The 57,671-nt window shown below is 39.4% G+C and carries 50 protein-coding genes and 1 pseudogene (1 of these 51 running past the window's edge); 11 read left to right on the forward strand and 40 right to left on the reverse strand.

Features of this window, described 5'->3' with window-relative positions:
• The 18 genes from QT76_RS05710 to mqnE all read right to left on the reverse strand — a co-directional run.
• A partial coding sequence (locus QT76_RS05710; RefSeq protein ID WP_033616953.1) for a hypothetical protein occupies window positions 1–986 on the reverse strand: 986 nt, incomplete at its 3' end.
• A gap of 143 nt (window positions 987–1,129) precedes the next feature.
• Complete coding sequence (locus QT76_RS05715) at window positions 1,130–2,302, reverse strand: pyridoxal phosphate-dependent aminotransferase (protein WP_033616954.1); 1,173 nt, start codon at window positions 2,300–2,302, stop codon at window positions 1,130–1,132.
• A 158-nt stretch (window positions 2,303–2,460) separates the two neighbouring features.
• Window positions 2,461–3,273, reverse strand: a complete 813-nt coding sequence (locus QT76_RS05720; protein ID WP_001944408.1) for an outer membrane protein — start codon at window positions 3,271–3,273, stop codon at window positions 2,461–2,463.
• A 53-nt stretch (window positions 3,274–3,326) separates the two neighbouring features.
• Window positions 3,327–3,518, reverse strand: coding sequence for a hypothetical protein (locus QT76_RS08670; RefSeq protein WP_033616956.1), 192 nt, complete (start codon window positions 3,516–3,518; stop codon window positions 3,327–3,329).
• Window positions 3,515–8,293 carry a DEAD/DEAH box helicase gene (locus tag QT76_RS05730; protein ID WP_033616957.1) on the reverse strand — a complete coding sequence of 1,593 codons (4,779 nt, stop codon included), beginning with the start codon at window positions 8,291–8,293 and terminating at the stop codon, window positions 3,515–3,517. Before QT76_RS05730 ends, QT76_RS08670 begins: the two co-directional genes overlap by 4 nt.
• Window positions 8,294–8,369: 76 nt before the next feature.
• Window positions 8,370–9,659, reverse strand: coding sequence for a (Fe-S)-binding protein (locus QT76_RS05735; protein WP_033616958.1), 1,290 nt, complete (start codon window positions 9,657–9,659; stop codon window positions 8,370–8,372).
• Window positions 9,656–11,029 (reverse strand): oxygen-independent coproporphyrinogen III oxidase, encoded by a 1,374-nt coding sequence (gene hemN, locus QT76_RS05740; protein WP_033616961.1) that lies wholly within the window; start codon window positions 11,027–11,029, stop codon window positions 9,656–9,658. Before hemN ends, QT76_RS05735 begins: the two co-directional genes overlap by 4 nt.
• Window positions 11,029–11,544, reverse strand: coding sequence for a DUF2603 domain-containing protein (locus QT76_RS05745; RefSeq protein WP_033616962.1), 516 nt, complete (start codon window positions 11,542–11,544; stop codon window positions 11,029–11,031). The genes hemN and QT76_RS05745 overlap by 1 nt, the downstream gene beginning before the upstream one ends.
• A 36-nt stretch (window positions 11,545–11,580) precedes the next feature.
• Entirely contained in the window at window positions 11,581–12,678 is a 1,098-nt protein-coding gene (gene aroC, locus QT76_RS05750; RefSeq protein WP_033616963.1) for a chorismate synthase, read from the reverse strand.
• Window positions 12,675–13,394: a ribonuclease III gene (rnc, locus tag QT76_RS05755; protein WP_014662364.1), complete on the reverse strand. Its 720-nt coding sequence runs from the start codon at window positions 13,392–13,394 to the stop codon at window positions 12,675–12,677. Before rnc ends, aroC begins: the two co-directional genes overlap by 4 nt.
• 11 nt (window positions 13,395–13,405) lie before the next feature.
• A complete protein-coding gene (gene rnhA / locus QT76_RS05760) occupies window positions 13,406–13,837 on the reverse strand; it encodes a ribonuclease HI (protein ID WP_033616964.1) in 432 nt (143 codons plus the stop codon).
• Complete coding sequence (locus tag QT76_RS05765; protein ID WP_033616965.1) at window positions 13,838–14,845, reverse strand: hypothetical protein; 1,008 nt, start codon at window positions 14,843–14,845, stop codon at window positions 13,838–13,840. It lies immediately after the preceding gene.
• A 10-nt stretch (window positions 14,846–14,855) separates the two neighbouring features.
• Window positions 14,856–16,118, reverse strand: a complete 1,263-nt coding sequence (locus QT76_RS05770) for a SurA N-terminal domain-containing protein (protein ID WP_033616966.1) — start codon at window positions 16,116–16,118, stop codon at window positions 14,856–14,858.
• Window positions 16,118–17,542: an Asp-tRNA(Asn)/Glu-tRNA(Gln) amidotransferase subunit GatB gene (gene gatB, locus QT76_RS05775; RefSeq protein WP_033616967.1), complete on the reverse strand. Its 1,425-nt coding sequence runs from the start codon at window positions 17,540–17,542 to the stop codon at window positions 16,118–16,120. Before gatB ends, QT76_RS05770 begins: the two co-directional genes overlap by 1 nt.
• On the reverse strand, window positions 17,542–18,840 hold the full coding sequence (locus QT76_RS05780) for a M16 family metallopeptidase (protein WP_033616968.1): 1,299 nt from the start codon (window positions 18,838–18,840) through the stop codon (window positions 17,542–17,544). The genes gatB and QT76_RS05780 overlap by 1 nt, the downstream gene beginning before the upstream one ends.
• A 5-nt stretch (window positions 18,841–18,845) precedes the next feature.
• On the reverse strand, window positions 18,846–19,907 hold the full coding sequence (locus tag QT76_RS05785; protein WP_001883707.1) for a dehypoxanthine futalosine cyclase: 1,062 nt from the start codon (window positions 19,905–19,907) through the stop codon (window positions 18,846–18,848).
• 1 nt (window position 19,908) lies between these two features.
• A complete protein-coding gene (bamA, locus tag QT76_RS05790) occupies window positions 19,909–22,674 on the reverse strand; it encodes an outer membrane protein assembly factor BamA (protein WP_195741869.1) in 2,766 nt (921 codons plus the stop codon).
• A gap of 37 nt (window positions 22,675–22,711) precedes the next feature.
• Complete coding sequence (mqnE, locus tag QT76_RS05795; protein WP_033616970.1) at window positions 22,712–23,794, reverse strand: aminofutalosine synthase MqnE; 1,083 nt, start codon at window positions 23,792–23,794, stop codon at window positions 22,712–22,714.
• Between the two features lie 309 nt (window positions 23,795–24,103).
• On the opposite strand from mqnE, the gene QT76_RS05800 reads away from it, so the two are divergent.
• The 3 genes from QT76_RS05800 to QT76_RS05810 are packed head-to-tail and all read left to right on the forward strand — an operon-like array spanning window position 24,104 to window position 26,547.
• Window positions 24,104–24,607, forward strand: a complete 504-nt coding sequence (locus tag QT76_RS05800) for a ferritin (protein ID WP_033616971.1) — start codon at window positions 24,104–24,106, stop codon at window positions 24,605–24,607.
• A 15-nt stretch (window positions 24,608–24,622) separates the two neighbouring features.
• A complete protein-coding gene (gene serB, locus QT76_RS05805; protein ID WP_033616972.1) occupies window positions 24,623–25,246 on the forward strand; it encodes a phosphoserine phosphatase SerB in 624 nt (207 codons plus the stop codon).
• A gap of 38 nt (window positions 25,247–25,284) precedes the next feature.
• A complete protein-coding gene (locus tag QT76_RS05810) occupies window positions 25,285–26,547 on the forward strand; it encodes a glycosyltransferase family 10 domain-containing protein (RefSeq protein ID WP_033616973.1) in 1,263 nt (420 codons plus the stop codon).
• Between the two features lie 8 nt (window positions 26,548–26,555).
• Here the strand turns inward: QT76_RS05810 and QT76_RS05815 are convergent, their stop codons facing one another.
• The 12 genes from QT76_RS05815 to QT76_RS05870 all read right to left on the reverse strand — a co-directional run bounded on the left by QT76_RS05815 (window position 26,556) and on the right by QT76_RS05870 (window position 37,880).
• Window positions 26,556–27,146, reverse strand: a complete 591-nt coding sequence (locus tag QT76_RS05815; RefSeq protein WP_033616974.1) for a uracil-DNA glycosylase family protein — start codon at window positions 27,144–27,146, stop codon at window positions 26,556–26,558.
• 44 nt (window positions 27,147–27,190) lie between these two features.
• Window positions 27,191–28,597 (reverse strand): aspartate ammonia-lyase, encoded by a 1,407-nt coding sequence (gene aspA, locus QT76_RS05820; protein WP_001217509.1) that lies wholly within the window; start codon window positions 28,595–28,597, stop codon window positions 27,191–27,193.
• Window positions 28,598–28,654: 57 nt separating this feature from the next.
• Window positions 28,655–29,923, reverse strand: a complete 1,269-nt coding sequence (gene murA / locus QT76_RS05825) for a UDP-N-acetylglucosamine 1-carboxyvinyltransferase (RefSeq protein ID WP_033616975.1) — start codon at window positions 29,921–29,923, stop codon at window positions 28,655–28,657.
• Window positions 29,924–29,925: 2 nt separating this feature from the next.
• Complete coding sequence (locus tag QT76_RS05830) at window positions 29,926–30,333, reverse strand: hypothetical protein (protein WP_033616976.1); 408 nt, start codon at window positions 30,331–30,333, stop codon at window positions 29,926–29,928.
• An 11-nt stretch (window positions 30,334–30,344) separates the two neighbouring features.
• Complete coding sequence (gene galU / locus QT76_RS05835) at window positions 30,345–31,166, reverse strand: UTP--glucose-1-phosphate uridylyltransferase GalU (protein WP_000591485.1); 822 nt, start codon at window positions 31,164–31,166, stop codon at window positions 30,345–30,347.
• Window positions 31,163–32,845, reverse strand: a complete 1,683-nt coding sequence (locus QT76_RS05840) for a lytic transglycosylase domain-containing protein (protein ID WP_033616977.1) — start codon at window positions 32,843–32,845, stop codon at window positions 31,163–31,165. The genes galU and QT76_RS05840 overlap by 4 nt, the downstream gene beginning before the upstream one ends.
• An 8-nt stretch (window positions 32,846–32,853) precedes the next feature.
• Window positions 32,854–33,147: a YggT family protein gene (locus QT76_RS05845; protein WP_033616978.1), complete on the reverse strand. Its 294-nt coding sequence runs from the start codon at window positions 33,145–33,147 to the stop codon at window positions 32,854–32,856.
• On the reverse strand, window positions 33,144–34,463 hold the full coding sequence (gltX, locus tag QT76_RS05850) for a glutamate--tRNA ligase (RefSeq protein WP_033616979.1): 1,320 nt from the start codon (window positions 34,461–34,463) through the stop codon (window positions 33,144–33,146). Before gltX ends, QT76_RS05845 begins: the two co-directional genes overlap by 4 nt.
• 165 nt (window positions 34,464–34,628) lie before the next feature.
• Window positions 34,629–35,282, reverse strand: coding sequence for an NAD(P)H-dependent flavin oxidoreductase FrxA (gene frxA, locus QT76_RS05855; RefSeq protein WP_033616980.1), 654 nt, complete (start codon window positions 35,280–35,282; stop codon window positions 34,629–34,631).
• A 1-nt stretch (window position 35,283) separates the two neighbouring features.
• Window positions 35,284–36,141 carry an NAD(P)-dependent oxidoreductase gene (locus QT76_RS05860; protein ID WP_033616981.1) on the reverse strand — a complete coding sequence of 286 codons (858 nt, stop codon included), beginning with the start codon at window positions 36,139–36,141 and terminating at the stop codon, window positions 35,284–35,286.
• Window positions 36,142–36,155: 14 nt separating this feature from the next.
• Window positions 36,156–36,650: an SRPBCC family protein gene (locus tag QT76_RS05865; RefSeq protein WP_033616982.1), complete on the reverse strand. Its 495-nt coding sequence runs from the start codon at window positions 36,648–36,650 to the stop codon at window positions 36,156–36,158.
• A gap of 21 nt (window positions 36,651–36,671) precedes the next feature.
• On the reverse strand, window positions 36,672–37,880 hold the full coding sequence (locus QT76_RS05870) for a CCA tRNA nucleotidyltransferase (protein WP_033616983.1): 1,209 nt from the start codon (window positions 37,878–37,880) through the stop codon (window positions 36,672–36,674).
• Window positions 37,881–37,942: 62 nt separating this feature from the next.
• Here QT76_RS05870 and queC point away from each other — a divergent pair, with 62 nt between their 5' ends.
• Window positions 37,943–38,629, forward strand: coding sequence for a 7-cyano-7-deazaguanine synthase QueC (gene queC / locus QT76_RS05875; protein ID WP_033616985.1), 687 nt, complete (start codon window positions 37,943–37,945; stop codon window positions 38,627–38,629).
• A 68-nt stretch (window positions 38,630–38,697) separates the two neighbouring features.
• On the opposite strand, the pseudogene oipA reads toward queC, so the two are convergent.
• A pseudogene (oipA, locus tag QT76_RS05880) lies at window positions 38,698–39,625 on the reverse strand (outer inflammatory protein OipA).
• Between the two features lie 180 nt (window positions 39,626–39,805).
• Here oipA and QT76_RS05885 point away from each other — a divergent pair.
• Both QT76_RS05885 and QT76_RS05890 read left to right on the forward strand, forming a co-directional pair.
• The gene (locus QT76_RS05885; protein ID WP_033616986.1) at window positions 39,806–40,258 is read left to right on the forward strand and encodes a hypothetical protein; all 453 of its coding nucleotides are present in this window, start codon (window positions 39,806–39,808) and stop codon (window positions 40,256–40,258) included.
• Between the two features lie 74 nt (window positions 40,259–40,332).
• On the forward strand, window positions 40,333–40,689 hold the full coding sequence (locus QT76_RS05890) for a hypothetical protein (RefSeq protein ID WP_033616987.1): 357 nt from the start codon (window positions 40,333–40,335) through the stop codon (window positions 40,687–40,689).
• 4 nt (window positions 40,690–40,693) lie between these two features.
• Here the strand turns inward: QT76_RS05890 and hydE are convergent, their stop codons facing one another.
• From hydE to QT76_RS05915, 5 genes are read right to left on the reverse strand one after another with little or no spacing between them, the layout of a single operon-like run.
• The gene (hydE, locus tag QT76_RS05895) at window positions 40,694–42,247 is read right to left on the reverse strand and encodes a hydrogenase biosynthesis protein HydE (protein ID WP_033616988.1); all 1,554 of its coding nucleotides are present in this window, start codon (window positions 42,245–42,247) and stop codon (window positions 40,694–40,696) included.
• 1 nt (window position 42,248) lies between these two features.
• On the reverse strand, window positions 42,249–42,785 hold the full coding sequence (gene hydD / locus QT76_RS05900) for a hydrogenase biosynthesis protein HydD (RefSeq protein ID WP_033601939.1): 537 nt from the start codon (window positions 42,783–42,785) through the stop codon (window positions 42,249–42,251).
• Entirely contained in the window at window positions 42,782–43,456 is a 675-nt protein-coding gene (gene cybH, locus QT76_RS05905; RefSeq protein ID WP_033616990.1) for a Ni/Fe-hydrogenase, b-type cytochrome subunit, read from the reverse strand. Before cybH ends, hydD begins: the two co-directional genes overlap by 4 nt.
• A 12-nt stretch (window positions 43,457–43,468) precedes the next feature.
• Complete coding sequence (locus tag QT76_RS05910; RefSeq protein WP_033616992.1) at window positions 43,469–45,205, reverse strand: nickel-dependent hydrogenase large subunit; 1,737 nt, start codon at window positions 45,203–45,205, stop codon at window positions 43,469–43,471.
• A 12-nt stretch (window positions 45,206–45,217) separates the two neighbouring features.
• The gene (locus tag QT76_RS05915) at window positions 45,218–46,369 is read right to left on the reverse strand and encodes a hydrogenase 1 small subunit (protein WP_033616993.1); all 1,152 of its coding nucleotides are present in this window, start codon (window positions 46,367–46,369) and stop codon (window positions 45,218–45,220) included.
• Window positions 46,370–46,529: 160 nt separating this feature from the next.
• On the opposite strand from QT76_RS05915, the gene QT76_RS05920 reads away from it, so the two are divergent.
• Window positions 46,530–47,114 carry an NAD(P)H-dependent oxidoreductase gene (locus tag QT76_RS05920; protein WP_000756696.1) on the forward strand — a complete coding sequence of 195 codons (585 nt, stop codon included), beginning with the start codon at window positions 46,530–46,532 and terminating at the stop codon, window positions 47,112–47,114.
• A gap of 64 nt (window positions 47,115–47,178) precedes the next feature.
• Here QT76_RS05920 and QT76_RS05925 read toward each other — a convergent pair whose 3' ends face one another.
• From QT76_RS05925 to ispG, 4 genes are all read right to left on the reverse strand, one after another.
• Window positions 47,179–49,233 carry a DUF262 domain-containing protein gene (locus tag QT76_RS05925; RefSeq protein WP_033616994.1) on the reverse strand — a complete coding sequence of 685 codons (2,055 nt, stop codon included), beginning with the start codon at window positions 49,231–49,233 and terminating at the stop codon, window positions 47,179–47,181.
• 233 nt (window positions 49,234–49,466) lie between these two features.
• Window positions 49,467–50,525, reverse strand: a complete 1,059-nt coding sequence (locus QT76_RS05930) for a tetratricopeptide repeat protein (RefSeq protein ID WP_033616997.1) — start codon at window positions 50,523–50,525, stop codon at window positions 49,467–49,469.
• Between the two features lie 11 nt (window positions 50,526–50,536).
• Window positions 50,537–51,742: a 2,3,4,5-tetrahydropyridine-2,6-carboxylate N-succinyltransferase gene (locus tag QT76_RS05935; RefSeq protein ID WP_033616998.1), complete on the reverse strand. Its 1,206-nt coding sequence runs from the start codon at window positions 51,740–51,742 to the stop codon at window positions 50,537–50,539.
• Window positions 51,743–51,744: 2 nt separating this feature from the next.
• Complete coding sequence (gene ispG / locus QT76_RS05940) at window positions 51,745–52,824, reverse strand: flavodoxin-dependent (E)-4-hydroxy-3-methylbut-2-enyl-diphosphate synthase (RefSeq protein ID WP_000892473.1); 1,080 nt, start codon at window positions 52,822–52,824, stop codon at window positions 51,745–51,747.
• 153 nt (window positions 52,825–52,977) lie between these two features.
• On the opposite strand from ispG, the gene QT76_RS05945 reads away from it, so the two are divergent.
• The 4 genes in view from QT76_RS05945 to QT76_RS05960 are tightly spaced (at most 6 nt apart) and all read left to right on the forward strand, a layout consistent with a single transcriptional unit that may run on beyond the window.
• A complete protein-coding gene (locus QT76_RS05945; RefSeq protein ID WP_033616999.1) occupies window positions 52,978–54,105 on the forward strand; it encodes a succinyldiaminopimelate transaminase in 1,128 nt (375 codons plus the stop codon).
• Window positions 54,098–55,447 carry a UDP-N-acetylmuramate--L-alanine ligase gene (gene murC, locus QT76_RS05950; RefSeq protein ID WP_033617000.1) on the forward strand — a complete coding sequence of 450 codons (1,350 nt, stop codon included), beginning with the start codon at window positions 54,098–54,100 and terminating at the stop codon, window positions 55,445–55,447. Before QT76_RS05945 ends, murC begins: the two co-directional genes overlap by 8 nt.
• Window positions 55,447–55,824 (forward strand): hypothetical protein, encoded by a 378-nt coding sequence (locus QT76_RS05955; RefSeq protein ID WP_033617001.1) that lies wholly within the window; start codon window positions 55,447–55,449, stop codon window positions 55,822–55,824. Before murC ends, QT76_RS05955 begins: the two co-directional genes overlap by 1 nt.
• A 6-nt stretch (window positions 55,825–55,830) precedes the next feature.
• On the forward strand, window positions 55,831–57,671 hold the 5' portion of the coding sequence (locus tag QT76_RS05960) for an endonuclease MutS2 (protein ID WP_033617002.1). 409 nt of this gene lie beyond the right edge of the window; only the first 1,841 of its 2,250 coding nucleotides appear in the window; the start codon lies at window positions 55,831–55,833; its stop codon lies off the right edge, out of view.

A 57,671-nucleotide genomic window follows, 5' to 3' on the forward strand; every position in this document is an offset into this window, starting at 1 on the left:
ATTCTAGGCACTTCAATAGTTAATTTTGATTTTCCGCCTAAGAAGTTATCGCTAACATTAAAGATAAAATGGAATGTATTATCACGGAAATGATATTCAATCTTGTCAATTATGGCGGAAGTAAGATTTATCCCATTTACATTCTCTGCTTGATTGATGGCATTTACAATAATAATTGATAGATTTATTTGATCTTGTAATAGTAACTTTTTTAAATCCTTTAAATTCTCATCATCTATGAAACAATAGTTAGTGCTCAATAAAGCACCACTTTTTAAATCATCAGCAATTTCATTGATTTTAATGTTTTGCGCAGAGCTTTGCCTATAGTGGTCAAATGTTGTATTTTTTCTATGCTCCTCTATTTCCACCGTTGTTTTCATTGGAATAGTTGGAGTAGACCAAGGTGCCAAAATAACTGGTGGATAGTTTATTGGATTATCAAGAAACTTAATAGTTTTTCCATGTAAAAAAGACCCTAATTTTAAAAGAGATTGAATAAAAGTATTAGGGTTTGAAAGTTCAACACTTATAGAGTCCAATTCTTTCCCAAAATCATGACTTTTTGCACTCAGTAATTTTATCTCTTTTGTGTCAGTGTTTTGTGTGTCTTGCTTGTTTTCGCAATAACAAATCGCTGTTGGATTACGATGTGTTGCGGCTAACACCAATAAGTAGTTTTTTAAATTGAATGTCATGCTTGGCTCGTTTTCATATACAAAAAACAAGCTTTCGCTAGGTCCAATAAAAGTTTCAACAAACCCTATAAATTCACACTTATTTATTAAGAAAGATCTTATCTGATCTTGCTTTGTTGGTTCAGAAGAAAGGTAGCCACTCCTCATCACGTTTTTAAAATGCGATAGAATTGGTCCAATGAAAGTGATAACCCCAAAAGGCGAGCGATTATTGATTTTATTAAAAAGCATTTGCATTTCTTCCATCCATTCAGAGTTATTGTTGTTGTGATCAAATCTTATTGCCATAATTATTCCTTAAAATCTATTTTAGTTATGAAAACTGCACTTTTCAAACTTTTAAATCAAACCATTATGCCACACTATGCCACTAACCACAATATCAAATTCCAAACAAGATTAAGTCCCCCCTTTTTTAAATACCAATTTTTTTATCCCTTTGATTTGACAAAGCGAGCGATGCGTTCAATCCCCTTTTCAATCTGCTCTTCTGAGCATGCAAAAGACAAACGAACATAACCTTCCAATCCAAAAGCCTTTCCAGGCACTAACGCCACGCCTTCTTTTTCTAATAACTCATGGCAAAATCGCATCGAATTCCCCCCACAAAGACCGCCAATGTTGATAAACAGATAAAACGCCCCATCAGGTTTTAAAGCACTCAGCCCTTCAATCGCATTGATTTTTGCGTGGGCTAAATGACAGCGTTTTTCAAAAGCCTGACGCATCGTTTCAATTTCTTTATCCACCAACCCCTCAAGCGCCACAATAGAAGCCATTTGCGTGATAGAATTGATATTGGAAGTGCATTGGCTTTGCAAGTTATTCATCAATTTGACTAACTTTTTATCCTTGCTCGCCGCATAGCCCATACGCCAGCCTGTCATCGCCACTGACTTGCTCAAGCCATTAATGGTAATGGTGCGTTTTTTCATCTCTTCACTCACCGCCGCGCAAGAAACAAACTCCCCCTTATAAACAAGCTTTTCATAAATTTCATCGCTAAGCACCCAAACTTTTGTCTCTTTCAAAACTTCGCCTAAAGCCTCTAATTCCGCCTTACTATAAAGCATGCCGGTAGGGTTTGATGGGGTGGTGAGAATGAGCATTTTTGTTTTGGGGCTTAAGGCGTCTTCAAGCTGCTTGGGGGTGATTTTAAAATGGCTTTTTTCATCGGTTTGAATGAATTGACTCACCCCTCCGCTGTATTTCACAAGCTCAGGGTAAGTTACCCAAAAAGGCACAGGGATAATCACTTCATCGCCCTCCCCTATTAAGGCCTGAATCGCATTGAACAGGCTTTGCTTAGCGCCATTACTCACCAGAATTTCACTCGATTCATAATCCAAGTTGTTTTCTTTTTTCAATTTAAAAGCGATCGCTTTGAGTAATTCAGGAATCCCGGCCACCGGCGTGTATTTGGTGAAGCCGTCATTTAGGGCTTTTATAGCCGCATCTTTAATCGCTTGCGGGGTGTCAAAATCAGGCTCGCCCGCTGAAAAACTTAAAATATCTTTTCCTTGCGATTTCAATTCTTTAGCGAGTGTGCTGATAGCGATCGTTGCGGATTCTGAAAGGGATTGGATTTTAGAGGAATATAACATGCTTAATCCTTGTTAATTTTTTGAACTATCATAACATGATCAAAAAGATTTTAATTCTAATTTTCAAAAAACTTTCAAAAATGTTTCAAAAGAAAGCGGTGGTCTATGCAAGAAAACTCTAATTGAAAATCCAATTAGAGAAAAACAAGCGTTTTAAATCAGAAATTGTAACGATACCCTACATAAAGGCTGTATTGACGGCGGTAAGTGAAGCTCAAATTCCCATGGTTAAAATAATAAACATTGATAGTAGGAATCTTCACGCCAAAGTCAAATTCTTGATGCCGGCCAATATGGGTGCGGATCCCTAAATTAAAAAGGAACTGGAAAATCGCCGGATCAAGGCTATAGGAAGTGTGCTTATAAGGGCTTTTAGTTTCCAAAAAGGCCCCTGTCGTATTACCCCAAGAGTTGCCCGCGATTTGAGCCCCAAAAAAGAATCCAAAACTCGCATCTTCTTTATTAATGACATTGTATAAAGTGTCAATACCCACACCATAAGTGAACATGTCAGACAGATTGCCCATTGTCCCTACTTTGGTCGCACATGGTTGGTGAAGCTCACACACCCCACCATTATCTGATGTCAAAGCGTTCGCTCCAAATACGGCATGCCCATAATCCATGAAGCCGTAATAGCGCGCACCAAACCATCTCTTCTCTCCGAAAAACTGCTTATAACCCACAGTAAGCCCTAATCCTTGCATAACGGCCAGATAGTCGGTTTTACCCACAGGGAACTTAGGATAGTTAAATTCGCTGCTTTTGGGAGGGTTTTTAACGCTTTGTGAAGCCTGACCGACTTGATAGCTAATCCCCAAATACCAAGCGTTTTTCTCGCCTTTCACTACTTTATAATCTTTTGGCTTTTCCAATTGTTTTTGCACTTCTGTGCTACCTTCTGCTGCCACAAGACTATTACCTAACACTACCGATAAACAGAGCGTTTTAAACACTACAAACTTTTTCATACAACATTTTTCCTTCTAAAAGTCTACATTTCGTATAATAATAACATAATAATCTATAAAAAACCTAAATTCTTAAGAAAAACACCCCTAAAACTTAAAATTTTAAATTTTCTAGGGGGTTTTAGCGGTTTGGTTCTGCGATTTTTTCTGTTTTTGGGAGGATTTTGGGATAAGGGGCATAAAAAGCGTTTGTTTTTACGCCCTTTTATACCCTTTTTATTGACTCTTTTTTTGTTGGTGATCACTCAAACCTCTTTTCGCTGATTTTTTCTATCAAATCCACGCTTTTTTCAGAGAGTTTGATGACCCTACAAAGGAGTTCAAAAACATATTTTCCGCCGGCGTAATGATTCGGGTTGTTTTCAATCAGGCTTTCGTTATCCGTAGTCTTTTGATAGCGTTCGATCACCCAGTCAATCGCGCTTTTGCCATTTACCACATACTCAAAGGCTTTTTTGGGGATCTTAGTGATGGTGATATGGTGGTTATAAAGGATGCTATCTCCTTTTTTAGTCATTTTATCCACATCATAATAGCCCTCTATTTCGGCGTTCATCAGTGTGGTGTATTTAACGCTTGTGTGCATTTCCCCACTCTCATAGTTCAAATGCAACTCTCCTAATTCTTTGCCAAGCACAGAGAGTTCTTTAAAATCCTCGCTCAAAGCGATGCGTGGCGCTTCTTTGGCGAGGGAATTTTTGTATTTTTCCAAATAGCCTTTATGGTGGAAAATCGCATAAATGTAATAAAAAATCTCTTCTTCAGTGATAGCATTATCTTTATAATGCCTCCTGAAGAGGTTGAGTGCATAGCCGCTGATCGCGTAATGGCGATTCCCCAGATCATCGTAATGATACAAGGGGTAAGTTTGGGTGTTGCCTATAAAATGCTTATCAGGGATAGCGTCGCTTACCAAAGCGCTAAAATTTCTTATTGTGGTATTAATCATTGTGGTATTAATCACCACATTGCGCGCGCTTTTATCCGGGAAAATTTTGGGCAATTGACTTTGTTCTTCATTCCAAGTTTTATCCCAATAAAGCCATTGTTTGTTAAAAGGGCGATAAAGGCTTAATCTTATGCGCTCCTCACTGCTTTCTTGCAGATTTGTATTTTTAATAAATCCTTGTTTCAAACTACGAGTCCATGCGATTTTCGTTTTATCGGTGGTGATTTCTTTATCATTAAGGTGTTTATAAAGTTCCCTTGATTTGACGCCTTTAGTTCGTTGTTTGAAAGCTTCCCTGAAATGCGTATTAAAGCGCTTCAAATCAGCGTTATAAGTGTCAATGCAGTTTTTTACCGATTGCATTAAAGCGTTTGGCGAAAAGTTATACACCCAAGGATCACGCCCACTCTTCACCCCGCCAGAATTAATATCAAAAATAGTATCAAATATTTTGAGTGTTTTGTTTCTTTTTAAAGGGATGAGCTTTTCAAAATCGTCATTCCTTTGGTTGATCCAATCGCCTTTGTCATTGGGGGTAATTTCCTTAAAAGGCACCAAATCCAGATTTTCAAAACCCGCGAGCAAGTTGAGTTTGGCTTCTCTTTTCAAGTAATCTTCCACTTCGTAGTAAAAAATCGTATTATTAGGAACACTCTCATCTTTCACAAAAAAGATGATTGCTATCGTCGCCCTGGATCCGCTATCAAAGATTTTCCCTCCCTCTTTTTTTGACACTTCCCCTGAAGTGCGCTGATTGCCTCTCAAATTCAGCGCATAAAGGTGCGAAAATTCTTTGGCCACGCATTTTCTAAACCCTTCCGCGCTTTTAGAGTCAATAAAACTCCCGTTCACCACAAAGCCTATCACCCCCTTATCTTTAACGACATCGCTCGCCATGCGGATTGACTGAATGAGCGTGTCTCGTGTGGTTTTTCCCACACTTCTAGGTGTGGAATTTTTGCCGTAAGTTTCAGAAACTAATTTTTCAAGCTTAGGGTGTGAAAGGTTTTGGTTGTTATCGTTTTCGCTTTTGGCGCCGGCTGAATAAGGCGGGTTGCCGATGATGACTCTAATGTTTTGTTTTTCTATAGTGGATTTGATTTCTTGGTTTTCTTTCAAATCTTCATATAAAGGGAGCACCCCTTTATTGGTTTTTTCTTCTAAATAATCCAAGCTGTCCGTGAGCGCGATGTTTTTGAAATTTGTTAACGAGCTGTCCCTGTTTTGCGCGGCTTGGGTGATATTGATTAAAGCGATGTAATACGACAAAAGCACGATGTCAAAAGCGAACAAATTTTTTTGAAACTTTTCTTTTAAGGCTTCATCGCTAATGAGATTATTTTCTTTAGAAAGCAAACGAGCGATAAAACTCCCGGTGCCCGTGAATGGGTCAAAAATCGTGATGTTTTGATCGTTAAAATCCGTGTTGAAATGCTTTTTCAAAATGCCGTTAGTGGCTCTTAAAATGAAATCCACCACCTCTATAGGCGTATAAACGATCCCTAGTTTTTCGCTTTGCTTTTTAAAGGCTTCTTTAAAGAAAGTGTTGTAGAGGTTTTTGATGAGTTCTTGTTGGCTTTTTTGGCTTTTGGCGTGCAAGGCTTCGGTTTTCACGCTTTCATAGAGGTTTTTAAGATCTTTAGTTTCCCCTTCTAATCCCAGAGTGGAGAGCTTTTGAACCATTTTGTCCAAGGCTTTAGCGATAGGGTTTTTAATATTGTCCCCAAAAAGCGCATCAAAAATGGGCTTAGTGATGATGTGAGAAGTGATCATATCCAAGGCTTCCTCTTCTTTGATGTTTTGATGGATATTTTCTCTTAAGGAATTTAAAAAGCCGTGGAAAATTTCAGGGTTTTTGTCAAAAATCATTTTCAAGCGGTTATTCAAGGTCTTTGCGATGTTGCCCGTTTTTTTGGTGAAATTTTCCCAATAGTTCCTATCCCCTAATTTAGTGGGCATGACATTATACACAGCGTCCGCTAGATCTTGCAATAAGATAGCGTCAAAAAGGGTTTTTTCATCGTTGTGATTGTTGCTATCATCGCTTCCAAAGATTTTGATTTTTTCTTTGAAAGTGGCTTCATCAACCAGGCTTGGGTCATGGCTTCTTAAAGCTTTTATCACTTTCCAAATGTTTTTGAAATTGGTGTTATTGACGGCTTCATCTAAGTTTTTAATTTCACTCTCTTCTAAAGCGATAGGCAAAATGATATAGCCTCTTTTCTTGTTTTTGGCTTTGCGCATCACCCTACCCACCGCTTGGATAATATCCACCATAGCGCTCTTGCCATCAAAAAAGACGATGCTATCTAACGCTGGGACATCCACCCCTTCGCTCAAACACCTGGCATTGCTTAAAACCTTGCAAGTGTTGGGCTCAAATTGATTGAGTTCTTCTAATTTTTCAAGCCTCTCCTTACAATTCATGGTGCCATCAATGTGATCGATGCTGATTTTTAGGTTTTTAAAACTCTTTTTCTTCAGCTCTTCATCATAGCATTCCATGATCGTTTCAAAGGAGTCTTTGATATTTTTACTCGTTTGTATGCTTTTACAAAAGCTTATGGCTCTTTGAGAAGGAGCGGTGTCGTATTTGTTTTGCAAGTTGTGATCTTCTTTGTTTTCATTATCTAAAACGATTAGATCCTGCTTGGCTAACCCTTTATGCGTGCCAACGATCTTACACACAAATTCGTTATTGATGAGCTTTTTATCTAATTTAGTGCCTTCGGCTTTGAGCTGGCTGATTTTCTTATTCACGCTGTTAGTAACGCCGCTTAAATTTTCTTTTCGCACCGCTAAAATGATGACTTTGTAGTCGGTTAAGAGATCCAAAGCGATCGCTTTTGAAAAATTGAGCGTATAGATTTCTTCGCCAAAAATCTCTTCATCGTCCATTGAATAGATAACGTTATCGCTCTCTTTGGCTTTAGCTTTGGAGCTTTCGCTATACACTTTAGGCGTGGCGGTCATATACAGGCGTTTTTTCGCTTTGATATGTCCATCGCTATGGCACAGCGTGAAAGCGTTTTTATCGTCCCTTTCATTACTAGAATACATAGCCCCTACCGTTCTGTGGGCTTCATCGCAAATAATAAGATCGATTTCATTCAAACCCGCTTCTTGCGCTTCTTTAATACGCAACGCGCTTTGATAAGTTGAAAAGATAATGAAGCGCTTGTTTTCTTTTTGCGCTTTTTTGTGAACGCTTAAAATGTCTTCAAGGCGGGTGGAGGGCTTTATAGGGAGCTCAGAAAATTTAATATCGTCATTGTCTTCGTCTTTACTTTTCCCGACTTTATCATCGCTGCACACGATAGAAGCGTAAAACGGATCGCTTTTTTCTTGCGCGTATTCTCTAAAGGTTTGAGAAAGCAAAGCGATGCTTGGCGCTAAAAAAAGCGTGATCTTGGGATCTAAAGCTTCCATGATTTTTAAAGAAGTGTAGGTTTTGCCTGTCCCGCATGCCATAATGAGCTTGCCTCTGGTGTTTTTAGGATTCAGAAAAAACTCTTTGGTAGCGTTTATCGCTTCTGTTTGGTGGGAACGCGGCTTTTTCTTATCGCATAAGGGGAGTTCGTCTTGAGTTTTCGTGGGATCAAACTTTTCCCAATCAATACGAGAATAGATGAAATCCTCTTCAGTGATAATGTCAATATCAATATCCATTCCTGTGCTTCTGATTTGTTCAATTTCTTCAAGAGCAGTAGAGGTTAAATGAGAAGTGGAGATGATGATCCCTTTTTTAAACCTAACCTCGCCTACCCCAGCTTGTAATTGACTTAAAAAAGTTGAAATGTCGTTAAGTGAGATGCTGTCTTGATGGAATTTGCATTGCACGGCGATGTATTCTTTTGAAGCCGTTGTGATCACCATATCAATCCCGCGATCGCCTTTATTCCCCCTTAATTTAAAATCGCTCCAAAGATCAATAGACTCGTATTCATTAGCGCTGTCATGCTCTAATAAAAAACGCTTAGAAAGCTTTTCAAACAAGCTCCCTTTATGGCGTGAGTTGGGTATGGCTTGCAATTTTTCTTTAATGAGTTTATAGGCGCTGATTTCTTGCATTTTTCATTCCTTATAGTAGTGTTATAAAGTTTTACATTATATAAAAAGATGTTGGAAAGTGGGGTTAAAAAGCTTTTTATTCAGCGCTTTTTAAGGCTTTAGCGATGAGTTCTAAAGGGTGTGAAAAAGAGGGGGTGTTAGGGTCGTCTAAAGACTTTAGGGCGTTGTTAAGCTGCATGTGGCATGCCCCGCATTCTGCGCTCAAAATTCTAGCTTTAGTGTCTATGATTTCTTTAGCCCTAAGAAGCCCCACTTTTAAAGAAAATCCCGCCTTTTCGGTTTGCATCGTAATCCCCCCAAAACCGCAGCAATTGTCCGGCATTTCCTTGATTTCATAATGCGAATTGAGCAAGTTTCGCACTTCTTTATGGGCGTTTAGGGTTTTTTTGGCATGGCAAGGGTTATGATAGGTGATCACTTCCTTTTTTTCATTAGGGGTTTTTTCTAAAAGATTTTTTAAAGGGGTGTGTTTCTCTAAAAACACGCTTGCAAGATAGATTTTAGGCGTGATTTTTTCCAAACGCTTCACATACAAATCCTTATCTTTTTCGCCTAAAAACACCTTGTAATAATCGTTAATGAGCATGCTAGCGCATGTGGCTTCAGGCACGATGATTGCATCTATTTCATTTAAATAGCTTTCAAACCATTCAATGTTTTTTTTCACTAAAAAAAGCGTGGTTTCTTTATCGCCGGTAAAATACGCAGGAGCCGCGCAACATTCTTGTTTAGGGATGATCGCTTGAATGTTAAGTTTTTCTAAAATATACAACAAGCTCTCCCCTACTTGCTGGTAGTGGTAATTGCTCAAGCACCCTATAAAGATCGCCACTTTTTGAATGGGTTTTTCTAAAGGCTTAACCTCTGTGTGTTTTTGCAAAAAACTTTTTTGATTTAAAGGAGGTAGAGCGCTTTTTTTAAAGCGTTTGAATAAGCCTTTAAACACCACTCTAGGCTCTAAACTATCCCCTACTTGCCTAAAAGCGCAAGGGGCTAAAAAATGCGCCACCGAAAACACCCTATCCATTCTTTTGCGGTTTTTTAAAAGCGAAAAATAGGATTTTTTATACCATGCAATGCCATGCTTTTGAGCGATTTTTTCCCTGGCTTTTTCTATTAAAGTGTCTATGGGCAAATGAAAAGGGCAAGTTTCCACGCAAGCGGTGCATAAAAAACAAGTTTCTAAAAGGTGTTTTAAATTCGTGTCTAATTTAAGCTTGTTTTGAGCGTTTAAGCGCATCAAATCTAAAAAGCCCCTAGGCGAAGTCGCCTCATCTTTATGGATACGATAAATCGTGCAACCTGGCACGCATTTAGCGCATTTAACGCAAGCGTCCCCTACTTCTTCAAAAATATTTTCACTCATAGCGTTTTACTGAAATGTTTTTCGCCCCCACGCAAATACGCATCAAATTCCATGGCCATGTTTCTTACGAGCATGCCCCCTGTTCTTGTCATCTCAAAACCTTTAGCATTGAATGAAAGCAAGCCCGCTTCTTCATAAGGCTTTAATTTTTCTAATTCTTTTTTAAAATGCGCTTTAAAATCAATAGAAAATTTTTCTTCAATTTTAGAGTAATCCAATTTTAAATTACTCATCATTTGCATGATCACTTCTTTCCTTAACACATCTTCTTTGGTTAGCGCTACGCCCCTTTCTACCGGTAAATGCCCCAAATCAAGGGCTTTTTCATACTGGTTTAAATCTTTATAATTTTGCGTGTAATAATCGCCCCCTTCGCCAATGCTCGTAACGCCAATGCCAATGGTTTGAGTGAATTTTTTCGTGGTATAGCCTTGAAAATTACGGCGTAATTCCGCCTTTTGAAGGGCTAGATACAATTCATTATCGCTTTTAGCGAAATGATCCATGCCTATCATTTGATAGTTGGCTTTTTCTAAAAAACTAATCAGAGCCTCTAAAATCTCTAATTTGTCTTTAGGGCTTGGCAATAGGGTTTCATCAATTTTACGCATCGTTTTTTTCACCCAAGGCACATGCGCGTAATTAAACACCGCTAATCGGTCCGGATCTAATTTCAAAACCCACTCCAAAGTCTTTAAAAAACTCTCTTTAGTTTGGTTGGGTAAGCCATAAATCAAATCAAAATTAATGGATTTAATGCCATAATCTCTAGCGAGTTTCACCGCATCTTGAACCATTTCAAAAGGCTGGATCCGATGAATGGCTTTTTGGACTTCAAAATCAAAATCTTGCACCCCAAAACTCAAGCGGTTAAACCCTCTATCAAATAAGATTTGCATATGCTCTTTAGTGAAATGCCTAGGGTCAATCTCGCAACTCATTTCAATATCTTGGCTGAAATTGGGGAAAACTTCTTGAATGCTTTGTGTGATTTCATCTAATTGAGCGGGCGAAAAAAAGGTTGGCGTGCCGCCGCCATAGTGGAATTGCGCGACTTCTCTGTTAGTGTCCATTGCATTTTTTAAAAGAGCGAGTTCTTTTTTAAGATAGCTAATATAGCGGGTTTTTTTCTCTTCCAAACTAGTGTAAATGACCGAACAAGCGCAAAAATAACACGCGCTCCTGCAAAAGGGCAAATGCGTATAAAGCGATAAGGGCATGGGGTTTTTGAGATGGTCATGGTTGAAAAACGCCGTTTTCAAGCTCTCTTCATTAAAATTTTCTTTAAACTCCACCGCCGTTGGGTAGCTGGTGTATCGTGGGCCGGGCTTGGAATATTGTGAAAATTTTTCAAAATCAATGGTTTGCATTAAAAATTTTCCTCATCGCTATTGTCAAAATTTTCAAAATGATTCTCATTGAAAGGGGGTTGTTTGAACATGTTGTCAAAATTAAAAAATAAATTAGGGTGTTCTTTTTTGATTTGTTTGACAAAATTTAAGGTGTTAATATTGGGCAAATTCCCGTCTTTTTGGCGTAAATTTTCTAACAATTGCAAGGAAACTTCGCGCACATCTTCAAAATCAATCGGCGCTTGGGTGATAATATCCCTTTCTAATTCCGCCCTAAGCCTAGCTTCAAAAGCCTTTCTGGCGTTTTCTGCCAAAAGAGAGATCACGTTATCTGGCACTAAAACATAATTTTTATCTTCTTCATCAGAAATAAAGTAGGCTTCATTTTTTTTGAACGCCCCTTTTTCTAATTCTAAAAGCATTTCATTAGCGCTGATTTTTTTAAGGAAGGCTCTGTTTTTTTGGGTAGTTAGGCTATGGATAAGTTTTTGTGATTTGGTTTTAGAAACTCGTTTTTTAGGTAATTTTTCCATTTGTATCCTTTTTAAGCTGATTGTATCCAATTTCGTTTAATTCTCATTATAAATCGTTTTTAAATACTCTATTTTTGAAGTCAAATTGAGTAATACCATATCGGCTAACACCAACGCTAACAAACTCTCGCACACCACGCTCCCTCTAATCGCAATGCAAGGATCATGCCTACCCTTTAACAAGCATTCGCATTCATTATTGTTAATGTCTATGGTTTGTTGAGGTTGGAAAATGCTTGGCGTGGGTTTGAAATGCACTCTAACAATGATTTCTTCCCCATTGCTCATGCCCCCTAAAACCCCTCCGCTACGATTGCTCAAAAACCCTTTTTGATCCATTAAATCATTATACTCTGAGCCTTTTAGTAAAGAGCTTTCTACCCCCTTGCCTATTTCAACCGCTTTCACCCCATTAAGCCCCATCATCGCTTCAGCGATTTTAGCGTCTAATTTAGCGTATAGCCCTTGACCTAAGCCAATGGGGAGCTTTTGATTAGTTTTTGTGCTCCTTGCTCTAATCAAAGCCACACCCCCAATGCTATCGTGGTTTTTGATAGCGTTTTGAATGGCTGTTTTTTGCGCTTCTTCTTGATCTTTGTCTAGGGCAAAAATCTCACTTTTTAAGGCGTGATTGAAATCGTAATTTTTGGCTTCAATGCCCCCAATTTTAATAATCCCGCTTTCACAAACAATACCAATTTCTCTTAAAAGCATTTTAGCAAACGCCCCAGCAGCCACTCTTATAGCGCTCTCTCTAGCCGAGCTCCTCCCCCCACCCCTAAAATCCCTGATGCCGTATTTATGAAAATAAGTAAAATCCGCATGGCTAGGCCTGAAAAGGTTTTTAATGTTATCGTAATCCTTGCTCCTAGCCCTTTGGTTGTGGATTAAAAACCCTATGGGCGTCCCTGTGCTAAAACCTTCAAAAACCCCGCTTGTTATTTCCACTTTATCGTCTTCTTTTCGTGGCGTAATGAAAACGTTCCTCCCCCCTTGGCGGCGCTTCATTTCATTTTCCAATAAGTCATAGTCTATTTTAATCCCGCTAGGCATGCCGTCTAATACCCCCCCTATCATATCCCCATGCGATTCCCCAAAGGTCGTGAGCCTTAAAAAACGCCCCAAAGTGTTCATTTGGCTTCCTTCAGTTTTTGGAGCGCTTGATAAGCGCATTGCTGTTCGGCTTCTTTTTTACTTTTGCCTTTAGCGGTCGCATACATTTTATCTTGAATGTATAGAGCCATTTCAAATTCTTTATGGTGATCGGGGCCTTTTTCTTGGAGTAATTGGTAAGTGGGGATCACGCAAAATTGCGCTTGGGTCAATTCCTGCAAAGCGGTTTTATAGTCCATAAACAAATGCTCCAAATCCAAACGCTTGTAAGCGCGATTGAGTAATTTTTGTATGATTTTACGCACCTTAGCTAACCCTGCTTCTAAATACACCCCGGCCATTAAAGCCTCAAAAGCGCTTGACAAAATAGAGGGTTTTTCCCTCCCCTTAGAAATTTCTTCAGAAGAAGAAACGCGCAAATAATCCTGTAAAGCAATCGCTTTCGCTAATTTCGTAAAACCATGCGCGCTCACAATAGAAGCCCTTAATTTAGAGAGTTTGCCCTCATCGTATTGATAGAATTTATGGTATAGCAACTCCCCTATCACCAAGCCCAACACCGCATCGCCCAAAAATTCCAAGCGCTCATTGTTTAAAGCGAGCTTGCATGATTTATGCGTTAAGGCTTGCTCCAATAAACGCTTGTCTTTAAAAGAATACCCTAAAGCTTTTTCTAGCGTTGTATAAGGGTTATTAGGCGTTACATAAGGGCTGTTTTGAGAGCGTTTGTTTTTCATCGTGTTTCCCTTTAAATGGTCGTTTTGACCCGTTTTTGCGCCTCTAATTTAGCGAGGCTATCGCATCGTTCATTCTCGGCATGCCCATTATGCCCCTTGATCCAAACAGCCACAATCAAATGCCCTTTAGAGACTTTTAAAAATTCTTTCCATAAATCCACATTTTTAACTTTAGAAAAATTCTTTTTTTGCCAGTTAGCTAGCCACACATTGATCGCTTGGCACACGTATTGCGAATCGCTATAAAGCGTGATATTACACGGGCGTTTCAAAATTTTTAACGCTTCATTGAGCGCTCTTAATTCCATGCGGTTATTCGTGGTGAAATGTTCGCCCCCACTGATGGTTTTTTCTTTATCTTTATAGCGTAAAATCGCCGCATACCCGCCTGGCCCGGGATTGCCTAAAGAAGAGCCATCGCAAAAAATTTCAATTTCTTGCATTCAATCCACTCCCATAGCATGCGTTTTTTTAGAAATTTTAAGCACCATATCCATAAACGCTAACTGGTAACATACAGGACATCTATGGCTTTCAAAAGGAAAGATTTGTTTGCAATGCTTGCAGCGGTATTCAAAAGTCAGACTCGCTTTTATAGGGCTATGCAATAGAGCGCGTAAAACTTCTAATTCAAAAATTTGGCAAGGTTTGTGATCCAAAAGCAGCCCTTGAGATCGCGCAATGTCTTGCAAAAGGGCGTGTTTTTCTAAAATGAAAACAGGGATATTCATATCCCATAAAAGATCGATCACATTTTCTAGCCGTTCGGTTGCATCAATTTCTTGCCAAAAAAGATTTTCATCATGCGATTTTAAGTGATTTAAAGCGATTTTTTTCAAATCTAACGACGCCTTTGAAACATGCAAGATTTTAGCCGCCTCTTCCTTATTCTCTATTAAATGCATGAGATAAAGGTAATTTTTAATCGTTTCAATTTCAACCACTTCTAATTCTTCCAAACATTCCAAAGTCTCTAAAGCCTTTGAATAATCTTTTTCTAATTCATACGCATGCAAAAGTTTCAACAACGCTCCCACATTCCTTGGGGAAAAGCGCAAAATTTCTTTCACGGTGTCTTTTGTTTTTTGCAAATACCCCACGCTAAAATAATTTTCAGCTAATAAATCTAAAACAACGATTTTTTCTTCATCTTTTAAGGAGCGATTCAAAAGCCCTTTTAAGATTTCAATACTCATTTGTACATCCGCTTTAGAATACGCTCTGGCTAAAAACATCAAACTAGAAATTTTAGCATGCTTTAAAAGCTCGTCTAAATTCTCACTGCCCGCATAAGCGTTTTGATTTTGGGCGAATTTTTGTAAAAATTTTTTGTTTCTCTTTCGGGTGAAATACGCCCTAGCCTGTTCTAATAGAATGACAAGAGCGATAATGAAAGTGAATAAAGCGATAGAAAATAAAGAATCTTTATAGAGGAAATTGAAATGTTGCACAATCTAAAAATCACTCTCTAATCATCACAATCCTAGACTTAACGCGCAATTTTTCAAAATGCTCTTCTAAAATCTTATCTTTAGATTCTTCCACTAATTTTTGAGCGATGAATTGCTTGGCCTGGCTGAAGCTCACTTCGTTTTTACCCTTTTTTTCCTTGATATAAAAGGTGATAAACTGCCCCCCACCCCCATTCATAACGGGCGTAAAAGAGCCTTGCTCATGCGAAATAAAGACTTGAGCGATTTGGGGGTTTAAGGTTTTCATCTCTATTTTTTCATTGGCCTTACTCACCCCTGGAATTTCCAAATTAGGGTCTGCCATAGCCCTTTCTAAATCTTCTTGACTCGTTGAAGTGTAGCGCACAGTTTCTATTTCTGTGGGGATACTGAATTGCTCCTTGTGTTTGTTGTAATATTCGCGCATTTTGGTTTCAGAGCTGGTATCCACATTCGTGAGTAAGATATTGCGCAACAATTCTTGCATTTCTAAATGCTCTTTAAGCTGATCTCTATAGAGTTTATAATGCCCCTCAGCCATAAGCATTTGTTTGAAATGGTCTAAATCCATGCCTTGTTGTTGCGCCATCATCGCCATTTCTTGGTCTAGCTTGTCATCATCTACATGGATTTTCAAGCGCTCAATTTCTTGGTTTTTAATGCGCTCAGCGATCAAACGATCCCTGGCTTGAGCTTTGCTCACTTTAGATTTTTTTTGCTCTTCTTGGATTTGATACAGCGTGATAGGCGAGCCATTAACGAGCAAAGAAATGCCCCCTACGACCTTATCTTCAAGGGTGTTGTTGGTAGCGTTATTAGGATTACCAAAAATAGAATTGAATTGAGAGCTAGGGCTTGTTTCCTTATTTTTTTCAAGAGTTTGAGAGGTTGTCTCTTTTTCTTCAAGTTTTGGCGCGTTATTTTGAACGCCTTGATTTTGCGTGCCTTGATTTTGAACCCCTTTAGCGCCCTCTTTGATTTTAGAAGGCGTTATTTTTTGAGTGGGATTTTTGGCATCCCCATGATGGACTTCTGCTCTGGGCTTTCTTTTGGCTTTTATTTCTTTCTTTTCTTCGGGGTTTTTCTTTTCTTCTTTTTTATTTTTCAAATCCTTATTCTTCAAATCCTTATTCTTTATCTCTTGGCGGATTTTTTTATCCAAAGAAGACTCTTGCTTCCTCCCTTCTAAGGCTTCTACTTTAGAATCAGGCTCTGCATAAACCACCCCAATAAATAATAGAACCTTAGAAATATAAGAAAAAATTTTCCTCATCAACCCAATTTCTCTTTCAAAATAGCATTCACCACGCTAGGATTAGCGCCTTTTAGATTTTTCATCGCTTGCCCTACAAAAAACCCAAAAAGCTTGTCCTTACCGCTTTTGTATTCAAGCACCTTATCAGCGTTGTTTTTAAGCACCTCTTCTATGACTTTAACAATCGCTTCCGTGTCATTGACTTGAGACAAACCCATTTGCTCAATAAGGGTATCCACATCGCCCCCTTGCTCTTCTAAAAGCTTGTCTAACACATCTTTAGCGCTCTTACCTGAAATCTTGCCCTCATCAATGCGTTTGGCTAAAGTGCCTAGCGCATGAGCGCTAATCCCGCAATTTTCTAAAGTAACTTCAGCCTTCAAACGCCCTAATAATTCCACGCAAAGCCATGTTACGCTCGTTTTAGCCTTAACCCCAAGATTGAGCATGCTTTCAAAATACTCCGCCAATAAAGGATCGCTCACCAATAAATTCGCATCGTCTTCTTTAAGGTTAAAATCTTTCATGTAGCGGATTTTTTTCGCGCTAGGCAATTCATTGATCTTTTGAGCTTCTTTTAAAAGCTTCTCATCAATAAAAACAGGATACAAATCCGGATCTTTAAAATAGCGGTAATCCGCTGATTCTTCTTTATTGCGCATAGAAAGGGTGATCCCTTTGGCGGTGTCAAAAAGGCGCGTTTCTTGAACCACCTCTTCACTATAACGCCCATTTTCCCACGCCACGCTTTGGCGCTCTATCTCGTATTCAATCGCTTTAGCGATGAATCTAAAACTATTTAGATTTTTAATCTCTACTCTCGTGTAAAGCTTTTCATCGCCTTTGGGTCTAATGGACACGTTCGCATCGCACCTGAAATTCCCCTCTTGCATGTTCGCATCAGAAATCCCTATAAAACGCACGATAGCATGGAGCTTTTTCAAATACGCTATGGCTTCTTCACTATTTTTCATGTCCGGCTTGCTGACAATTTCTAATAAAGGGGTGCAAGCGCGGTTCAAATCCACTAAAGAATAACTGCCCTCATGGATATTCTTACCGGCGTCTTCTTCCATGTGGGCTCTTTCAATACGCACGATTTTTGCGCCCTCTTTGGTGTCAATCTCTAACTTCCCATCGCTCACAATGGGGACTTCAAACTGCGAAATTTGATAAGCCTTAGGCAAATCAGGGTAAAAGTAATTTTTCCTCGCAAAAAGGGAATATTGGTTGATATTGGCTTCAATGGCTGTGCCTAATTGGATGGCTTTTTTAACCACTTCTTTATTCAATACCGGCAAAGCTCCCGGTAAGCCCAAACACACAGGGCAGGTGTTAGAATTGGGGGTTTCTCCAAAGCTTGTAGAGCAAGAGCAAAAGATTTTGGTTTTGGTGTTGAGTTGGACATGGACTTCTAGCCCAATTACAGCTTCAAATGGCATTATTTGTCCTTCTTTTTATTGCTCACAATGGCAAAGGTCAAGTCGTTGATTTCGGTGTGCGCTTTAATGAAATCATTGATTTCTTTCAAACTCATTTTTTGGATTTGATTGAGTAGCGTTTGGTTGAAATTTAAAGGCAAACCTAAATAAAAATAATTGTAAGTGGTGTTCAAGCGGCTAGAGATCGTTTCATTCCTTAAAGGCTCAGAGCCTAGTAAAAACTTTTTAGCGTCGTCTAATTCTTGTTGCGTCATGCCTTTTTCTATAAATTCCTTAACGATTTTTTTAACTAAGGCAACGCTTTTAGCTTGAGTGCTGAGTTTGGTTTGCAAATACCCGCTCGCAAAATGCGCCACTTTAGAAAAATTAGAGCGGATATACACGCTATAAGCCAAGCCCTCTTGAACCCTGATTTTTTCCATTAAACGAGAGCCAAACCCCCCCCCAAGCACAAACATCATGACTTTAGATTTCGCTAAATCCTGTTTTAAATCCTTGATTTTAAAGGGCGCACCAAAATACACGAAAGCCTGTTCAGTGTCTTTATAGAGAACTTTTTCGCTTTTTTTATCGCTCGTTTCAAAATAAGGCTCTTCATACGCTTTACCTTGCGGCAAGAAATTAAGAGCGTTATCTAAACGCTTAAGGGTTTGATCGATTTTCAAATCGCCCCCAAGCACCACCACGAGCTTATTGAGTTCAAAGACCTTAGCAAATTGCTGTTTCAAATCCTCTAGCTTGATTTTTTGGAGACTCTCTTTAGTGCCTAAAGCTGCATTAGCTAAAGGGGTGTTAGCAAAAAGTTCTTGCTTTAAAGTCAATTTAGCCAAATAGTCAAAGTCGCTTTCTTTTTGTAAAAGCGCGGCCAACATTTGGGTTTTGACTTTTTCTAAAGCGTTTTGCGTGAAATTAGGGGATTTTAAAAGCTCTTTTAAGCGCATGATGGCTTCATCTTCGTATTCTTTTAAAAATTCTAAAGTGATTTGCAAATCTTCTGCGCTGGTATCCACATTCAAACTGATCGCTTTTTGCTCTAAAAGTTGCGCAAATCCCACCGCACCAAGCTCCTTAGTGCCTTCGTTTAAAACTTGCGCGAATAATTTCGCCAAACCCAACTGATCTTTATCGCTTAAGCTCCCACCCCCCCTAAAAGCTAAATGGATAAACCCCATAGGCAATAAATGGTTTTCTTCATAAATCACAGGGACTTTAGCTTGATTGATTTCTTGGTGTGTCAAAGCGCTCGCTTGTAACCCCATAAAAACTCCTAATAATAAAGTGATTAAAAATTTTTTCATGCTCTTTATACCTTTGCTTTAGCCGGATAACGCTTTAAGATTTCATAAGCGGTGTTTCGCTTAGCCGCCACGCTCCCAATGTCTTCAATAAGCTCTATCATTCCCGCTTCATTCATACAAAAACTCGTCCCGGCCGCTTTCACTACATTTTCTTCCATCATCACGCTCCCTAAATCATTCGCTCCAAACAATAAGGCTAATTGCCCTATCATAGAGCCTTGAGTAACCCATGAGCTTTGTATGTTTTGAATGTTATCCAAAAAAATCCTACTGCATGCCAAATAGCGTAAATACCGATTGGAACTCGCTTTTTTAATACTTGGGATTTCTTCTTTTAAGGGGGTGTTGTTGGGCTGAAAACTCCATAAAATAAAAGCCCTAAAGCCACCGGTTTCATCTTGCAAATCGCGCACTCTTTGTAAATGCTCCACTACATCTTCTTCATTATCCACGCTCCCAAACATCATGGTAGCCGTGCTTTTAATCCCGCAAAGGTGGGCCATTCTATGCACTTCAATCCACCGATCGCTACTCAATTTTTTAGGAGCAATGACATCGCGCACCCTATCGCTTAGTATTTCTGCTCCCGCTCCTGGAATGGAACTTAACCCGGCGTTTTTCAACCTTTCTAAAACTTCTTTTAAAGACAATTTAGAGATTTTAGAAATGTAATCAATTTCAACCGCGCTAAAACCATGAATGGTAATGGTGGGGAATTTTTGGGCGATATGGCTGACTAAATTCTCATAATAATCAATCTTTAGCTGCGGGTGCACCCCCCCTTGAAAAAGGATCTGCGTGCCGCCAATAGCGAGCAATTCTTCAATCTTTTGATCAATTTCTTCATAGCTCAACACATAGGCGTCTTTTTCTTTTAAGGTGCGTTTGAATGCACAAAACTTGCAATCCACAAAACAAATATTGGTGTAATTGATATTCCTATCCACAATAAAAGTCGTCAAGTTTTCAGGGTGCAAGCGTTGCTTCACCCTCAAAGCCCTTTGCCCTAATTCTTTCAAGGGCGCGTTTTTCATTAAATCCAAAATTTCTTCTCTGTTAATACGCATTTTAAAACCTTGTTCCCATAGAAAATTCAAAATGTTGCGTGTAATCGTCCATGTTAGGGTTGAAGCACAGCCCTTTACATTTTTTGCCATTGCCATCGCCCCATTGATTGAAAAACGCTATAGGGAAAATCAACACCAAAGGCCCCATGGGCGAAATCCATTCAATCTGCAAGCCTGTAGAAGCCCTCCAAGTCGCTCTTTCAAACCCAGCCCCTATCACGCCATAATCTTTAAAATTCGCTGTCGTGACGGGGGCGTTATAGAAGAAACTCCCCCTAGTTGGGGTTTTAAAGGTTAGGAAACCAAAGTCAAAAAACCACGCTAAGCGCATTTTAGCCGCTTTCAACACCCCATAGCTCAATTCAGTAGAAGCGGTAAAAATCCCATCGCCTCCAAGCCACAAGCCAAACTCATCTTTAGGCGTAACCGATCCGTTCCTAAAGCCTCTCACTGTGGTTACGCCCCCCATGTAGAAAGTGGAGTTTAAGGGCAAGTAATCATCGGTGTTATACCTAAAGATATAGCCCCCTTGCGTTTTAAAGCGAGCGATCAAATCTATCAATAAATATTTTTGCAAATGGTGGTAAGCGGCGAATTTACCATAGACTTTGGTGTTACGGACATTCCCGCCTAACCCGTTCCACGAATTGAGCGTGCCAGAGCTTGGCAAGCCAGACATCGTCGCATAGGAATTAAAGATAACCCCATTTCTAGGGAAATAATAATCATCGGTGTTATCATAGCTCACATCAAGAGTGAAAGAGCTGGTGATAGGCGTATGGTAATCCCTATCCCAAATACCTTTTATTTCTGGTGAAGTGGTGATCGCTCCAGGGCTAGAACAGCTTTCAGGTTGTAAGGGGGTTTTACCGCCTGATAAGCGGTTGATAATCACTGATGCGGGGGTAGAACATTGCCTTGGAGAAACCACTTCATTAACAGAGGAATAGTAGCGGTTGTATAAAGGGCTGCTAAAACCAAGGAGCTTGGTAACGTTCAAGTTATACCCTAAGCTCACATGGGTTCTGTTACCCAGCATGCGCCCGATATTCACGCCAAAGCCCCCACCTTGTTGGATGTATTGGTAGCTTATCCTGTAATCCGCATAAAGATTGATCGTAGAGCTATACCAGCTGTCAAAAATCCTTGGATTAGTCAAGCTCAAATTCCCCGCAAACATACGCCCCGCTCCTTTTGGCATGCCCGGATAAGATCTGCCCCCCCCTGTAGCGATGTTAGCATACAAGCTCATGCTTTGGCCGGTCCCAAAAAGGTTTCTTTCGCTCACGCTCCCATTAAGCATAAGCCCTCCATAAGAGCCATAGCCTAACCCAAATTGCAACTGCCCGGTGCGCCCCTCTTCTACGCTCACTAACAAATCCATAAGCGAGCTATTGACCCTTTTTTCTTCAATTTTGACTTTAGAGAAGAACCCTAAACGCCTTAAAGAATTTTCGGAATTTCTCAGTTTGGTCAAGTTGTATTTATCCTTAGGCCCTAACAATAACTCCCTTCTGATGATCCTATCGCTCGTGCGCTGGTTCCCTGAAATGATGACATCATTGATATACACCATATCGCCCACTTCAATACGATAAATGACTTTCACAAGCCCGTTTTTTTCATCTTTATCCAAGTCTGGCTTCACCACCGCAAACGCATAACCCTTATCGGCGATTTCGGTTTTTAAAATTTGCGCATCCGCTCTTAAATGCTCAATATTAAAAACATCTTTCCTTTTCACTTTAAGGGCTTTTTCTAAGGTTTTTAAGGGGACTACCGGGTTGTCAATCTCTATTAAAATGTCTGAAATCCTGTATTGGATCCCCTCTTTGACTTTATAATGAAGCTTAGCGTCATGGGTAGAAAAATCCGTTTTCAAAAAAGGCGAAGAAATATGAGCGTCCAAATAACCCCTACGCATATACACATCTTGGATACGCATAGAATCGTATTCTAATTGATCTAAACGCAATTTCCCGTCATTCAAGCCCCACATCCAGCCCATGAAATCGCGCTGTTTGTTCGCGCTTAAAGATTCAATCATGCGGCGTTTTAATTTCGCGCTTCCCTCATAAATGGATTGTTTGATATAAATACTATCCCCCCTATTCACATCAAACACGATTAGTAACGCGCCCTCACTGACCTTTTCTGTGCGCACCTCCACCACGCTCCCATAATAGCCCTGCCCCTCTAAAGCTGTTTTTAAAGCCGTTTTAGCATGCTCTAATTTTTGCTCATCAAAGGTGTCGCCCTTTTTGATCCCCATTTGGGATTTTAAGCCGTCTTTTTCCTTTTCAGTCCCATAACCCTTGATTTCTACCCCAGCAATCCTGGCTTTTTCATCAAAATGAAACTCTAATATACCGCCTTCAAAAGTGGCATAAACGTCTTTAAAATACCCTTGATTGAACAAAGCCAAAACAGCGGTGTCTATTTTTTTAGAATCCACAATATCGCCCACACGAATCTTTACAATCTCATTAGCGAGCATGTCAGACATGTAAGAAAGCCCGATATAAGAAATGGACTTGACTTTCATTTCTTTAGGCGTTTGATTGGATTGAGAAGTTTCGTTTGGAGCCTCATTTTTTGGAGATTTTTGAGAGGCTTCTTTTGGAGAAGCCAAATCGTTTGGTTTAGAGCCGTCATTTTCTAAAGCTTCAACGCTGGTATTGATACATGCGAAAACAAGAGAGGATAGAATTAATTTTTTAATACTGATTTCCTTAATAGATTTTAGCTTGAGTGTTGTTAGTAGTATTATTATAACCAATCATTCTTAAAAACGCTAAAAATTATTAAAATTTCTGTATAAAATTATACAAACTATCCCTTTCTACCGCAACAAAACCAGCGTCCTTGATTTTAAATACCAAATCTTCTTTTTCTAAACCATGCCGGCTCTTTGCACCTGCCGCGCTTTGAATGCTCTCTATTTCTATCGTGCCGTCTAAATCGTTAGCGCCAAATTCTTGAGCCACTAAAGCCAAATTCAAGCCCAAAGTCGCCCAATAAGCTTTAATGTGGGGGATATTGTTTAAAAGAATGCGAGATATGGCGATGGTTTTTAAGATTTCTATCGCGCTAGGGGATTTTTCCACTTTCAAATAATTGTTTTCTTTTTGGTACAACAAGGGGATAAAAGCGTTAAAACCCCCTTCTTTATTTTCTACTTTATTTTTAGGGCTTTGGATTTTTTTGATTCTTAACATGTGATCGATGCGATGGATCTTATCTTCAATATGCCCAAAAAGCATGGTAGCGTTACTCATTTTGCCTAATTTGTGCCAATAAGCATGGATTTCTAACCACCGAGAAGATCCCACCTTACCCTTACAGATTTTACGCCTAACTTCTTCATCAAAAATCTCCGCCCCCCCACCCGGCATGGAATCCACCCCGGCTTTGAGCATGTCTTCTAGCACGCTTTCAAAAGGTTTGTTGAATTTAACACTTAAAAAATGCACTTCTGCAGCGGTCATGGCCTTTAGGTGTAAGTTAGGCATTTCTTGTTTGATGGTTTCAAACACCTTTAAATACCATTCATAAGAGTAATTAGGGTTATGAGCGCTCACGATATGGACTTCTTTAATCCCCTTGTTGTAGGAGTTTTTAACCTTTTCTAGGATTTCTTCTAAGCTCATTTCATAAGGGTTAGGGTTTTTTCTGTGGGCTGAAAAAGCGCAAAATTTGCAAGCGTCCGCGCAAATATTGCTAGGGTTTAAATGCCTATTCACATTAAAATACACGATTTTTTGGTGCATGTTTTGGCGCATTTGATCCGCTGCTTCCCCTAGCGTGTATAAATCATAATCATAAAGCTTCACTAATTCTTTACTTTCAGTAACCTGATTGTCTAATACTTTTTCTAAAAAGTCCATTATTAAATTGCCCTTTCATTATTAAAGATAAACGATTGTAGCATTTTTGGATTGAAGAATGCTTTTTATTAATTGTATAAAAATATTCCCTTTTAACCCCTTAACCCCCCTATTGAATACCAACCCCTTTTTTTGACCTAATTCTCATTAAAAGCGCTTTTATGATAAAATCTAAGCTTTATCAAGCCATTAGCTGGTGTTCTTTCTCATTTTTATAAATTTTTAAAAATTTTCATACTCTTGTTTACTTTTTCATTATCATTTATGCTATAATTATGGGACAACTTAAACCAACACAAAGGAGATACTATGTTATCAAAAGACATCATTAAGTTGCTAAACGAACAAGTGAATAAGGAAATGAACTCTTCCAACTTGTATATGAGCATGAGTTCTTGGTGCTATACCCATAGCTTAGATGGCTCGGGGCTTTTCTTGTTTGACCATGCGGCTGAAGAATACGAGCATGCTAAAAAGCTCATCATCTTCTTGAATGAAAACAATGTGCCTGTGCAATTGACCAGCATCAGCGCCCCTGAGCATAAGTTTGAAGGTTTGACTCAAATTTTCCAAAAAGCCTATGAACATGAGCAACATATCAGCGAGTCTATTAATAATATCGTTGATCACGCCATAAAAGGCAAAGATCATGCGACTTTCAATTTCTTGCAATGGTATGTGTCTGAACAGCATGAAGAAGAAGTGCTTTTCAAGGATATTTTGGATAAAATTGAGTTGATTGGTAATGAAAACCATGGCTTGTATTTGGCTGATCAGTATGTCAAAGGGATCGCTAAAAGCAGGAAATCTTAATTTTAAGGTCATTGAGTGCAAAAACTGGCCGTTTTTGATTTTGACTCCACGCTAGTCAATGCTGAGACGATTGAGTCTTTAGCGAGGGCGTGGGGGGTGTTTGATGAAGTGGAAAAGATCACTTTGAAAGCTATGAATGGCGAAACAGATTTTCATAAAAGTCTTATTTTAAGGGTTTCTAAACTCAAAAACATGCCCTTAAAACTAGCCAAAGAAGTTTGTGAAAGTCTGCCTTTGTTTGAGGGGGCGTTTGATCTCATTAACGCTTTAAAAGAGAAAAATTACAAGGTGGTTTGCTTTAGTGGGGGCTTTGATCTAGCGACCAATCATTACAGGGATTTATTGCATTTAGATGCAGCTTTCAGTAACACGCTGATCGTGGAAAATGACGCCTTAAACGGCTTGGTTACTGGGCATATGATGTTTTCGCATTCTAAGGGCGAAATGCTCCTCGCCTTACAACGCTTATTAAATATCAGTAAAGATCGCACTTTAGTCGTGGGCGATGGGGCGAATGACTTGAGCATGTTCAAACATGCCCATATTAAAATCGCTTTCAACTCTAAAGAGGTTTTAAAACAGCACGCCACACATTGCATCAATGAGCCTGATTTAGCCCTAATCAAGCCTTTGATTTAAAAAATTTTTTTGTAAAATACTCCTTTTAAAGGATAACCATGTTCCAGCCCCTATTAGACGCTTATACAGACAGCACCCGTTTAGATGAAACCGATTATAAGCCCCCATTAAATATAACCCTAGCGAATTGGTGGCCTTTGGATAAAAGAGAAAGCAAAGGGTTTAGAAAAAAATTTATTTTACATTTCATTTTAAGCCAGCATTACACAATCACTTTACACCGAAACCCTGATAAACCTGCGGACATCGTCTTTGGTAACCCCCTTGGATCGGCCAGAAAAATCCTATCCTATCAAAACGCTAAAAGGGTGTTTTACACTGGTGAAAACGAAGTCCCTAATTTCAACCTCTTTGATTACGCCATAGGCTTTGATGAATTGGATTTTAATGATCGTTATTTGAGAATGCCTTTATATTATGCCAGTTTGCATTACAAAGCCGAGAGCGTGAATGACACCACCGCGCCCTACAAACTCAAATCTGACAGCCTTTATGCTTTAAAAAAACCCTCCCATCATTTTAAAGAAAACCACCCCAATTTATGCGCAGTAGTGAATGATGAGAGCGATCCTTTGAAAAGAGGGTTTGCGAGCTTTGTCGCAAGCAACCCTAACGCCCCTATAAGGAACGCTTTCTATGACGCTTTAAATTCTATTGAGCCAGTTACTGGGGGAGGGAGCGTGAAAAACACTTTAGGCTATAACGTCAAAAACAAAAACGAATTTTTAAGCCAATACAAATTCAATCTGTGTTTTGAAAACACTCAAGGCTATGGCTATGTAACTGAAAAGATCATTGACGCTTACTTTAGCCACACCATTCCTATTTATTGGGGGAGTCCTAGCGTGGCGAAAGACTTTAACCCTAAGAGTTTTGTAAACGTTTGTGATTTTAAAGATTTTGATGAAGCGATTGATTATATTAGATACTTGCACACGCACCCAAACGCTTATTTAGACATGCTCTATGAAAACCCTTTAAACACCCTTGATGGGAAAGCTTACTTTTACCAAGATTTGAGTTTTAAAAAAATTCTAGATTTTTTTAAAACGATTTTAGAAAACGACACGATTTATCACGATAACCCTTTCATTTTCTATCGTGATTTGAATGAGCCGTTAGCATCTATTGATGATTTGAGGGTTAATTATGATGATTTGAGAGCCGATTACGATCGCCTTTTACAAAACGCTTCGCCTTTATTGGAACTCTCTCAAAACACCACTTTTAAAATCTATCGCAAAGCTTACCAAAAATCCTTACCTTTGTTGCGCGCCATAAGGAGATGGGTTAAAAAGTAAGGTGCATTTTAAGACTGATTAAGAAATTGGAGCGCTATTTTAAAATGTGCTAACGCTTCTTTTTTGAGCGTAGGGTTTTTGAGCATGTCCTCTAAAGCATGGGTGCTTAAAAAATGTTTTGTTTTTAAAGACACGATGCGCCCAAAAGCTTCTTCTTTAGAAAGGTTTAAAAGGCGTTTGGGCAAAATCTCGCCAAATACCACAATGACTTTTGAAGCGCTGTTGTCTAATTGCCAGGTTAAATGAAATAGGCATGCGTTGATTTCTTCTTCTAAATTAAGGCTGTTAGAGTCGCATTTAAGGAGCGATAAAATACTGCAATCTTTTAAGGGGTAGTTAAAAACCTTTTGGATAATGCTCTCTAACATGGCCGCTTTTAAATTGTTTAAGAAATGTAATTGGCTATCCAGCATGGGGGTTAGCGTGATGAAAGCGAGCTTGGAATTGGGGTTAAAAAGCCCGATCACCGGTTTTGAATGTTGGTGGCGTTTGCACAGATTGCAATTTTCTATACCCTCATGAACTTGTTTGTTAAGGGGCTTATTTTGGGGCTTGGTAAGGTTGGTATTGGTGTAAGTTTCGCCCAAAAGACGCTCCATATAAAGGGAGCGTAAAGTTTGAAGGCGTGAGTATTGCAAAGCGTTCAGTCTTTATGCTTTTTGAAAGCGTGAGGGCTTAGCATGTTTTCTGGCTTGAAAATATCGTCCAGTTGCTCTTTAGTTAAGATTTTCTTTTCTAAAGCGATGTCATAGATAGAACGATCGCTTTTTAAGGCTTCTTTGGCGATCATAGCGGATTTTTCATAGCCGATATGCGGATTTAGCGCGGTAACAATGCCAATGCTGTTAAAGACATAATCGTGGCAAATCTTTTCATTAGCCGTGATGCCTTCCACGCATTTAGTCGTTAAGGTTTCAATCGCACGCCCTAAAATCACAAAGGAATGGAAAAGCTTGTAAGCGATAACCGGCTCAAACACATTGAGTTGCAATTGCCCACCTTCTGCGGCTAACGCCACGCTCAAATCGTTCCCAATCACCGCAAAGCACACCTGATTGACCACTTCAGGGATCACCGGATTGACTTTACCGGGCATGATAGAGCTGCCCGGCTGCATTTTAGGCAAATTGATTTCATTCAACCCGGCTCTAGGGCCTGAACTAAGCAACCTGAGATCGTTACAGACTTTAGAGAGTTTCACTGCAATACGCTTTAACACCCCACTCACTTGCACATACGCTCCCGTGCTTTGAGTGGCTTCTATCAAATTATTAGCCATGACAAAGGGTCGGCCCGTTACTTCTTGGATTTTCTTTTCAATCAAACTGCGATAATCCGGGTGCGAATTGATCCCTGTGCCAATAGCCGTTCCGCCTAAATTAAGCTCTCTTACCCAATTCCTAGCGTCTAAAACCTGCTCAATATCCCTATCAACCATCAACGCATAAGTTTCAAACTCTTGGCCTAAAGTCATAGGCACAGCGTCTTGAAGCTGGGTGCGCCCCATTTTAATCACATGGGAAAATTCCTTAGCTTTTTGAGCAAAAGCGTCCCTTAAAGCCTTCATGGGAGCGACTAAATTACTCAAGCGCTCATAAATAGCGATTTTTAACGCGCTAGGATAGGCGTCATTAGTGGATTGAGAGCGGTTGACATGGTCGTTTGGGTGGCAAAATTGATACTCGCCCTTTTGATGCCCCATGTATTCTAAAGCCAAATTAGCAATCACTTCATTCATGTTCATGTTCGTGCTTGTGCCAGCCCCCCCTTGAATCATATCCACAATGAATTGATCATGGTATTTGCCATCAACCAACAAATCGCACGCATGGCAAATCGCAATTTTAAGCTTTTCATCAATCAAGCCTAATTGCGCGTTCGCTAAAGCAGCCGCTTTTTTGACTTGAGCGAAAGATTTGATAAAAACAGGATAACTGCAAAGCTTGTCGTTGGTAATGAAAAAATTTTCACTCGCTCTTAAAGTTTGAATCCCGTAATAAACTTCATCGCTAATTTCCATTTGCCCAATGAAATCATGCTCAATACGCATAAAAGCTCCTTGTGTAATAATTGAAAAATATTCTAGCTATTGTAACCAAATCTTGGATTATTTTTCTTTTAAGCGCGCAACTTTTGCCCCTAAGGCGTTGATTTTATCCTCTAATCTCTCATAACCCCTATCCAAGTGGTAAATCCTATGCACCCTACTCACGCCCTTAGCCACTAAAGCGGCTAAAATGAGAGCCGAAGAGGCCCTTAAATCGGTCGCCATCACATCGCTCCCGGTAAGCTCTGTGGATCCGCTAATGGTAGCCACATTCGTTTTCAGGCTGATATTAGCCCCCAAGCGTTGCAATTCGCTCGCATGCATGAAGCGGTTTTCAAAAAGCGTTTCTTCAATCACGCTCGTCCCCAAACACTGCGTGGCTAACGCCATGAATTGCGCTTGCATGTCTGTAGGAAAGCCCGGGTATTCTTTCGTGGTGATTTCAAAGGCTTGTCGTTTTTTGGCCGGATGAATTTCTATAGAATTTTCTTGAATATCTAGCGAAAAACCAATTTCTATAAGCTTATCCGTGATCGCTTGAAGATGGTTAGGGATGATACGATTGATTTTAAGCTGGCTGTTAGTGATAGCCCCCACGCACAAATAAGTGCCTGCTTCAATCCTATCGGGTATGATTTGAATGTCTTTTAGATTTAAAGCATCGCTTTCTACCCCCCTAATCTTTAACTCGCTGCTGCCAACACCCTCAATTTCTACCCCCCCACTCTGCAAAAACGCGCACAATTGAGTGATTTCTGGCTCTTTAGCAGCGTTAATGATGCGCGTGATCCCTTTAGCAAGACTGGCTGCCATGAGGGCGTTTTCTGTGCCTGTAACGCTGATTTTATCAAATAAAATATCATTCCCTTTCAAGCCTTTAGGGGCTTTTGCATGGATATAGCCTTGCTCAATTTTGATTTCAGCCCCTAATTGTTGCATCGCTTTTAAGTGCAAATCTACTGGCCTTGCTCCTATAGCGCACCCACCGGGCAAACTCACCAAACATTCTTTAAAACGCGCTAATAAAGGGCCTAAAACCAAAATAGAAGCGCGCATTTTACGCACCAAATCGTAAGTGGCTTCGGTGTGGCACAGGGATTTAGTGCTGATTTGAAGCGTGTGTGGGTTAAGCCATTCTAAGCTTGCACCTAAATTTTGCAACAATAACGCCATCGCCTTTATATCCACCACTTGGGGCAAGGATTTGATTTTGACTTCTTGTTGGCTTAAAAGCGTGGCGGCTAAAATGGGGAGTGCGGAATTTTTCGCCCCAGAAATTTCTACCCCCCCTTTTAAAGGGACTTGTCCTACAATCTCTAAAAAATCCAATTCTATCCTTTTTCTTTTTTATTCTTAAGGGCTAAGCCGGTAGCGTTAGCGATTTTTTGTTGGTAATTAGGGTTAGCGTTTTCTAATTCTTGCCCAAAATTGATAGCGTCTTCTAATTCAAAAAATTCTGAAGCGACTAAATTTTGGATCGTTTCTAACCACAGAGTTTCTTTATCTTTGGGGCAAATTTTAAAACGCTCATTGAAGCTGTTTTTAAGTTTTTCTAAGGCTTGTGCGTTTTTAAGGTTTTTGATTTGCGCGCTCAAATCTTCTAAAGAGAGGCTTTTATTAGGAATATTTTGCTTTAAGGGGGGGCGAGTAAGCCTCCAAACAAGCCCCATTAATAACACAGGGAGTAAGCATACAGAGAGGATCAAATACATGTAAGCGTAATAAGTCAAATTGCCCATGTTGATAAGATTTATAAGCGTTTTTTATAATAAGCGTTACTCGCTTCAATATAGCCTTCCACGCTCCCGCAATCGTATCGTTTGCCCTTGAATTGGTAAGCGATGATCCGCTTTCTTTTGGCTTGAGTGAGTAAAGCGTCTGTGATTTGGATTTCATTGTTTTTACCCGGTTTCGTCTCGCTTAAAATTTCAAAAATATCCGGGGTTAAAATGTAGCGCCCTATCACGGCCAGATTGCTTGGGGCGTCTTCTTGGCTTGGTTTTTCCACCATGTCTTTAATCTCATACACCCCCTCTTCTAACCATTCGCCCCTGATCACGCCGTATTTTGAAACTTCTTCTAGCGCCACTTCTTCAATGGCTACAATGGAGCATTGGTATTTTTGATACAATGAAGTCATTTGCTTTAATACGCTTGGGTGATCGTGGCTTATGCATAAGTCATCGGCTAAAATCACCGCAAAAGGCTCATTGCCTATGAGGGCTTCTCCGGTTAAAATCGCATGCCCTAAGCCTTTCATTTGCTTTTGGCGCACATAGGAAAAACAGCATTTTTCTATAATGTTACGAATGCTTTTTAAAGCGTTTTCTTTGTTAGTGCCTTGGATTTGATGCTCTATTTCATAGCTCGTGTCAAAATAATCTTCTAAGCTTCGTTTATTCCTTCCTGTAACGATCGCCATCACTTCACAGCCCGCTTCCATCGCTTCTTCCACAGCGTATTGGATTAAAGGCTTATCCACAATGGGCAGCATTTCTTTAGGAATGGTTTTAGTGATCGGCAAAAAGCGCGTGCCATAGCCAGCGGCAGGAAAAAGGCATTTTTTAATCATGGTTTGTCCTTTGAGTTAAGAGTTTGTTCTAAAAATCCATCAATAGGGATGAAATTCCCAAAAATTTCTTGATAAATCAAGTAATTGAGCATGACCCTAAAGCCATACATGCGAGTCTCGCTATAAGGCATAAGCTCCATGCTAAGCCATGGCTCAAAATGATTTTTTTCTTTGAATCGTTTGGAGCTTTCTAACCACCTCCTTAAAAACCCAGGCCCAGCGTTATAAGCGTAGGCGACAAAAAGGGGGTGGTTGAATTCTTTTTTCAAATAATTCAAGTAGTAATTGCCAAATTTGAGGGCGATATTGGGGTTAAACATGTCGTTTAGATCAACATTATCCATGCCAAGGCTTTTAGCGAAAGGCCCTACATTAAAGGGCATGATTTGCATAAGCCCTAGAGCAAAGGAGCGAGAGATTAAAGCCGGGAGCAAGAAACTTTCTTGCCTAGCGATCGCATACGCCATAGCCCTTTCATCTGTATTTTGCCACTCAATAATGCCCTCATAAGGGGATAAATAATAATAAATCTTGTCTTTATTGCGTTGGCTTAAAAGATAGGTCAATTCAGGAGTGCTTTTTTCATAATACAAGCTTTTTAGCATCGCATTAAACGCGCCCTCATCTTTCAAACTCAAGGTTTTTTCCTTAAAAATTTGCCACGAAAAAGGATCGTAAGTGTTAAAAGGAGGGTCTTCTTGACTTAAATTCTGGATGTGAGAAATGATGCGGTAACTTGGCGTGGTTTTTAATTTGCGGCTCGCATAAAGACTATAGAGGTTTAAAGCTGGGCTTTGTGAAAGGCGTTCCAAAGTTTTTTTCTTTTTAGAGACTAAATACTGCCAAAAAATCGCTCTGTCTTTTGAAAAATCATCATCTTTAACCACCGCTTCTGATCGTTCAAAATACTTGAGCGCTTTAGAGGGTTTTTTGCGCAAGATTTCATTGATCCCTAGAATAAAAAAGGTTTGTGCGTTGCTGTGGGTAGCGTTACTTTTAGCCAGAGCGTCTTTAAAATGATCCAATTTAGGATCTAAGATAACCTGATAGATCAAGCGGTTAAACGCCGGGTAATCTTCATCTAAAAGGCGGTTTAACTCTTTAATGGGGATATGCTCTTCAAAAATTTGGAGCTTTTTTTCATAACTCAAATGATTGAAAAGCGCGCTAAACACTTGCGCGTTAGCCTTGAACAAAGAAGCACTCACATGCTTACTTTGCAAGATTTCTAATTCTTCATAAAGAACGGGGTAAGCCTCTTTGATTTTTTCTTGTAAGGGCTTAAGGGTTTGAAGGGGGATTTTATCAAAATCTTTGATTTTTGATTTTAAAGCGATAGCGATACAGCTTGCTTGGAAAGTGTCTGTTGTTTCTAACATGCTTTCTAGGGTAATTTGTTTGCAATAAATATCTTCAGGCAATTTAACATCAGGGTTTTTTTCTGAATTGTCTGAGCCTTTTTCTTGCATGGCCTTTTGTAGGGCGTTGTTTTTATTTTGGGTCAATTCATAGGCTTTTTTAGCGTTTTCTAAAGTGGTTTTTTTATCGCTAATATAACGCCATAAATAATAATCCCTAACGATCCCGGCGGGCTTTTTTTCTAAATCTTTTAAATTGAACTCGGTTTGAGAAAAACTAACGCCAAGTGCACCGATAAAAAATAAAATAAAAAAACGCATGATTTCCTTTAAAGACTTTTGGCGAGCATAAAAAGCCATTGGATGAGAGTTAAATCCAAAAATTTCAACACGATGACCACCACTAAAGGAGCGAAATCCAACCCGTTAAACACCAGCTTGAATCTAGAGCGTAAAAAATAAAACACCGGCTCACACAAGCGAGCGAGGATTTGCATGATGGGGTTATTGGGGTTAGGCTGCACGAAGCTGATAAGCACATAAATGATCACCACCCACATATAAATCGTAAGAAGCGCGCTTAAAATCACCGCTACCGCATTAATAAGGGTAGAAAAAATCATGCTTTGAGCCTTAAAACTTCTTGATGATGGCTTTGGATATAGGGGAAAATCAAAGGCAATTCAACGCCATGCGAGTTCCCGGTTAAAAGAATGCGCAAAGGTTTGAAAAAATCCTTACCCTTAAGCTGGCTTAATCGCATGGCTTCTTTTTTAAAACTTTCAAAATCCTTATACGCTTGAAAATCCATGCTTTTTAGAGCGTTAAAAAGCGCTAAACAACGCTCTTTAAAATCTTCATTTTCGTAAGTTTTAACAATATCCTTTGGCTCTAAAAACAACGAAATTTTTTCTTTCAATTCTAAAAGTGTGCCGCATTCTTCTATAAACAATCTTAAAAGCCCTAGGAGATTTTTATCCTTTATTGAAGTGAGTTCTAATAACTTTTTATCGTCTAAAAGCTTTAAATGCTCGTGGTTTAAGTGTTTTAAATATTTTAAATTAAAATGAGCCGGGGAACTGGAAAGATTTTCTAAACTAAACCATTCTATCGCTTCATCAAGGCTAAAAACTTCCTTAGGCACTTTATTACCGATAGTGATGAGGTAATTTGCAATCGCAACCGGCAAAAACCCTTGATTCAAAAGCCATTTCACGCTGGACGCTTCGTCTCTTTTGCTCATCTTTTTACCGCTTATTTCATCTAAAATAATAGGCAAATGCGCATAAACAATCGGATCGTTTGAGCCTAAAGCTTGCTGGATTAAGATTTGTTTAGGGGTGTTACTCACATGATCTTCGCCTCTAATGATCAGACTGATTTTATAAAGCAAATCATCGCATGCACAAGCGAAATTATAAGTCGGGCTTTTATCCTGTCTCAAAAGCACAAAAGAATCCAATTCATCAGGATCAAATTCCACTTCTTTTTTAATCGCATCGTTGAAAGACACCGCATGATTTGGGGTTTTTAAACGCACCACAGGGGCATGGTGCTTGTCTTTTTCTAAAGTGGCCCACTCGTCTAAATACCTGAAAGGGCGTTTTTCATTTTTGGCTTTTTCTTTTTCTCTTTCTAAAAACTCTGCGCTCGCATAACAATAAAACGCTTTATTTTCTTTCAGTAATTTTTCTGCCATTTCTCTGTGATACTCTATATTATGGCTTTGATACACGAGCTTGTCCCAACTTACCCCCATAAGCTTTAAAATCTCTAAAATCTCTTGGTCTTTGCCTTCAATGTTGCGCTCTTTGTCCGTGTCTTCAATGCGAATGAGAAAGGGTTTGTGTTGCTGTTTAGCCACAATGTAGTTAAAAATGGCTGCCCTTAAATTCCCTATGTGCATATCCCCTGTAGGCGAAGGCGCAAAACGAAGCATAAAAACCCTTTATTTAAAAATAGTTTTTAATTATACCTAAAGAATACTTAATTATGCTGTGGTAGTTCTGTTTTTATCAAACATGAATGGGCATCATTTAAGAGATTAGTGCTTGGCTAACGCCAAGCTCTCTATGGTTGGTTATCAAAAAGCTAAAAGCGTTTTTTATTCAATCACTTCATAAATAACTTCTGTCTTCCAGCGGGTTTTAGGGGTGATTTCTTGGTTGCGATAACCAAAACAAGCCATTACCGACACGCCAAATTCCGCCGTGTTCAGATAGCCTTTTTCCTCTAAATAAGCCTCCACTTTTTCTTGATCATACCCTTCAATCGGGCAAGAATCAATCCCTAACATGGCCGCTGCCATCATCATGTTCGCCATTTGGATATAAGTCTGCTTGCTAGCCCAATCAAACAAAGATCGTTCGCTATTGAGTTTCATATCGTTCTCTTGGAAATTTTTGATGATTTGAGCGAACCTAGAATTAGTGTCATAATCCCTTTTTTTAACCTCATGCATCACTTTCTTAACATAATCGCTATCATAAGTAACGCCTTTTCGCGCAAGATAAATGACAAAATGGCTCGCTCCCTCTAAACCAAAAAGTGCCCCCCAGGCCATCGGTTTTAAATCTTCTTTCATGCGTTCATTTTTCAATAAAAGCATTTTCCATGGTTCAAGCCCGATTGAAGAAGGGGCTAATCTCCCCACTTCAACCAAAGCTTCACAATCCTTTTGGGAAATACGACGATTAGGATCGTATTTTTTTGCAGCAAATCGTTGGTGCTGTAAAGCAACCACTTGTTCTCTGTCCATTTTAATGATCTCCTTTTTCTAAATAATGATAAACGGCTGCCATATCCATTTCGCCCAAACCGGATTTTTCCGCTTGAGAATAAAGTTCTTGCGCCTTGAATAAGAATGGCAATTCAATCGCCTCTCCTGCTTCATTGTTAGCTAAACGAATGTCTTTGAACATGAGTTTCAAGCTGAAAGCGGCCGGATAGCTATCTTGTAACCACATGCCTTTTTTAGCTTGAAAGAGAGGCGAATTCATGCCAGATTGGCCAATAATTTGCAAAAACAACTCTGCATCAACCCCTAAATGTTTGGCTAACAGCAAAGCTTCTGAATAAGCAACCCCCATTTGAGCTAAAAGGCTATTGATGGATAATTTAGCCCCTGCCCCTTGACCAATCTTACCCAAATAAAAAATCTGACTCCCTAAATGCGCCAAAACAGGTTTGAGTTGAGTGATTACTTCTTTTTCACCTGCTGCTAAAATCAATAACGCCCCGGCTTTAGCCGCGCCAAGTGATCCTGAAACGGGTGCTTCAAGGTAAGTTACTTGATGCTTTTGAGCGGTTTTTTCTAAATCCAAGCTTTCCAAAGGGGCGATGGTACTCATATTCACCACGATTTTTTCAGACATCTGTTCCCAAAATTCTGGCACTAAAACAGCATCAATCGCCGTTTTATCCGAAAGCATGATAAAAATCAGATCAACTTTAGCGGCTAAATCTATGGGGCTAGTATAAACCGCTACGCCTTTTTCCTTTAAAGGGGTTGCTTTGCTCTCTGTTCGGTTATAAACCGACACTTCTAAATTTGCATCGCACAAACGAGCCACCATAGGAGTCCCCATAGCCCCTAGTCCAATCCATCCGATTTTCATTCAATCCTCACTTATTAGCGTGAATACGCCACTAAACCATCTAACCAAGCTTGATGGCCATTTAGCATCGCATTAGGCACAGATTTCGCTAAAGCTTTAGCAGGGACTCCTAACTGAGTTTCTTGGGTTAAAATACGCACACGATCATTATCTAATTTTTCAACAATCCATGCGTGATAGGCTTCAAGATACTCATCGCCTTTAGCTTCATTCCAACCTCTCCAAGCTAAACGCAGTATAGTGTCTTTCAATTCAAACTCTTCCACCTGTGCCTCCACTAAAAAGCCAAAAGTTTCAAAGCGGAAACGAGTCTTGTCTTTAAGAATGGTATTGTCTTGATTATGCATGTGGATATTCCCTGAATTTTTGTAATACTTTTCCCAACAAGACGCGTCTCTTAAGTGTTGCACCACTTTATTAAAATCCAAACCTTTGACAATGACTTCATTGGACACAAAATTATCAGTCTCTCCTGGAACCCATTTCTTAGGCCATTGAATCGCATTCATCTTATCATGTTTTCTCTGTTTTTAATTTTTTCTGCCTATTGGCGAAAGATTTATAGCATCATTAGGTAAATAATGATCTTTAACCCATTCAATCAGCCATTCTAAAGCGTTGTTTTTGGGATTTTCAATGACTAAATTTAAGCATGCGTTTAAAATTTCGCCGATTTTTTGGTGCTGATAACCCAAGCTTTGAAGCGCGCCGCCCTTAAGGGCTAGGTGTTCTTTTTTAAAAGGCTCGTTAGAATCAAAGATTTCTTTTAACAAGCTTTTGATTTTTAAAGCGTGTTTGGGGTTTTTGAGCGCATAAAAATCTAAAGCCAAATTAAAAGGCTCTAAATCGTAGTTTTTTAATAAAAATTTTAATTCTGTTTTGTTATGAATGTTTAAAAAAGCTTTATGGCATTCTTTAGCTTGAGTAAATAAAACACATGTTTTTTTAGGGTAGCGTAGATTTTCTAAACTTTTTTGATGCTTAAAAAAACCCAATAATCTTAATTCTAGATTCAAAGGCGCGTTTTTTAAAAACCCTAAATTTTCTATTTTCTCTTGAATAACCAACTCTAAAATTTCTTGATATTCTTTAGCCACTTCATAGGCGTTTTTCCCCATAAGAAGCTTATTCAATTCACTTTGTAAGCGCTCTTTGGAGAGGTGTTTTAACAAATCCTTACACGCAAAAACCGCTTCTTTAGTGCTTGGTGCTATCTTAAAGCCTAAAGTCGCGCTAAATCGCAACGCTCTTAAAATCCTTAAAGCGTCTTCAAAAAACCTTAATCGCGCTCCCCCCACGCATTCAATCGTTTGATTTTCAATCGCATTTTGCCCTTTAAAGGGATCAATCAGCCCTTTTGTAGGGCTATAAGCGATCGCATTCATGCTAAAATCACGCCGCTTTAAATCATCTGTTAAATGAGCGCTAAAAACCAATTCTTTAGGCTTTCGGTGTTTGATATGCCCTTTTTCCATTCTAAAAGTTGTGATTTCATAGCTTTGATGGTTTTTAAGAGCCGTGATCGTGCCATGTTTGATACCGGTTTCTAGCACCCTAAAATGGCGCTTTAAAAGAAGCTCTTTGCTTTCATTGACTAAAGCGTTTGAGGTTAAATCGTAATCTTTTGGGGTAATGCCCATCAAACAATCGCGCACGCACCCCCCTACCAAGTAAAGCTCATAAGGGGATTTTTCATAAATGTCAAACAATTCTTTTAATTCTTTTTCTAGCTCAAACACGCTTTTTACTCTTAAAATTTCTTTGTGTTATTATATCTTTTTAGAATTTTTAAGGAATTTTGATGGAACAAGAAATTTGCGTGATCAGTTTTAGCGGCGGGCAAGACAGCACCACTTTAGCCGTATGGGCGAAAAAGCGTTTTAAAAAAGTCTGTTTAGTGGGGTTTGATTACGCGCAAAAACACTCTGTGGAATTAGAATGCGCTCAAAAAATCGCTTCTCTTTTACAACTCCCTTATGAAATCATCTCATTAGATTTTTTAGAGAATATCACCCGTTCTGCGCTTTTTAAAAACTCTAACGATTTAATGGGGCATTCGCATGCGCAAAATAAAGATTTACCCAATTCTTTTGTGCCTAATCGTAACGCTATTTTTATCACCCTTTTGCATTCTTACGCGCAAAAACTAGGGGCTAGCAATATCGCTTTAGGGGTTTCGCAAGCGGATTTTAGCGGCTATCCGGATTGTAAAGAAGATTTTATTAAAAGCATCGAGCATGCCCTAAATTTAGGATCAAACACGGCGATTAAAATTATAACGCCTTTAATGTTTTTAAATAAAGCACAAGAATTTCAAATGGCTAAAGATTTAGGGGCTTTAGATTTGATCATCAAAGAAACGCACACCTGCTATCAAGGAGAGCGAAAGATTTTGCATGCCTATGGCTATGGTTGCGATAAATGCCCGGCATGCCAATTGAGAAAAAAAGGCTTTGAAGAGTTTCAAGCTAAGGCTTTGTTTCAATAAAGCGTTGGTAAAAACACTCAAAAGCGTTTTTTAAGACAAACAATCAAAGAGCGGTAAAAAGCGTGTTTTTAATGTTTGCGTCTAAAAGTATATGTATAGTTGAGATAAACGCTCACCACTCTTTTATAATCCAATTTATCCCCATAATCATCGCTATAATAATTGACTTTAAACGCTGGCACTTTAACCCCTAATTCAACACTAGAACCCCCAAGATAGTTTTCATCGCCATAGCGATCAATATCGTATTCATCACTACTCCAACGAACGCCAAATTTCCCTTGTAACTGAAAAATCGTGCGGCTCTTGACTTGATTAAAAGGGGTGAGATTGTTGCTTGCAAACCAAGTGCTAGCCCCTATATCCATGCCAATCACAAGCCCTGAAGATTTTCTGATTATGTGCCTTGACGCTCTTTTTAATGTATCAGCGTCTAGCGTTCTGCCGGTCATATCTTTGTAAAATATAGAGAGCCCTTTTACCCTTCGTTCAACGTATTCTTGGGACGCTCGCTTATCGTTGGTCCAATTAATGAGCAAATCCGTATTGAAACCATAGGGTAAAAAAGCTATTAAACCGCTGCCAGGAACAGAACCAACGCCACCAAGTTGGTAACCGAAAAAAAGAGAGTGCCTAAACCCTATAATCCTTTTTTTACCCAAAAAATATTTATACCCCAAGCTGAGTTCATTGAAAATACCGCCAGACCCGCCATTTCCTGCGAATCGGTTAGCGATTTTGTTTGAATCTTTCACTGCATTTAAGGCGTTTTGTGCATCTCTTATGGCTTTTGTGTTTTGTGTAGGGAATAATGAATTTTTTGCGTTATTGATCGCTTGATTTAAGGCGTTTTCTGCTGAAGCTTTTTCGCCGATGCTACCTTGTCCTTGAATATAGCTTCCTTCTGCAAAATTTAAACCTAAATAAAATCCGTTCCTTTCAGCGTGGAGCCAAAACGAGAGAGAGAGAGAGAGTTAGTAAGAGGGCTTTTTTCATGGTTTTTCTTTGGTTTAAGATTTGATATTATTGCTAGGTATTTTATCATAAAATAAGATTTTAGTATGGGGTTTTAATGAAAAACAAAGTTAAAATGAAATAACCCTAAAAACCACCGCTTAACCAACATTAAATCAAAAACATGTTAATCTTTAGTTATTTTAAAATTTAGGAAAACCCATGCATCAAAACAATAAAACTTTTTTACCCAACCAATCCGCTCATCTTTCTAAAATCGTTCTTTTTTTAAACACCGGCTTTTTAGCCTATCTGTTAAGCGCTTGTGGGGCGAATGTGCCTATAGAAGAAGTGATAGTTAAAGATCCTAAAGAAACCAAAGCCCAAGAAGTCGCCAGAGAAGAAAACGCCATCCAGCAAGAAAACGCCACTATTGATGCGCACACCACGCCTTTAATCAATCGTTTCACTAATTATAACGCTTATGGTTCTTTAAACGGCTTTTACAATTCAGTGGACAACCTCAATTCGCCCATGCAAAACGGCATGTATGGAGGCTATTACATGCCTTATTATTACATGCCCTATGGTTTCATGCCTTATGGGTCAGGTCTTATGCCTTATGGGCCTTATGGGTATGGAGCACCGGGATACTTCCCTTATGTTTTTTATTGATTGAGTGGCTTTAGCGTTTTCTAATCGTTACGACTAACATGTTAGGATAATCCTTTAAAAATAAAGGAAATCCCATGAATATCATTAAAGTATTATCCCTTTTATTCTTTGTCATATGTAACAATGTTTTTGCAACCAATCTAGAAGCTGAAACCAAAAAAGACAAAAAAAGTAGCAAAAAGCTTTATGATTTCACTAAAAATAGCACTTTAGAAGGCATAGATTTGGAAAAAAGCCCTAAGCTTAAAAGCCATAAAAAAAGCGACAAAAAGTTTTACAAACAACTCGCTAAAAACAATATCGCTGAAGGGGTGAGCATGCCGATTGTGAATTTCAATAAAGCCCTGTCTTTTGGGCCTTATTTTGAAAGGACTAAAAGCAAAAAAACCCAATACATGGACGGCGGGCTGATGATGCACATCCGCTTTTAAGCCCTTATTCATAATCCAAAAACAAATGCGTTTTAAGAGCGAGGGTTTTAGGGAAATACCGCACAAACAAATCCAAAAACACTTTTTCACCAAAGAAATCCCCAGCGATCGTTACTTCTTGGACGCTAAAATTTTGCGCGTTATCCCAAATGAAATTCCCTAAAAACTCCGCTAAAGAATCCAAAATCCCCAAACTCAAAATTTCATTTTCCACACCCGCGAGCCTGAAACTCATCGCGCTGTGCATGATCTTTGAAAAGTTTAAAGCCATTTTCAAAGAATCGTCTTTAAGGATTTTATAATCAATCCTAGGGCCTTTAGGGCGTAAGCATTCTTTAGCCAAAGAAATAACGCTATGCGAATGAAAATCCTCGCTACACCCCAAAATAAAGCCTAAAATGCGAAAAAAATCCAATAAATTCGCGCCCCCTAGATTGTATTGAGAAAGCTCTGCAATGCGCGCGTAAAAATCAGGGAATTTAGCCGCGTAGTTTTGTAGCATTCTGGAGGCTTTTTCATCTTGTTTGAGGAGGTTAAATATTTGATTGAAATCAAAACTAATGCTTAAAAGCGTTTTTAAAGAACCATTAGCATGCAATAACAACCTTGTAGGGCGTTTGAAACTAAGATATAGAACGATAGAATTGGGGGTTTCTCTTAAAAACTCTAATTCATCTTTAAAAGGAAGGGTTGAAAGATGGTTTTCTAGCACGAAGTTTTTAGCGGGTGTGATCAAACGCTTAGGGGTTTTAAAAAGCGCTTCATAATTTAAAAGCGCTTCATAAGAATTATTTTCACAAAAATTATTTTCATGTGCAAAAACAAATTCTATCCCCTCATCTTGTAAAATATGGCACAATAAATTTAATATAGGGTCGTAGGGTAGTTGGGCTATGACTTCATCGTTTTTAAAAATATCCTTAAACACGCTTTTTAAAGGGGCTTTGATAGAGGGTTTTTCCAAACTGGCCAAGTATTTAGCGTCCTCTAAAAGCAATTTAGTGCAGGTTAAAACGCTAGAAAGAGCGCTAAAAATAACGCTTTGAGAGGGCTTGTTTAAAGAAAGGGATAACGCCCCCCTAGAAGTGTGGATAGTTATAAAATCTTGCGTTTTGAACATCTCTTTTAATTGCGTTAAACAATCTATAAGCTCTTTAGGGCTATGGATTGCTTCCCCCTTAAAAGTCATGTTGGTAACAAAACCTGAAGGATTGGCATACAAAGATGCATTTTTATCCAAAAAATCTTGATGCTCTTTAGCGTTCATAAAAAGGGGTTTTGAAAGGCTTGTTGTTTGGAAAAGATTTTCATCTAAAGGCTCTGTTACTTCATTTAAAGATAAAAAGCTAAAATCTAAAGAAAAGGGTAAAACAACGCTGAGTTTTTGCGCGAATTCTAAAGCAATCTCAGCACTCGCTTGGAGGTAGAAAGAAGTCGTACTATCCTTATAAACGCTATAAAAACTAGCTTCTAAATTGAATGCCATTTGCTCTAAAAGGGGCGTAAAAATCAAGTTTGTCTTTTCATCAACGCATTTAAAAAGAAAAACAAACGCCAATTCAAAAACCCTTATAAGAGAGTTCAGCGATGCAATCTAGGGCAATATTATTGGTGCGTTGCATGCTCACTCCCCATGCTTTTAGTTGGGTTTCTATGGCTTGTAAAGCTGTTTCTAAAGCGTTTAACATTTCGTTTGAAAGCTTGAAAGTGGTCTCGCTCCCTATCACAAAAGGCACAAGCCCCACGATAAAAGTCTTAGGCAAATCCCCTAAAAACTCTGTAAGCCTTAAAGTGTGCAGCATTTCCACTTCATGCGCGCTCCCAGCCCATGTGATTTCTTTAGGAGCGTCCTTAAAATCAAAAGCATACACCGATCCTATTTCAACGCCTTTAGCGCTCACGCAATCTAAAATCAAAACCTTTTCATACGAAGTGATTAAGGGAATGAGTTGCTGAGCCATAGTCCCCCCATCTACAATATCCACGCTAGGAAAAAAAGAAAAATTCCTCTTGAGGTAGTGGGCTAGATGCACCCCAATCCCTTCATCGCCAAAAAGGATATTGCCAATGCCTAAAATTAGGATTTTTTGACTCATTCTTTGGTATAACCATAGCCATTAATCATAGAATCCGCCCCCGAACTATCATACCTGATAGAATGGAAAAACACCATATAAACATGCACAGGGACAAACAAAATAAACCCCCAAGTCGCTAAGTGGTGGATAAAACGAACATTCGCTAACCCCCCACAAAGCACTTCAAACCACTTGAAAGCACTTGCTAAAAACGCCCCAAGCCCCGCATGATAGACATTATAATACAGCACTATCCCGCTCAAACTCATCAACACCACTAAAACAATCAAGGTGGAATAAGCCACGAGTTGGATAGGGTTATACGATCCTTTAGTGTGGGTTTTGCCGCTGATAAGAAAATACGCTTTCATCTGATCGATCCAGGCTTTTGGGCTTAAAAGTTGGCTGAAACTCCTGCGTTCCATCAAGCTTTCTTTAGTGAAAAAAAGATAGGTTCTAAAGATTAATGCGCTAATGAGCAAAAACCCAAACATGACATGAAAAGAGCGCACATAAGCTTGTAAAAGATACACCCCTTTATAAAAGCTGGAATTAGGCTGCAAAAAAGGGTAAGCGATGTAAAACCCTGTAGCGATTAAAGTAAAAATACTCAAAGCCCTAACCCAATGGAAAAAGCGCACAAAACCTGAATACTCTTTGTGTAAAACGACCTTATTCATTTTATCCATGCGTAACCCTTTTTAGAATTTAGCGAAATTAGGCTCTACTTTAAACTCGTTTAAAGACTGCCCTTTAAAATCCATCACATGCACTGAGCATGCGATGCATGGGTCAAAAGAATGGATAGTCCTAATGATTTCTAAAGGCTGGGTTAAATCAGCGATTTTAGTGCCAATCAAGCTCATTTCATAAGCCCCCCTTTGATTTTGAGAATCTCTAGGCCCTGCATTCCAAGTGGAAGGCACTACCGCTTGATAATTTTCCACCACGCCGTTTTTAATACGCACCCAATGGCTTAGCATGCCCCTTGGCACTTGACCAATGTAGCGCCCTTTATATTCTTGATTTTTATCAATGTGATAAGGAGCGCAAGTGCTTTGATCGCTTTTTAGATTTTCCAATAGCGCATCAAACGCCAAAAGGCCATTATCAGCAATCGTTTTAGCTTCAATGCACCTTGCAGCTGTGCGCCCAAGCGTTGAAAACAACGCCTCTAAAGGCAGTTTAGTGTCTTTTAAAAACTTCGTAGCCACTTCAGTAACATAAGGGTTTTTCGCCGCTAAACCTACCACTACGGAACTTAAAGGGCCTACTTCCATGGGCTTACTATCGTATCTGGGCGATTTTATCCAAGAATATTTATTTTTAGTGTCAAGCACTTTAGCAGGGATTATTTTATTTTCAATCCCCACGCTCTCGCCGTCTTTTAAACCGGTATAATGCGGGTTAGTTTGCCCGTCATAAGGGTGGAGTTGCACTTCTTTAGTGTTCTCATATTGATACCAAGAATGCGTAACCTCTTCTTTAATCAAACTCTCATCAATGGGGTGTAATTTAGAAATATCCCCATCAAGCACCACCCCACTACTCAAAAGGTATTTATCCTTTCCGAGCAACACTTCTTCATAAGCGATAAAATTCCTTAAGCCGCAGCCTTTAATAACGGATGGTTCGTTAGCGAACATTTCGCCTGCCATCACCAAATCAGGGTAGTAGGCATGGTTGATGAAATTAGCCACCACTTCAAATTTGCTCTTCCATTCCGCCAACCTTGTTGGATCCAATATATCCATAACACTCGTAACACCCCCCACCGTTAGGCTTTGTGGGTGGGGCTGTTTAGCCCCAAAAATAGCGGTCATTTTCGCCGCTTCCCTTTGGATTTCTAAAAGTTTGAGGTAGTGGCTTAAGACGATTAAATTTTGCTCTGGGCTTAAACGATAGGTTTTATGCCCATAGTAGCCATTGCTAAAAGGCCCTAAAGATCCGCTTTTAGCGAAATCGCTTAAGCGTTTTTGAACCGCTTTTAATTCGCCCGCACCGGTATTAATGGGATAAGGGCTGTATTTGAAAGAAAGTTTTGAAGCTTCAAAAGGGTCGGCTTTTAAAGCGCTCATAATATCGCACCAATCAAGCCCATGCAAAGTATAAAAATGCACCACATGATCATGAAAAAGCAACGCCATGTTCATCAAAGATCGCACCAATTGCGCGTTTAATGGGGGGGTGATGCCTAGAGCGTTTTCTACCGCAGTGATACCAGCCTTATAATGCGAATAAGTGCATACCCCGCAAATCCTTTGAGCGATAAAGCCCGCATCTCGTGGGTCTCTGCCCTTAATGATCGTTTCTAGCCCCCTAAAAAGCGTAGAAGAAGAAAACGCATCGGTGATCACATTATCATCATCTACGATCACCTCAATCCTTAAATGCCCCTCAATCCTCGTGATAGGATCGACTACGATTTTTTTTGACATGTTAATCCCTTATTACTTGTTTTTGATCGCTTTAGAAAGGAGCGCATGCGCAGCAATGCCAATAGCGGTTGCACTGAGTAAAGTCGTGCCGACTTTATCGGCTACTTTATCAGCCCCTAAGCCGTCAAAGGCGGTTTTAATGGAGCGGTTCGCCAAAGGCTCTTCAAAAGGACTCATCGTATCCCAAAAATTAGGCTCAGAACACCCTATGCACCCATGCCCTGCGCCTATGGGCCAAGAAGTGTGTGAATTGAAGCGGAGTTTGGAGCAATTGTTGAAAGTGTAAGGCCCTTTACAGCCCATTTTATACAAGCAAAAACCCTTTTTAGCGTTTTCATCGCCAAAATGCTCCACAAACTCGCCCGCATCAAAATGCCCTCTCCTTTCGCACAAATCATGAATCCTGTTCCCATAAGCCCAAGAGGGGCGGTTATACGCATCCAATTTAGGGAGAGCCCCAAACATCAAGTAATAAAGCACATTGCCCACGATATTTTTTTCACTAGGCGGGCAACCGGGAACATTGATCACGGGTTTATCAATGATTTTATGCAAGGGTTGCGCGTTAGAGGGGTTAGGGTAAGCCGCTTGAACGCCCCCAAAACTTGAGCATGTGCCTATGGCAAAAATAGCCGCTGCGTATTGAGCAGCTTTTCTGCACTCTTCAGCCCCTGTTTCAGCGTTTGGGCCCTGAGTGAGAAAGTATTCGGTGCCTTGGGGGATACCGCCTTCTACCATTAAAATGTAATTGTTTTTGTGCTTTTCTATGGCGTCATGCAAGCTTTTTTCAGCCTGAAAACCGCTCGCTACCATAATGGTCTCATGGTATTCTAGGTTGATGTAATCAAAGATAATGCTATCAATGGTGGGGTCTGCACTCCTTAACAAACTTTCGCTACAACCGGTGCATTCTGCCATGTGCAACCAAATCACGGGCAATCTGTTAGCCACTTCCACCGCTTTCAAGGTCAAGGGAGCAAAACTAGCCGGTAAGGCTAAAGTCGCGCTCATCATGCCCGCCCACTTCAACAAATCGCGCCTGGAAATGCCCGCGCCCTTAAACTCGTCTTGTAAGTTTTTATGCTCGTTATGAGCGTTAAACGAGCTGACTATCTCAAGGCGTTCTTCAATCTTTTGATAGGTCTTTTTTTCATCGTAGAACATGACCACTCCTTAACTATAAATTTTCATTATCTTAACATAATAAAAATAATGTAGTGGCAATTGATTATTTTTTAACTTTTATTTTAGATGAAAGAAATTTCTTTAACATTAAGTTTCATTTGGATAAAATTCCCCCCTATTTTATTAAAAAAGGAACAAAATGAAAAAAGTACTCATCATTAATGGGGCCAAAGCGTTCGGGAGCTCTGGAGGGAAACTCAATGAAACCTTGACTGACCATGCAAAAAAAACTCTAGAATCTTTAGGGCTAGAAGTGGATACAACGATCGTGGATAAAGGCTATGAACATGCTCAAGAAGTGGAGAAAGTCTTTAGCGCTGATGCGACGATTTGGCAAATGCCTGGCTGGTGGATGGGTGAGCCTTGGATTGTGAAAAAATACATTGATGAAGTCTTTAGCGTAGGGCATGGGAAGCTTTATGCTAGCGATGGCAGGAGTTCGCAAAACCCCACTAAAAACTACGGGAAAGGGGGCTTGATGCAAGGCAAAAAATACATGTTGAGCTTGACCTGGAACGCTCCCATTGAAGCCTTTAACGATCCTAGTGAATTTTTTGAAGGGGTGGGTGTGGATGTTGTGTATTTGCATTTGCATAAGGCGTTCCAGTTTTTAGGGCTTTCAGCGTTGCCTACTTTTATTTGCAACGATGTGGTGAAAAACCCCCAAGTGGAGCAGTATCTTAACTCCCTAACCACGCATTTGCACCAAGCTTTTGGCAAGTGATTTCAAAATAAGGGTTTTTTAACCCCCCATTTCTTTGGGGGGCTTGTTTGTTACACAATGTTTATTACACAATAAAGTCTTTAGGATTGAGCTCGCAGCCTAAGATGAGATCTTTAAGATTACTGCCCACATTTTGCAAATTCGCACCGCTTACAAAGTAGAATCCGTATTTTTCAAAAGGCACAACACGAGTGCCATCTCTATCCCTTGCTTCAGCCTTTGCTTTATCCCAACAAATGTAGCTTGGAAGTTCATCGTCTGTGTAGCTTTCAAAGGCTTCTCTGGCGTTTTCTAGCAAGTAGTCTATGACAACGCTAACTAATTCCTTAGCGTTTTTTGCCATGCACCTTTGACCATTGGGGAGCTTGACGCTTTGAAACTTATAACAAGTTAAGTTATCATCAAGGGTTTTATTAATCTCTCTTTCGCGGTATTCTTTAGGCAAATCTTTAAACAATCCCACTTGACAGAATTGATCCGCTAAATATTCGCTCCTAGCCTTCACTTCCTCTATCCCCCAAGAATGGGTGTTATTGGTGAAATAGCCGTTTAAATGCAAGGAGCTGTATTTTTCCATAAGCGCAATTTTTTCCTCGTAAGATTTGTTGCCAAGCCTTTGATTTTTCTCTTTCAAAGTTAGATTCCCAAAATTATTGAGGTAGTCTTGCTCAAAAGTGAAATAATTCCCCACCCTATCGCGCCATTCTTGGGTGGGGTTTTCGGGGTAGAAATGCTCTACTTCTAGATTTTCTTCTCTTGGCGGTTCGGCGTTGCTTAGCTTCTCTATCTCAAGCAAGATGAATTTGTACACATAATTTGTTGAATAATCGTTGCGCACAAGAAACGCCGCTTTAATTTGATCGTCATTAGGAAATACCATTTGACCAATGCTCTTGCCCAAATACCGCTTCAGTGTATCGGCTGAAACATTTTCTGGCTTTCTGTATAATTCTAGCTGTTTGTATAAAGGATAAAGAACTGTATTGAGCGCATTGTTGGAATTTCCACACACGATCCGGCGCACATAGTAGCTGATAAGGATTTGCAAAATTTCGTGGAAGTTTTCATAATCCAACTTGCCTTCTTCAAAGTCTCTGGCGCAACGCAAAACAAAGGGCTTTGCCACGCCAAATTGGATTTTCACCAGATCTTTAATGCGCAGGCGTAAATTCGCTAACTGCTGCGGGTCCCCACGCCCTAAAAAATAATGATCTCTGTCTAAAAAGATTTGATAGATTCTGCCATATTCGCGCATATCACTCATAAGGGCTTCTATATCAGAGATATTTTTTTCGTGATGGATTTTTAGCGTGTCATACACTTCTTTTTCTTTAAATTTATCTTCAAAATAGATTCTCAAATAGGTTTTGATAAAATCATCCAAATCCTTTTCGCCAATCCATTCCTCTAAAGGAACCCAATAAGTGTCATAAAGATAATCCTGTCTGTCAGAATTTTCCCCCATCATCAGGTAGTTGCGGATGAGATCCAGCCCTTTTAATTGCACGCCGGTAGCGTTAATGCTTTCAAACACCACTTGCGGATCGTCTTCGCGTGGATCTAATCCTATGGTTATGATTTTAAGCCGCAAAAACGCGTTATAAATCTCTTCAATGCGATACCCTTTGTTGAGATAATTTTTAAGCTCTTTGGTGAAAAATTTATAATTTTTCCCAATGTGCGATTCTTCTTGTATCTTATCCAATCGATTTTGCATGACAAGCTCAAAGGCTTCTTTATCTTTTTTAATGGGCTTGAGGCGCAGTCTTTGTCCTGTAAGATTGAGTATAATATTAATCTCTTTTTTTATCTCTTCATCTTGTATCTTGGTCTCTATGGCTTTAAGCAAAAGCATGAGAGTGGTAATCCTTTGCTGCCCGTCAATGATAACAAATTCTTGGAGTTGTCTAAATCTCTCTTTATCCTCCTTCCACTGCAAAATATAAGTGATAGAACCCATAAAATGCGTTTTCTTATTTTGAGAAATACTGACAATATCTTGCAGTAATTTTTTACAATTTTCTTCTGCCCAAGCGTAGTTCCTCTGGTATACAGGGATAGAAAATATCGTGTTTGCCGTGGAAAAAAAGTCGTTAATGGTGCTTTGTGTCGCTTTCATCGCTTTTCCTTTTGAGTGAGATTATCATTGCACCGAGTATTAAATCAAAAAAAAAAAAGAGCTTAAATTTTTGAAAAAGTAGCAATTTGTGGCTGAATTTATCCAAAAGATCTAAAAAAGCTTTGCACAAAGCAAGCACTAATCTCTTAAAAATGCGATCTTTAGGGGGGTTAAGTTAATGGGAGCGAGAATGATTTCAAAATACCCCCTATTCCCTTAAGAAATTGCTATTACTAGGGTATCTCATAAGAATTGTATGGCATGAACAAGCGCCCGTAATTAGGGTTCACGCGCAATAAATGCTCTTTGAAATTCCCGTAATTACGACAGCTTGACTCAAAACCATTATCGCATGCATACGAGAACAAATCCAAAGCCCTTTGATCGTCTTGAGGCACGCCTAAGCCCTTTTGATACAGCACGCCTAAATTGTTACAGCTCCCCAAAATCCCCCCATCGCATGCCATTTGGAAATATTTCGCTGCGTAGTGGTTATTCAAAGGAGCCCCTAAATCCCCATTCGCATAAATCCACCCTAAATTCGCGCACCCCATCATGTCCCCAGCGTTACAAGCCAAATAATTCAAATCCACCTGACTGAGTTGTGCTTTATCAATGCCATAAATATTATTCACATTAGACATCAAGCCCAAATTATAACACCCCATATCATTCCCGTTTTCGCATGAAAACTTATAATAACTTATCGCTTTGTAATAATCTTTTGGGACCCCACTCCCATTAGCAAACATCCACCCCAAATTATTGCATGCGAGCATATCCCCCCCTTGACAAGCCACCGCATACAATTGCAAAGCGTTTTCTTTATCGTTCGTATCCGCATTTTTCTTGTTTTCATACATTTGAGCCAGATTCGCGCAAGCGGTCGCATCGCCCCCACTGCAACCCATTTCATAATAGCGAGCGGCTTTTAGTCTGTTGGTTTGGATCCCTACCCCATTAGCATACATCGCTCCCACCGCAAAACACCCGGCCGCATTACCGTTATCGCACGATTGGGAAAAAAGCTTAAAAGCCCCTTGATAATCGCCCTTTTTAGCCAAATCAATACCGGCAGAAAGCTCGGTTTGAGCGTTTTCAGGCGATCCTAATTTGTCTAATAGATTGGAGTTATCGTTTTTAGGGGTGATCTGGGTGTTAGGGTTTGGTGCACCCTTAGTATTAGCGGGGTTAAGTTCAGGGGGCGTGTTTTTTGGGGCTTGATTGTTTTCTTCAGCGCCGCTAAGCTGTAAGACCAAAAAAACAAGTAAAAACAAACTTTTTTTGAGCATTCTTTTAATCCTTAATGCAGGTTTTGATTCAACTCAATTTTTTTCACGCTCCTAAAAGCAATCAACTTACCATTTTGGCTATTTAAACGAAAATGCACGCCATTTTTCCCTGAAAGCTCTTTGCCTTTATAAAGATTGTTGGCATGTTTTTCTAAATTATTATTCACTTCTAAAAGCTTTTTAAACTCATTTTCTTCAATTTCTATCACGCTCCCGGCTAATATCGCAACGCCTGCATCCACAATACAGCCATCGCCTAGACTGATACCGGTAACGCTATTAGCCCCTAGCAAACAATTTTTCCCAATGCTAATAGGGTTGTTATTCCCTCCGCTTAAAACGCCTAAAACGCTCGCTCCCCCACCAATATCAGTGCCTGCTCCAACCACCACTGATGAAGAAATACGCCCCTCATTCATGCACACGCCCATCGCCCCTGCATTAAAATTCACATAACTAGCCCCGGGCATTTGAGTATAACCTCCGGTCCCTAAATACGCCCCAAAGCGCGTTTTTGAGCTATCCAATAAGCGGATATTATCAAATTCAGGGATCACTTGCATTAAATAGCGCGGGAATTTGTCTATAAAATCAATACTAGGGAAATTGCCTCGCATCTTTAAAGCCACTTCATTCATTCTAAGCCATTCTAATTCATAAGGCTTGTTACCGCTCCAAGCCACATTAGAAAGCTGGTTAAAAATGCCCTCTAAATTCAAACTCCTCAAAGGAGCTTTACCTAAAGAGAGCGCTAAAAGTTTCATATACGCGCTTTCCACGCTCTCGCAAGGTTTATCTTCATACAAGATCACCAAGCGATAGAGAGATTCCCCACTACTATTTTTCAAGCGATTTTCTTCTAACGCTTTTAAAAGCTCTAAAACCACTTGGATATTTTTATGAACCATTTTATTAGAATAGGCTTCATTCAAAAAAGGCGTATAAAAATCTAGCGCTTTTAATACAAAACTTTCATCAATCTCAATGACGCATTCGCTCGCGCTCTCTTTTAGGATTTTTTCTTTAGAAAATGCATTGCAAAATACTGCATAAGAGCCTAGATTTTCATCTTTCCAGTTCAAAATGGGGTAAGTGGCGCATAAAATCTTTTTAGAAATAGGGGCAATATCCACTCTAGCAATACCAAAGCCTAAAGGCTCTCTATAATGATCAGATTGCTGGTAGTTGCTCACAAAATTTTTAAACTTATTGATCATGCCTAATCCTTTAAACTTTTTTCTCTTTCTTTAGCTAAATTTTCCACTTCTATCACAAAAGTTTCAAACAAATCCTTTTCAGCCAATTTGTGAATGACCTTACCCTCTTTAATGATCAAACCGCTGCGATTCCCAAAAGCGATCGCCATGTCTGCATGCTTGGCTTCACCTAAAGCGTTCACCACGCAACCCATCACGCTAATGTCTAAAGGGGTTTTAATGTGGCTTAAGCGTTTTTCTACCTTGCTCGCCATATCCACTAAATTGGCTTCAATGCGCCCGCAAGTGGGGCAAGAAATCCAATTAATCCCTTCTTTCAAACGCCCGCTATGGCGTAAAATCGCTCTGGCCACTTTGATTTCATTTTCTAATTCCCCTGTAATGGATACGCGCATCGTATCCCCAATACCCTCCATTAAAAGCCCCCCTAAAGCCATGGCGGATTTGATACTGGAGCTAAAAAGATTCCCCGCCTCAGTAACCCCCAAATGGAAAGGATAGATCACAAGAGGGCGTAGCATCCTGTAAGCTTCTATGGTGCGCATCACATCGCTCGCTTTTAAAGAAATCTTAAAATTGGTAAAATCCAAATCTTCTAAAAGTTTGGCGTTATACAAAGCGCTTTCTACCATGCCTTTTGGGGTGGGTCCGTATTTTTGATCAAACTGCTTTTCTAAACTCCCGGCATTCACGCCAATTCTTATAGGAATATTTTTTTCTTTACAAGCATCAACCACCGCTTTGATCTTGTCTTTAGAGCCGATGTTTCCGGGGTTAATTCTTATCGCATCCACGCTTTGAGCGGCAATGAGAGCGAATTTATAATGGAAATGGATATCAGCGATTAAAGGCAAAGGGGACACTTTTTTCAATTCTTTTAAGGCTAGGGCGTCCTTTTCATTACTCACCGCCACCCTCACTAAATCAGCCCCGGCGAGTTTGAGTCTGTCAATTTGATTTTTAGTGCTTTCAATATCAGCGGTTTTACTAAAGGTCATGCTTTGCGTGCTAATGGGAGCATCACCCCCTATGGCGACGCCACCGATAAAAATTTGCTTGGTCTTAACTCTATTTTCTAGCATCAAACCTCTTCATCAGTTAAATTCTTATCTGCTATTATACTCTTTTATGCGCCCTCTTTCATGTCCTCTTTCGCTCTTTTTTTAACGCTTTCAATGATAAACGCTTAATTTTTAGGTAAGATCAACTATTCCATTTTAAATTAAAGTAGCCCTATGACCTTTGAGCCTTATCCTTTTGAACGATTAAGAGCCTTGTTTAAAGAGATCACCCCTAAAAAAAAGGGGCTGGATTTAGGCATCGGCGAGCCGCGATTTGAAACGCCTAAATTCATTCAAGACGCTCTCAAACAGCATGCTCATTCGCTCAATATCTACCCTAAAAGCGCGTTTGAAGAGGGTTTGAGAGAGGCTCAAAGAGGTTTTTTTAAACGCCGTTTTAAGATAGAATTGAAAGAAAACGAGTTAGTTTCCACGCTAGGATCTAGGGAAGTGTTGTTCAATTTCCCTAGTTTTGTTTTATTTGATCACCAAAACCCCACCATCGCCTACCCTAACCCCTTTTATCAAATCTATGAAGGAGCGGCTAAATTTATCAAAGCTAAAAGCCTTTTAATGCCCTTAACTAAAGAAAATGGTTTCACGCCAAGCTTGAATGAAAAAGAGTTGCAAGAAGTGGATTTAGTGATTTTAAATTCCCCTAACAACCCCACCGGAAGAACCCTTTCTTTAGAAGAATTGATCGCTTGGGTCAAACTCGCCTTAAAACATGATTTTATTTTAATCAATGATGAATGTTATAGTGAAATTTATGAAAACACGCCTCCCCCTTCGCTTTTAGAAGCTTGCATGCTGGCTGGTAATGAAGCGTTCAAAAATGTTTTAGTGATCCACTCGCTCTCCAAACGCTCTAGCGCTCCAGGGCTAAGGAGTGGTTTTATCGCTGGGGATAGCAGCCTTTTAGAAAAATATAAAGCGTTTCGCACCTATTTAGGCTATACGAGTGCTAATGCGATCCAAAAGGCCAGTGAAGCGGCTTGGCTAGATGATAGGCATGCAGAATTTTTCCGTAATATTTATGCGAATAATTTGAAACTGGCGCGAAAAATCTTTAAAGACACGCTCATTTATCCTTATAGTTTTTATGCGTATCTGCCCGTTAAAGATGGCGAAAATTTTGCCAAAACGCTTTATCAAAACGAAGGCATTACTACCTTACCGGCTTTGTATTTAGGGCGTAATCGTATCGGTGCTGACTATGTGCGTTTAGCCCTTGTTTATGACACCCCTTTTTTAGAAAAGCCTTTAGAAATCATAGAAACTTATCGAGAAAACCATGCTTGAAACCCCAAAAGTTTTACTCAAAAACCTGCAAGATTGCAAGATCCATTTTATCGGTATAGGGGGGATTGGCATTTCAGGCTTAGCCAAATACCTTAAAGCACAAGGGGCTACAATCAGCGGATCTGATATTGCCATAAGCCCTAGCGTTAAGTATTTGAAAGCTTTAGGCGTAGAAATTAATATCCCGCATGATCCAAAAGCGATTAACAATCAAGATGTCATTATCCATTCAGCCATTATTAAAGAAGACAATACCGAAATACAAAGGGCTAAGGAATTAGAAATCCCTATTTTGTCTCGTAAAGACGCTTTGTATTCTATCCTTAAAGACAAGCGCGTTTTTAGCGTGTGCGGGGCTCATGGAAAGAGCAGTATCACGGCCATGTTGAGCGCGATTTGCCCCGCTTTTGGAGCGATTATTGGGGCGCATTCCAAAGAGTTTGATTCCAATGTGCGAGAGAGCGCGGATATGAGCTTGGTTTTTGAAGCCGATGAAAGCGATTCAAGTTTTTTATTTTCCAACCCTTATGCTGCGATTGTGCCTAACACAGAGCCAGAACATTTGGAGCATTATGACCACGATTTAGAGCGCTTTTTCTTCGCTTATGGGTATTTTTTAGACCATGCTCAAAAAAGAGTGATTTACAAAGAAGATCCTTTTTTACAAAACTATTCTAAAGACGCCATTGTTTTAGAAAAAAAAGATATTCATAATATCCAATACATTTTAAAAGACGGCGAGCCTTACACTTCGTTTGAATTGAAAGACTTGGGGGCTTTTTTGGTGTGGGGGTTAGGCGAACATAACGCCACGAATGCGAGTTTAGCGATTTTAAGCGCTTTAGATGAATTGGATTTAGAAGAAATTAGAAATAATTTATTGAATTTCAAAGGCATTAAAAAACGCTTTGATATTTTGCAAAAAAACGCGCTCATCCTCATTGATGATTACGCCCACCACCCCACCGAAATTAGCGCCACTTTAAAGAGCGCTAGGATTTATGCTGATTTGTTAAACACGCAAGAAAAAATGATTGTCATTTGGCAAGCGCACAAGTATTCGCGCTTAATGGATAATTTAGAAGAGTTTAAAAAATGTTTTTTAGAGCATTGCGACCGATTGATCATTTTACCCGTTTATAGCGCGTGTGAAGTTAAAAGAGATATTGATTTGAAAGCCCATTTCAAGCATTATAACCCCACCTTTATAGACAGGGTGCGTAAAAAGGGGGATTTTTTAGAGTTATTAGTCAATGATGAGGTAGTAGAAACGATTGAAAAGGGGTTTGTGATAGGCTTTGGAGCGGGGGATATTACCTACCAATTAAGGGGCGAAATGTAATGGGCGTAGCGATTGTTTTATTTTTAACGCTGATTTTATTGTTTTTAGTTTTAAGGGATTTTGGTTTAATGAGCCTTAAACAAAAAATATTAGCTTTTTTAATGGTAGGGATTATAGGGGCAAGCATCAGCGTTTACACTTACAAACAAAACCAACAAAATCAACAAGAAATCGCTTTGCAAAGAGCGTTTTTAAGGGGGGAAACCTTGTTGTGTAAAGGCATTAAAGTCAATAACCAAACCTTTAATTTAGTGAGCGGGACTTTGAGCTTTTTAGGCAAAAAACAAACTCCTATGAAAGACGTTCTTGTGGATTTGGATTCTTGTCAAACGCTTCAAAAAGATCCCTTAATCCAACCCCCAATGAACCCCCAATGAACCCCGATGAATAATAATAATAATACCCTACCCAAACCCCTAGAAGAAAGCCTGGATTTAAAAGAGTTTATCGCTCTTTTTAAAACCTTTTTTGCTAAAGAAAGAGATACTATTGCTTTAGAAAACGATCTCAAGCAAACTTTCACTTATTTAAACGAAGTGGATGCGATCGGTTTGCCTACCCCTAAAAGCGTGAAAGAAAGCGATCTCATTGTTATCAAACTCACCAAATTAGGGACACTCTATTTAGATGAAATTTTTGAGATTGTCAAACGATTGCGCTACATTGTCGTTTTACAAAACGCTTTTAAAACTTTCACGCATTTAAAATTTCATGAACGCCTTAACGCTATTATTTTACCCCCCTTTTTTAATGATCTAATCGCTTTATTAGATGATGAAGGCAAAATCAAACAAGGGGCGAACGCTACCCTAGACGCTTTGAATGAAAGTTTGAACCGCCTTAAAAAAGAGAGCGCAAAAATCATTCACCATTACACCCACTCTAAAGAGCTTGCCCCTTATTTAGTGGATACGCAAAGCCACCTTAAGCATGGTTATGAATGCCTTTTATTGAAAAGCGGGTTTTCTAGCGCGATCAAAGGCGTTGTGCTAGAAAGGAGCGCTAATGGCTATTTCTATCTCTTGCCTGAAAGCGCACAAAAAATCGCCCAAAAAATCGCCCAAATTGGTAATGAAATAGATTGCTGTATTGTTGAAATGTGTCAAACTCTAAGCCGTAGCTTGCAAAAACACCTTTTATTTTTAAAATTCCTTTTTAAAGAATTTGATTTTTTAGACAGCTTGCAAGCCAGGCTTAATTTCGCTAAAGCTTACAATTTAGAATTTGTCATGCCAAGCTTTACGCAAAAAAAAATGATTTTAGAAAACTTTTCGCACCCCATTTTAAAAGAGCCAAAGCCCTTAAATTTGAAGTTTGAAAAATCCATGCTCGCTGTTACCGGCGTGAATGCGGGCGGGAAAACCATGCTCTTAAAATCGCTTTTAAGCGCGGCTTTTTTAAGCAAACATCTCATTCCTATGAAAATCAACGCTCATCATTCCATTATCCCCTATTTTAAAGAAATCCACGCCATTATCAACGACCCCCAAAACAGCGCGAACAATATCTCTACTTTTGCAGGCAGAATGAAGCAATTTAGCGCTCTTTTATCCAAAGAAAACATGCTTTTAGGCGTTGATGAAATTGAGTTAGGGACTGACGCTGATGAAGCGAGCAGTTTGTATAAAACCTTGTTAGAGAAATTGCTCAAACAAAACAATCAAATCATTATCACCACGCACCACAAACGCTTAAGCGTGTTAATGGCAGAAAACAAGGAAGTGGAATTACTAGCCGCTCTTTATGATGAAGAAAAAGAACGGCCCACTTACACTTTTTTAAAAGGGGTTATTGGCAAAAGCTATGCGTTTGAAACCGCTTTACGCTATGGCGTGCCGCATTTTTTGATTGAAAAAGCGAAAGCCTTTTATGGCGAAGATAAGGAAAAATTGAATGTTTTGATTGAAAATTCCAGTGCACTAGAAAGGGAATTAAAACAAAAAAATGAAAGCTTAGAGAACGCTTTAAGAGAGCAAGAAGATTTAAAAAACGCATGGCTTTTAGAAATGGAAAAACAAAAAGAAATCTTTCACCATAAAAAATTGGAATTGGAAAAATCCTACCAACAAGCCCTAAATATCTTAAAAAACGAAGTCGCTTCAAAAGATACCAGTTCCATGCATAAAGAAATCCATAAAGCGAGCGAGATTTTAAACAAGCATAAAACAGACCAGGAAATCCCACAAATCATAACAAGCTTTCAAATTAACGAAAAAGCGCGTTA

It is taken from the genome of Helicobacter pylori SA37A, assembly GCF_000476015.1.
GTDB classification, from domain to species: Bacteria; Campylobacterota; Campylobacteria; order Campylobacterales; family Helicobacteraceae; genus Helicobacter; species Helicobacter pylori_DB.

Excerpts from the sequence above, each read along its gene's own strand:
- QT76_RS05715 (WP_033616954.1), bottom strand. The coding sequence starts at position 2,302 with ATGTTATATTCCTCTAAAATCCAATCCCTTTCAGAATCCGCAACGATC.
- QT76_RS05720 (WP_001944408.1), bottom strand. The coding sequence starts at position 3,273 with ATGAAAAAGTTTGTAGTGTTTAAAACGCTCTGTTTATCGGTAGTGTTA.
- QT76_RS05730 (WP_033616957.1), bottom strand. The coding sequence starts at position 8,293 with ATGCAAGAAATCAGCGCCTATAAACTCATTAAAGAAAAATTGCAAGCC.
- QT76_RS05735 (WP_033616958.1), bottom strand. The coding sequence starts at position 9,659 with ATGAGTGAAAATATTTTTGAAGAAGTAGGGGACGCTTGCGTTAAATGC.
- hemN (WP_033616961.1), bottom strand. The coding sequence starts at position 11,029 with ATGCAAACCATTGATTTTGAAAAATTTTCACAATATTCCAAGCCCGGC.
- QT76_RS05745 (WP_033616962.1), bottom strand. The coding sequence starts at position 11,544 with ATGGAAAAATTACCTAAAAAACGAGTTTCTAAAACCAAATCACAAAAA.
- aroC (WP_033616963.1), bottom strand. The coding sequence starts at position 12,678 with ATGAACACTTTGGGGCGTTTTTTAAGGCTCACGACCTTTGGGGAATCG.
- rnc (WP_014662364.1), bottom strand. The coding sequence starts at position 13,394 with ATGAAAAACAAACGCTCTCAAAACAGCCCTTATGTAACGCCTAATAAC.
- rnhA (WP_033616964.1), bottom strand. The coding sequence starts at position 13,837 with ATGCAAGAAATTGAAATTTTTTGCGATGGCTCTTCTTTAGGCAATCCC.
- QT76_RS05770 (WP_033616966.1), bottom strand. The coding sequence starts at position 16,118 with ATGAGGAAAATTTTTTCTTATATTTCTAAGGTTCTATTATTTATTGGG.
- gatB (WP_033616967.1), bottom strand. The coding sequence starts at position 17,542 with ATGCCATTTGAAGCTGTAATTGGGCTAGAAGTCCATGTCCAACTCAAC.
- QT76_RS05780 (WP_033616968.1), bottom strand. The coding sequence starts at position 18,840 with ATGAAAAAATTTTTAATCACTTTATTATTAGGAGTTTTTATGGGGTTA.
- QT76_RS05785 (WP_001883707.1), bottom strand. The coding sequence starts at position 19,907 with ATGCGTATTAACAGAGAAGAAATTTTGGATTTAATGAAAAACGCGCCC.
- mqnE (WP_033616970.1), bottom strand. The coding sequence starts at position 23,794 with ATGGACTTTTTAGAAAAAGTATTAGACAATCAGGTTACTGAAAGTAAA.
- QT76_RS05800 (WP_033616971.1), top strand. The coding sequence starts at position 24,104 with ATGTTATCAAAAGACATCATTAAGTTGCTAAACGAACAAGTGAATAAG.
- QT76_RS05810 (WP_033616973.1), top strand. The coding sequence starts at position 25,285 with ATGTTCCAGCCCCTATTAGACGCTTATACAGACAGCACCCGTTTAGAT.
- QT76_RS05815 (WP_033616974.1), bottom strand. The coding sequence starts at position 27,146 with ATGGAGCGTCTTTTGGGCGAAACTTACACCAATACCAACCTTACCAAG.
- aspA (WP_001217509.1), bottom strand. The coding sequence starts at position 28,597 with ATGCGTATTGAGCATGATTTCATTGGGCAAATGGAAATTAGCGATGAA.
- QT76_RS05830 (WP_033616976.1), bottom strand. The coding sequence starts at position 30,333 with ATGGGCAATTTGACTTATTACGCTTACATGTATTTGATCCTCTCTGTA.
- galU (WP_000591485.1), bottom strand. The coding sequence starts at position 31,166 with ATGATTAAAAAATGCCTTTTTCCTGCCGCTGGCTATGGCACGCGCTTT.
- QT76_RS05840 (WP_033616977.1), bottom strand. The coding sequence starts at position 32,845 with ATGCGTTTTTTTATTTTATTTTTTATCGGTGCACTTGGCGTTAGTTTT.
- QT76_RS05845 (WP_033616978.1), bottom strand. The coding sequence starts at position 33,147 with ATGATTTTTTCTACCCTTATTAATGCGGTAGCGGTGATTTTAAGCGCG.
- gltX (WP_033616979.1), bottom strand. The coding sequence starts at position 34,463 with ATGCTTCGTTTTGCGCCTTCGCCTACAGGGGATATGCACATAGGGAAT.
- frxA (WP_033616980.1), bottom strand. The coding sequence starts at position 35,282 with ATGGACAGAGAACAAGTGGTTGCTTTACAGCACCAACGATTTGCTGCA.
- QT76_RS05860 (WP_033616981.1), bottom strand. The coding sequence starts at position 36,141 with ATGAAAATCGGATGGATTGGACTAGGGGCTATGGGGACTCCTATGGTG.
- QT76_RS05865 (WP_033616982.1), bottom strand. The coding sequence starts at position 36,650 with ATGAATGCGATTCAATGGCCTAAGAAATGGGTTCCAGGAGAGACTGAT.
- queC (WP_033616985.1), top strand. The coding sequence starts at position 37,943 with ATGGAACAAGAAATTTGCGTGATCAGTTTTAGCGGCGGGCAAGACAGC.
- QT76_RS05885 (WP_033616986.1), top strand. The coding sequence starts at position 39,806 with ATGCATCAAAACAATAAAACTTTTTTACCCAACCAATCCGCTCATCTT.
- QT76_RS05890 (WP_033616987.1), top strand. The coding sequence starts at position 40,333 with ATGAATATCATTAAAGTATTATCCCTTTTATTCTTTGTCATATGTAAC.
- hydD (WP_033601939.1), bottom strand. The coding sequence starts at position 42,785 with ATGAGTCAAAAAATCCTAATTTTAGGCATTGGCAATATCCTTTTTGGC.
- cybH (WP_033616990.1), bottom strand. The coding sequence starts at position 43,456 with ATGGATAAAATGAATAAGGTCGTTTTACACAAAGAGTATTCAGGTTTT.
- QT76_RS05910 (WP_033616992.1), bottom strand. The coding sequence starts at position 45,205 with ATGTCAAAAAAAATCGTAGTCGATCCTATCACGAGGATTGAGGGGCAT.
- QT76_RS05915 (WP_033616993.1), bottom strand. The coding sequence starts at position 46,369 with ATGTTCTACGATGAAAAAAAGACCTATCAAAAGATTGAAGAACGCCTT.
- QT76_RS05920 (WP_000756696.1), top strand. The coding sequence starts at position 46,530 with ATGAAAAAAGTACTCATCATTAATGGGGCCAAAGCGTTCGGGAGCTCT.
- QT76_RS05925 (WP_033616994.1), bottom strand. The coding sequence starts at position 49,233 with ATGAAAGCGACACAAAGCACCATTAACGACTTTTTTTCCACGGCAAAC.
- QT76_RS05930 (WP_033616997.1), bottom strand. The coding sequence starts at position 50,525 with ATGCTCAAAAAAAGTTTGTTTTTACTTGTTTTTTTGGTCTTACAGCTT.
- QT76_RS05935 (WP_033616998.1), bottom strand. The coding sequence starts at position 51,742 with ATGATCAATAAGTTTAAAAATTTTGTGAGCAACTACCAGCAATCTGAT.
- ispG (WP_000892473.1), bottom strand. The coding sequence starts at position 52,824 with ATGCTAGAAAATAGAGTTAAGACCAAGCAAATTTTTATCGGTGGCGTC.
- QT76_RS05945 (WP_033616999.1), top strand. The coding sequence starts at position 52,978 with ATGACCTTTGAGCCTTATCCTTTTGAACGATTAAGAGCCTTGTTTAAA.
- murC (WP_033617000.1), top strand. The coding sequence starts at position 54,098 with ATGCTTGAAACCCCAAAAGTTTTACTCAAAAACCTGCAAGATTGCAAG.
- QT76_RS05955 (WP_033617001.1), top strand. The coding sequence starts at position 55,447 with ATGGGCGTAGCGATTGTTTTATTTTTAACGCTGATTTTATTGTTTTTA.